The 55,216-nt window shown below is 61.9% G+C and carries 58 protein-coding genes and 1 other RNA gene (2 of these 59 only partly in view); 13 read left to right on the top strand and 46 right to left on the bottom strand.

From position 1 onward, the window contains the following. From K328_RS23325 to rnpB, 19 genes are all read right to left on the bottom strand, one after another. A protein-coding gene (locus K328_RS23325; protein ID WP_084608191.1) for an outer membrane protein assembly factor BamD crosses the window boundary here: on the bottom strand, positions 1 to 118 show its start. The gene continues 719 nt to the left of window position 1, outside the view; only the first 118 of its 837 coding nucleotides appear in the window; the start codon lies at positions 116 to 118; its stop codon lies off the left edge, out of view. 122 nt (positions 119 to 240) lie between these two features. After that, the gene (gene lpxC, locus K328_RS0109870) at positions 241 to 1,155 is read right to left on the bottom strand and encodes a UDP-3-O-acyl-N-acetylglucosamine deacetylase (RefSeq protein ID WP_156901217.1); all 915 of its coding nucleotides are present in this window, start codon (positions 1,153 to 1,155) and stop codon (positions 241 to 243) included. A gap of 185 nt (positions 1,156 to 1,340) precedes the next feature. Next, on the bottom strand, positions 1,341 to 2,933 hold the full coding sequence (gene ftsZ / locus K328_RS0109865) for a cell division protein FtsZ (protein WP_028465846.1): 1,593 nt from the start codon (positions 2,931 to 2,933) through the stop codon (positions 1,341 to 1,343). 188 nt (positions 2,934 to 3,121) lie between these two features. After that, positions 3,122 to 4,423, bottom strand: a complete 1,302-nt coding sequence (gene ftsA, locus K328_RS0109855) for a cell division protein FtsA (protein WP_028465845.1) — start codon at positions 4,421 to 4,423, stop codon at positions 3,122 to 3,124. After that, a complete protein-coding gene (locus K328_RS23320; RefSeq protein ID WP_051284700.1) occupies positions 4,423 to 5,298 on the bottom strand; it encodes a cell division protein FtsQ/DivIB in 876 nt (291 codons plus the stop codon). Before K328_RS23320 ends, ftsA begins: the two co-directional genes overlap by 1 nt. Continuing rightward, on the bottom strand, positions 5,286 to 6,203 hold the full coding sequence (locus K328_RS0109845; RefSeq protein WP_028465844.1) for a D-alanine--D-alanine ligase: 918 nt from the start codon (positions 6,201 to 6,203) through the stop codon (positions 5,286 to 5,288). The genes K328_RS23320 and K328_RS0109845 overlap by 13 nt, the downstream gene beginning before the upstream one ends. After that, complete coding sequence (gene murB / locus K328_RS0109840; protein WP_205620604.1) at positions 6,200 to 7,156, bottom strand: UDP-N-acetylmuramate dehydrogenase; 957 nt, start codon at positions 7,154 to 7,156, stop codon at positions 6,200 to 6,202. Before murB ends, K328_RS0109845 begins: the two co-directional genes overlap by 4 nt. 2 nt (positions 7,157 to 7,158) lie before the next feature. Next, the gene (murC, locus tag K328_RS0109835) at positions 7,159 to 8,604 is read right to left on the bottom strand and encodes a UDP-N-acetylmuramate--L-alanine ligase (RefSeq protein ID WP_028465842.1); all 1,446 of its coding nucleotides are present in this window, start codon (positions 8,602 to 8,604) and stop codon (positions 7,159 to 7,161) included. Then, positions 8,601 to 9,737, bottom strand: a complete 1,137-nt coding sequence (gene murG, locus K328_RS23315) for an undecaprenyldiphospho-muramoylpentapeptide beta-N-acetylglucosaminyltransferase (protein ID WP_051284699.1) — start codon at positions 9,735 to 9,737, stop codon at positions 8,601 to 8,603. The genes murC and murG overlap by 4 nt, the downstream gene beginning before the upstream one ends. Beyond that, a complete protein-coding gene (locus K328_RS0109825; protein ID WP_028465841.1) occupies positions 9,734 to 10,858 on the bottom strand; it encodes an FtsW/RodA/SpoVE family cell cycle protein in 1,125 nt (374 codons plus the stop codon). The genes murG and K328_RS0109825 overlap by 4 nt, the downstream gene beginning before the upstream one ends. Beyond that, positions 10,855 to 12,231 carry a UDP-N-acetylmuramoyl-L-alanine--D-glutamate ligase gene (gene murD / locus K328_RS0109820; RefSeq protein WP_028465840.1) on the bottom strand — a complete coding sequence of 459 codons (1,377 nt, stop codon included), beginning with the start codon at positions 12,229 to 12,231 and terminating at the stop codon, positions 10,855 to 10,857. The genes K328_RS0109825 and murD overlap by 4 nt, the downstream gene beginning before the upstream one ends. Before the next feature lie 5 nt (positions 12,232 to 12,236). Next, complete coding sequence (mraY, locus tag K328_RS0109815) at positions 12,237 to 13,325, bottom strand: phospho-N-acetylmuramoyl-pentapeptide-transferase (RefSeq protein WP_028465839.1); 1,089 nt, start codon at positions 13,323 to 13,325, stop codon at positions 12,237 to 12,239. Between the two features lie 9 nt (positions 13,326 to 13,334). Beyond that, positions 13,335 to 14,771, bottom strand: coding sequence for a UDP-N-acetylmuramoyl-tripeptide--D-alanyl-D-alanine ligase (locus K328_RS0109810; protein WP_028465838.1), 1,437 nt, complete (start codon positions 14,769 to 14,771; stop codon positions 13,335 to 13,337). Further along, positions 14,768 to 16,261, bottom strand: coding sequence for a UDP-N-acetylmuramoyl-L-alanyl-D-glutamate--2,6-diaminopimelate ligase (locus K328_RS0109805; protein WP_028465837.1), 1,494 nt, complete (start codon positions 16,259 to 16,261; stop codon positions 14,768 to 14,770). Before K328_RS0109805 ends, K328_RS0109810 begins: the two co-directional genes overlap by 4 nt. Then, entirely contained in the window at positions 16,248 to 17,984 is a 1,737-nt protein-coding gene (locus K328_RS0109800) for a peptidoglycan D,D-transpeptidase FtsI family protein (RefSeq protein WP_028465836.1), read from the bottom strand. The genes K328_RS0109805 and K328_RS0109800 overlap by 14 nt, the downstream gene beginning before the upstream one ends. Continuing rightward, on the bottom strand, positions 17,984 to 18,355 hold the full coding sequence (ftsL, locus tag K328_RS25755) for a cell division protein FtsL (RefSeq protein WP_051284698.1): 372 nt from the start codon (positions 18,353 to 18,355) through the stop codon (positions 17,984 to 17,986). The genes K328_RS0109800 and ftsL overlap by 1 nt, the downstream gene beginning before the upstream one ends. Next, complete coding sequence (rsmH, locus tag K328_RS0109790; RefSeq protein ID WP_028465835.1) at positions 18,352 to 19,323, bottom strand: 16S rRNA (cytosine(1402)-N(4))-methyltransferase RsmH; 972 nt, start codon at positions 19,321 to 19,323, stop codon at positions 18,352 to 18,354. Before rsmH ends, ftsL begins: the two co-directional genes overlap by 4 nt. Then, on the bottom strand, positions 19,320 to 19,781 hold the full coding sequence (gene mraZ, locus K328_RS0109785; RefSeq protein ID WP_028465834.1) for a division/cell wall cluster transcriptional repressor MraZ: 462 nt from the start codon (positions 19,779 to 19,781) through the stop codon (positions 19,320 to 19,322). Before mraZ ends, rsmH begins: the two co-directional genes overlap by 4 nt. 445 nt (positions 19,782 to 20,226) lie before the next feature. Then, positions 20,227 to 20,617: RNase P RNA component class A (gene rnpB, locus K328_RS25780), an RNA gene on the bottom strand. Positions 20,618 to 20,811: 194 nt separating this feature from the next. Here rnpB and K328_RS0109780 point away from each other — a divergent pair. Genes K328_RS0109780 through K328_RS0109770 form a run of 3 tightly spaced genes read left to right on the top strand, consistent with a single transcriptional unit; the run spans position 20,812 to position 22,762 of the window. Further along, the gene (locus K328_RS0109780; RefSeq protein WP_036553300.1) at positions 20,812 to 21,240 is read left to right on the top strand and encodes a ketosteroid isomerase-related protein; all 429 of its coding nucleotides are present in this window, start codon (positions 20,812 to 20,814) and stop codon (positions 21,238 to 21,240) included. Further along, complete coding sequence (locus K328_RS0109775) at positions 21,237 to 21,833, top strand: hypothetical protein (RefSeq protein WP_036553299.1); 597 nt, start codon at positions 21,237 to 21,239, stop codon at positions 21,831 to 21,833. The genes K328_RS0109780 and K328_RS0109775 overlap by 4 nt, the downstream gene beginning before the upstream one ends. Then, on the top strand, positions 21,833 to 22,762 hold the full coding sequence (locus K328_RS0109770) for a carbon-nitrogen hydrolase family protein (RefSeq protein ID WP_028465831.1): 930 nt from the start codon (positions 21,833 to 21,835) through the stop codon (positions 22,760 to 22,762). Before K328_RS0109775 ends, K328_RS0109770 begins: the two co-directional genes overlap by 1 nt. Positions 22,763 to 22,922: 160 nt before the next feature. Here K328_RS0109770 and K328_RS0109765 read toward each other — a convergent pair whose 3' ends face one another. The 4 genes from K328_RS0109765 to K328_RS0109750 form a co-directional block, all read right to left on the bottom strand. Then, entirely contained in the window at positions 22,923 to 23,423 is a 501-nt protein-coding gene (locus tag K328_RS0109765; protein ID WP_028465830.1) for a YHS domain-containing (seleno)protein, read from the bottom strand. Positions 23,424 to 23,507: 84 nt separating this feature from the next. Then, entirely contained in the window at positions 23,508 to 24,362 is an 855-nt protein-coding gene (locus tag K328_RS0109760; protein ID WP_028465829.1) for a cysteine hydrolase family protein, read from the bottom strand. A gap of 180 nt (positions 24,363 to 24,542) precedes the next feature. Further along, on the bottom strand, positions 24,543 to 25,007 hold the full coding sequence (locus K328_RS0109755; protein ID WP_028465828.1) for a nuclear transport factor 2 family protein: 465 nt from the start codon (positions 25,005 to 25,007) through the stop codon (positions 24,543 to 24,545). Positions 25,008 to 25,044: 37 nt separating this feature from the next. Next, positions 25,045 to 25,593, bottom strand: coding sequence for a carboxymuconolactone decarboxylase family protein (locus K328_RS0109750; protein ID WP_028465827.1), 549 nt, complete (start codon positions 25,591 to 25,593; stop codon positions 25,045 to 25,047). Positions 25,594 to 25,781: 188 nt separating this feature from the next. Between K328_RS0109750 and K328_RS0109745 the strand changes: the two genes are divergently transcribed. Both K328_RS0109745 and argC read left to right on the top strand, forming a co-directional pair. Then, a complete protein-coding gene (locus K328_RS0109745; protein WP_028465826.1) occupies positions 25,782 to 26,378 on the top strand; it encodes a TetR/AcrR family transcriptional regulator in 597 nt (198 codons plus the stop codon). Between the two features lie 267 nt (positions 26,379 to 26,645). Next, the gene (gene argC, locus K328_RS0109740; RefSeq protein WP_028465825.1) at positions 26,646 to 27,623 is read left to right on the top strand and encodes an N-acetyl-gamma-glutamyl-phosphate reductase; all 978 of its coding nucleotides are present in this window, start codon (positions 26,646 to 26,648) and stop codon (positions 27,621 to 27,623) included. A 70-nt stretch (positions 27,624 to 27,693) separates the two neighbouring features. Here the strand turns inward: argC and K328_RS23305 are convergent, their stop codons facing one another. The 6 genes from K328_RS23305 to K328_RS0109700 form a co-directional block, all read right to left on the bottom strand. Further along, positions 27,694 to 28,695: a DMT family transporter gene (locus tag K328_RS23305; protein ID WP_051284697.1), complete on the bottom strand. Its 1,002-nt coding sequence runs from the start codon at positions 28,693 to 28,695 to the stop codon at positions 27,694 to 27,696. 125 nt (positions 28,696 to 28,820) lie between these two features. Then, positions 28,821 to 29,795, bottom strand: coding sequence for a DMT family transporter (locus tag K328_RS0109725; RefSeq protein WP_028465824.1), 975 nt, complete (start codon positions 29,793 to 29,795; stop codon positions 28,821 to 28,823). Between the two features lie 8 nt (positions 29,796 to 29,803). Next, positions 29,804 to 30,523, bottom strand: coding sequence for an LrgB family protein (locus K328_RS0109720; protein WP_028465823.1), 720 nt, complete (start codon positions 30,521 to 30,523; stop codon positions 29,804 to 29,806). Next, positions 30,523 to 30,894 (bottom strand): CidA/LrgA family protein, encoded by a 372-nt coding sequence (locus tag K328_RS0109715; RefSeq protein WP_036553297.1) that lies wholly within the window; start codon positions 30,892 to 30,894, stop codon positions 30,523 to 30,525. The genes K328_RS0109720 and K328_RS0109715 overlap by 1 nt, the downstream gene beginning before the upstream one ends. A gap of 81 nt (positions 30,895 to 30,975) precedes the next feature. Beyond that, positions 30,976 to 31,341, bottom strand: a complete 366-nt coding sequence (locus K328_RS0109710; protein ID WP_028465821.1) for a hypothetical protein — start codon at positions 31,339 to 31,341, stop codon at positions 30,976 to 30,978. A 510-nt stretch (positions 31,342 to 31,851) separates the two neighbouring features. Then, positions 31,852 to 33,003 (bottom strand): benzoate/H(+) symporter BenE family transporter, encoded by a 1,152-nt coding sequence (locus K328_RS0109700; RefSeq protein WP_028465820.1) that lies wholly within the window; start codon positions 33,001 to 33,003, stop codon positions 31,852 to 31,854. A gap of 81 nt (positions 33,004 to 33,084) precedes the next feature. Between K328_RS0109700 and K328_RS0109695 the strand changes: the two genes are divergently transcribed. Beyond that, positions 33,085 to 33,762: a GntR family transcriptional regulator gene (locus K328_RS0109695; RefSeq protein ID WP_205620603.1), complete on the top strand. Its 678-nt coding sequence runs from the start codon at positions 33,085 to 33,087 to the stop codon at positions 33,760 to 33,762. Positions 33,763 to 33,765: 3 nt separating this feature from the next. Here K328_RS0109695 and K328_RS0109690 read toward each other — a convergent pair whose 3' ends face one another. The 6 genes from K328_RS0109690 to uvrC form a co-directional block, all read right to left on the bottom strand. Then, positions 33,766 to 34,224: a molybdenum cofactor biosynthesis protein MoaE gene (locus K328_RS0109690; RefSeq protein ID WP_028465818.1), complete on the bottom strand. Its 459-nt coding sequence runs from the start codon at positions 34,222 to 34,224 to the stop codon at positions 33,766 to 33,768. Positions 34,225 to 34,228: 4 nt separating this feature from the next. Beyond that, positions 34,229 to 34,480, bottom strand: a complete 252-nt coding sequence (gene moaD / locus K328_RS0109685) for a molybdopterin converting factor subunit 1 (RefSeq protein WP_028465817.1) — start codon at positions 34,478 to 34,480, stop codon at positions 34,229 to 34,231. Then, a complete protein-coding gene (locus tag K328_RS0109680) occupies positions 34,477 to 35,748 on the bottom strand; it encodes a molybdopterin molybdotransferase MoeA (protein ID WP_028465816.1) in 1,272 nt (423 codons plus the stop codon). The genes moaD and K328_RS0109680 overlap by 4 nt, the downstream gene beginning before the upstream one ends. 3 nt (positions 35,749 to 35,751) lie before the next feature. Next, the gene (mobB, locus tag K328_RS0109675) at positions 35,752 to 36,258 is read right to left on the bottom strand and encodes a molybdopterin-guanine dinucleotide biosynthesis protein B (protein WP_028465815.1); all 507 of its coding nucleotides are present in this window, start codon (positions 36,256 to 36,258) and stop codon (positions 35,752 to 35,754) included. 37 nt (positions 36,259 to 36,295) lie between these two features. Beyond that, positions 36,296 to 36,913, bottom strand: coding sequence for a CDP-diacylglycerol--glycerol-3-phosphate 3-phosphatidyltransferase (gene pgsA, locus K328_RS23300; RefSeq protein WP_051284696.1), 618 nt, complete (start codon positions 36,911 to 36,913; stop codon positions 36,296 to 36,298). A 75-nt stretch (positions 36,914 to 36,988) separates the two neighbouring features. After that, on the bottom strand, positions 36,989 to 38,956 hold the full coding sequence (gene uvrC, locus K328_RS0109665; RefSeq protein WP_051284695.1) for an excinuclease ABC subunit UvrC: 1,968 nt from the start codon (positions 38,954 to 38,956) through the stop codon (positions 36,989 to 36,991). A 390-nt stretch (positions 38,957 to 39,346) separates the two neighbouring features. On the opposite strand from uvrC, the gene K328_RS0109660 reads away from it, so the two are divergent. After that, positions 39,347 to 40,192 carry an SDR family oxidoreductase gene (locus K328_RS0109660; protein WP_342665271.1) on the top strand — a complete coding sequence of 282 codons (846 nt, stop codon included), beginning with the start codon at positions 39,347 to 39,349 and terminating at the stop codon, positions 40,190 to 40,192. Positions 40,193 to 40,194: 2 nt separating this feature from the next. Continuing rightward, positions 40,195 to 40,557, top strand: a complete 363-nt coding sequence (locus K328_RS0109655; protein WP_028465812.1) for a dihydroneopterin aldolase — start codon at positions 40,195 to 40,197, stop codon at positions 40,555 to 40,557. Between the two features lie 8 nt (positions 40,558 to 40,565). Here the strand turns inward: K328_RS0109655 and K328_RS23295 are convergent, their stop codons facing one another. Together K328_RS23295 and uvrB are read right to left on the bottom strand one after the other, a co-directional pair. After that, the gene (locus K328_RS23295; protein ID WP_036553296.1) at positions 40,566 to 41,543 is read right to left on the bottom strand and encodes a calcium/sodium antiporter; all 978 of its coding nucleotides are present in this window, start codon (positions 41,541 to 41,543) and stop codon (positions 40,566 to 40,568) included. A 306-nt stretch (positions 41,544 to 41,849) separates the two neighbouring features. Then, positions 41,850 to 44,051: an excinuclease ABC subunit UvrB gene (gene uvrB / locus K328_RS0109645; protein ID WP_036553294.1), complete on the bottom strand. Its 2,202-nt coding sequence runs from the start codon at positions 44,049 to 44,051 to the stop codon at positions 41,850 to 41,852. A 220-nt stretch (positions 44,052 to 44,271) separates the two neighbouring features. Here uvrB and K328_RS26640 point away from each other — a divergent pair, with 220 nt between their 5' ends. From K328_RS26640 to K328_RS0109625, 4 genes are all read left to right on the top strand, one after another. Then, positions 44,272 to 45,207 (top strand): DUF2971 domain-containing protein, encoded by a 936-nt coding sequence (locus K328_RS26640; protein ID WP_156901216.1) that lies wholly within the window; start codon positions 44,272 to 44,274, stop codon positions 45,205 to 45,207. An 88-nt stretch (positions 45,208 to 45,295) separates the two neighbouring features. After that, a complete protein-coding gene (locus K328_RS0109635) occupies positions 45,296 to 45,727 on the top strand; it encodes a hypothetical protein (RefSeq protein WP_028465809.1) in 432 nt (143 codons plus the stop codon). 391 nt (positions 45,728 to 46,118) lie between these two features. Then, positions 46,119 to 46,370, top strand: coding sequence for a type II toxin-antitoxin system ParD family antitoxin (locus K328_RS0109630; protein ID WP_028465808.1), 252 nt, complete (start codon positions 46,119 to 46,121; stop codon positions 46,368 to 46,370). Next, entirely contained in the window at positions 46,357 to 46,647 is a 291-nt protein-coding gene (locus K328_RS0109625; RefSeq protein WP_028465807.1) for a type II toxin-antitoxin system RelE/ParE family toxin, read from the top strand. The genes K328_RS0109630 and K328_RS0109625 overlap by 14 nt, the downstream gene beginning before the upstream one ends. A 15-nt stretch (positions 46,648 to 46,662) precedes the next feature. Here K328_RS0109625 and K328_RS25750 read toward each other — a convergent pair whose 3' ends face one another. Beyond that, positions 46,663 to 47,874: an MFS transporter gene (locus K328_RS25750; protein ID WP_028465806.1), complete on the bottom strand. Its 1,212-nt coding sequence runs from the start codon at positions 47,872 to 47,874 to the stop codon at positions 46,663 to 46,665. Positions 47,875 to 48,122: 248 nt separating this feature from the next. On the opposite strand from K328_RS25750, the gene fliG reads away from it, so the two are divergent. Next, complete coding sequence (gene fliG / locus K328_RS0109615) at positions 48,123 to 49,145, top strand: flagellar motor switch protein FliG (protein ID WP_028465805.1); 1,023 nt, start codon at positions 48,123 to 48,125, stop codon at positions 49,143 to 49,145. Positions 49,146 to 49,167: 22 nt separating this feature from the next. On the opposite strand, the gene K328_RS0109610 is transcribed toward fliG, so the two are convergent. The 8 genes from K328_RS0109610 to K328_RS0109575 form a co-directional block, all read right to left on the bottom strand. Next, positions 49,168 to 49,962, bottom strand: coding sequence for an SDR family NAD(P)-dependent oxidoreductase (locus K328_RS0109610; protein ID WP_028465804.1), 795 nt, complete (start codon positions 49,960 to 49,962; stop codon positions 49,168 to 49,170). A 108-nt stretch (positions 49,963 to 50,070) separates the two neighbouring features. After that, the gene (locus K328_RS0109605; RefSeq protein ID WP_051284694.1) at positions 50,071 to 50,565 is read right to left on the bottom strand and encodes a DUF302 domain-containing protein; all 495 of its coding nucleotides are present in this window, start codon (positions 50,563 to 50,565) and stop codon (positions 50,071 to 50,073) included. Between the two features lie 207 nt (positions 50,566 to 50,772). Then, the gene (locus K328_RS0109600) at positions 50,773 to 51,474 is read right to left on the bottom strand and encodes a copper resistance protein B (RefSeq protein WP_028465802.1); all 702 of its coding nucleotides are present in this window, start codon (positions 51,472 to 51,474) and stop codon (positions 50,773 to 50,775) included. A gap of 3 nt (positions 51,475 to 51,477) precedes the next feature. Then, complete coding sequence (locus K328_RS0109595; RefSeq protein WP_036553291.1) at positions 51,478 to 53,229, bottom strand: copper resistance system multicopper oxidase; 1,752 nt, start codon at positions 53,227 to 53,229, stop codon at positions 51,478 to 51,480. 58 nt (positions 53,230 to 53,287) lie between these two features. After that, positions 53,288 to 53,845: a cupredoxin domain-containing protein gene (locus K328_RS0109590; RefSeq protein ID WP_028465800.1), complete on the bottom strand. Its 558-nt coding sequence runs from the start codon at positions 53,843 to 53,845 to the stop codon at positions 53,288 to 53,290. Between the two features lie 82 nt (positions 53,846 to 53,927). Further along, positions 53,928 to 54,293, bottom strand: coding sequence for a hypothetical protein (locus K328_RS0109585; protein ID WP_028465799.1), 366 nt, complete (start codon positions 54,291 to 54,293; stop codon positions 53,928 to 53,930). 185 nt (positions 54,294 to 54,478) lie between these two features. Next, positions 54,479 to 54,868, bottom strand: coding sequence for a hypothetical protein (locus K328_RS26635; RefSeq protein WP_036553288.1), 390 nt, complete (start codon positions 54,866 to 54,868; stop codon positions 54,479 to 54,481). A 92-nt stretch (positions 54,869 to 54,960) separates the two neighbouring features. Then, positions 54,961 to 55,216, bottom strand: the 3' end of a protein-coding gene (locus K328_RS0109575; protein WP_028465798.1) for a dihydrodipicolinate synthase family protein. Its footprint extends 665 nt past the window's final position; the window shows 256 of its 921 coding nt (coding positions 666-921); the start codon falls outside the window, past its right edge — the gene reads right to left on this strand; the stop codon is at positions 54,961 to 54,963.

The raw sequence follows: 55,216 nt of genomic DNA, 5'->3' as shown, positions 1-55,216 counted from the left end.
GCTCGACATATTCCAGTTTCTGCTTGTCATCGCTACAGGCCGCAAGGGCCAGCACGCAGGTCAGCAGAGCAAGGTTCTTCAGCCGCAGCGGGCTAAAATCACCAGAGGCGAATTTCATCGGATTTCCCCGGACATGTGTCCATAAGAAAATACGGTTCCCGGGCGCCGACGCCAAGGGGTTTGCAGAGGAATCCGCAGCCCGGCCGGTACCCGCCGAATAACACTGTTGGGATAGAGGAGTTACGCGGTCGCGGCAAGCAACGGATGATCGTGGTCCGCCGCGGCCATCTCCGGGGTCATGTCGACCAGCTCCCACGCGGTCTCGTCCGCGAACAGGGCCCGAAGCAGCTTGTTATTGAACAGATGCCCGGATTTGCAGGCATCGACGCGACCGAGAATCGGCGCTCCGGCGAGATAGAGATCGCCGACGCAGTCGAGGATCTTGTGTCGAACGAACTCGTCCTTGAAGCGCAGGCCGCCTTCGTTGAGGATCGTGTCGCCGTCGACGATCACGACATTGTCGAGATTGCCGCCCCGGCCGAGACCGGCCGCGCGCAGGCGGTCGATGTCTTCCATGAAGCCGAAGGTGCGGGCGCCGCTGATGGTTTCGTTGAAGGTGCCGTTGACCAGCTTCACGTCGAGACTTTTCTCGGTGATCGCGGCGCTATCGAACTCGATCTCGAAATTAACCGAGAAGTGATCGTCCGGGGTGATTTCGATCCGGCGCTTGTCGTCCTGGGCACTGACGGTCTTCAGAATCCGGATAGCGCGGCGCGGCGCGGCGAGGGAGGCGGTGCCGGCGCATTCGATCAGCAGCACGAACGGCTCGGAGCTGCCATCCATGATCGGCACTTCCGGGCCGTCGATCTCGATCAGGGCATTGTCGATGCGGCAGCCAGCAAGCGCCGCCATCAGATGCTCGACCGTGGAGACCGTCACGCCGTCATTGTTCTGCAGCCGGGTGCACATGGTGGCGTCATGCACCATGTCCCAGCGGGCGCGAACCAGCGGGTCCTTGCCGGAGACATCGGTGCGCTTGAAGACAATGCCGTGATCGGCAGCAGCGGGATGCAGCGTCATGATGCAGTCGACGCCGCCATGCAACCCGACACCCCGGCAAGAGATACTCGTCTTCAAGGTCTGTTGCGCAATCACAAGGATGCTCCTGACACCGGCCCTCCGCAGTTCATTCCGAATTTCTCGGAGAATTAGGGTCGGAATATTGGTAAATAAAAAAATAAGCCCCGGAAGATGTATCAATATCTCCCGGGGCTCTCAAATCACTCTTTATGACTGAATGTTACGCCGTAATGCACTGATTTAACGGCGTAAATTCAGGGTTAGTTCGCCTGCCTGCGAAGGAAGGCCGGAATGTCCAGGAGATCGTCATCCTGGCGTGCCGGTGCAACCCTTTCAGACTGGTCCAGAGCCCCGAGACGGGCCTGTTTCGGTTCAGCCGCATTGACGTCCACGAAACGCTGCGGATTGGCTTCCGGGGCCGGCTCGGACGGCTTCTTGCCGACCATTCCGGTCATCCGGGTAAACAGGCTCTGCGGCTTGTCTGCGCCAGTGTCTTCGCGACGGCCGGCATTCGCCATAGCCGCAGCCTGGAACGGGTCCGGCTCATGGCTCCCCTTGGCTGCCGGAACCGCCGGCGGCGGCGCGATGAAGGTGTCGTCGGCCTTCGGCTCCGCGGCAACCGGTGCTTCCGCTTCGGCCCGGGCCGTGTCGGCCTGGGTCTGGGCGCTCAGGGCGGCGTTGTCGAGGTCAGTTTCACCGATCACCAGAGTGTTACCCGCGACATGAACAGTATCGCCGGATGCCGAGATGGCCGGGATGTCGCCGACAGGGGCACTCGGAGCATTAGCGGCTGCGGCAGCGGTGCTTTCGGCGGCCGGCTTAACCGGAGCGGCTTTTGCCTTGGTCGGAACCACGGTCAACGGCGGGCGTTTCTGCGCCATGCCCTCGGCGGCGATGCCGGTGGCGACGACGGAGACCCGCATGGTGCCTTCCATCTTCTCGTCGAAGGTGGAGCCGAAGATGATGTTGGCTTCCGGATCGACTTCCTCGCGAATGCGGTTGGCGGCTTCGTCGACCTCGAACAGGGTCATGTCCATGCCGCCGGTGATGTTGATCAGCACGCCGCGGGCACCCTTCATCGTGGTGTCCTCGAGCAGCGGGTTATTGATCGCGGCCTCGGCGGCGTCGATGGCACGCTTCTCGCCACTGGCCTCGCCGGTGCCCATCATCGCCTTGCCCATTTCGCTCATCACCGTACGGATGTCGGCAAAGTCGAGGTTGATCAGGCCTGGCATGATCATCAGGTCGGTAACGCCGCGCACACCGGAATGCAGCACGTCGTCGGCCATGTTGAAGGCGTCGGCGAAGGTGGTCTTCTCGTTCGCCACCCGGAACAGGTTCTGGTTCGGGATGATGATCAGGGTGTCGACATACTGGGTCAGCTCCTCGATCGCCTGATCCGCGATCCGCATCCGGTGCTGGCCTTCGAAGTGGAACGGCTTGGTTACCACGCCGACGGTCAGGATACCGTTTTCGCGAGCGGTCTGCGCGATCACCGGAGCAGCTCCGGAACCGGTGCCGCCGCCCATGCCCGCCGTGATGAACACCATGTTGCTTTCGCGCAGGTTGTCCATGATGTCTTCGATCGCCTCTTCGGCGGCCGCCCGGCCAACTTCCGGCCGGGAGCCGGCACCGAGACCCTGGGTCACGCCGGTGCCGAGCTGGATGGTGCGATCGGCCAGCGACTGTTTCAGCGCCTGGGCGTCGGTGTTGGTGACGATGAATTCGACACCCTCGAGGTTGGAGCGGATCATGTTGTTGACGGCATTGCCGCCTGCACCGCCGATGCCGACGACGCTAATCCGCGGCTTCAGTTCGTTATCATCGTTCGGGACTGAGATATTGATGGTCATGGGGGGCCTCCTGATCTCGCGTTAGAGGGTTGTCTGGGGGATACGTGCCTGGAGGAGCACGCGGGATTTCGGCCTTCTGGCCTGATTTTCTTGGTCGGTGGTCTGCTTGTGGTCACGGTGCGGCCGTTCGGCCGGGCGTGTCGGGCACGGGCCGGAGCTTGCGTTGGGTGTGAACCGGAATTGCTGCATTAGAAGTTCTCCCTCAGCCAGGAGTGGACACGGCCGAACAGGCCGCCTCCGGTCTCCTTGTTGGCGACGTGCCCTTGGCGGGACGCGTCAAGTGCCGGGTCGGCGGCATAGGCCAGCAGTCCGGCGCTCGTCGCGAAGGCCGGACCGCTGGCAACATCCGCCAGCCCGTTCACCCGGATCGGCCGGCCCAGTCGGACCTGCTTGTCCAGGATTTCCTGTGCCAGATCCCGGATACCCGGCATCTGGCTCGCGCCGCCCGTGATGACCACGCGGCGGCCGGCGACCTTGTCGAAACCGCTGGCTTCCAGCCGGTTACGGACAAGCTCGAAGGTTTCCTCAAGACGCGGATGGATGATCCGGATCAGGAGGGATTTCGGAACGTGATTGGGATGGTTCTCGTCCTGCTCACCGACCAGCGGCACGTCGATCACTTCGCGCTCGTCGAGGCTGGAGGGGATGGCGCTGCCATAGAGCGTTTTCAGGCGCTCGGCTTCATGCACCGGCGTGGCAAGGCCGCGCGCGATGTCGCTGGTGATATGGGCGCCGCCGACGGGCACGCAGTCGGTATAGATCACGCTGCCGTCGAAGAAGACGGCCATGGTGGTGGTGCCGCCGCCCATATCGATGACGGTGACGCCGAGATCCCGCTCGTCCTCGACCAGACAGGAAAGGCCGGCGGCGTAAGGAGAGACCACGAAGGCCTCGATGCCCAGATGGCAGCGTTCGACCACGCTGGCGATGTTCCGCACGGCGCTGGAGGCGGCGGTGACCAGGTGCATGTTGGCGCCGAGCCGGTCGCCGCACATACCGCGCGGATCGCGGATGCCTCGGCTGCCGTCGATGGAGTAGCCAACCGGAATGGAGTGGATAAGCTGTCGGTCCGCCTCGACTTCGACTTTCTGCCACTGGCTGAGGATGCGGCGCATATCCGTATCGCCGACTTCCTGCCCGCCGATGGAGACCTCGACGCCGACTGTCTGCGAGTGAGGATATCCGCCGGAGAGATTGACGAAGACGCGCTGGATGGTTTCGTCGGCCATTTTTTCAGCGGCATGCACAGCGGCGCGGACACATTCCTCGGCCTCGGCCATGTCGACGATCATGCCGCTGCGAATGCCGCGGGCGACCTGGTGACCGATACCGGTGACGCGGATGCCGGGCAGGCTCGGTGCCTGCTCACCATGTTGCTCGGCTCGCGCGCCGTTCTCACCGACCCGCGCGATCAGACAGCAGATCTTCGTCGATCCGATATCGAGGATCGCGACGGTGCCGGTCCGGGGCTTTGCGAGGCTCTTGCGCATCAGGTGTCTTTCCCCGGATTGCGGAGGCGGCTGGAAACGGTCGGGGCAACCCGGACGACGAGCTGGTTCGGCAGGCGCAGGTCGATGGCGATAACGTCCCTGTTAAGCACTCCATGGTCGCGCTGCAGCCTGGCGAGATGGGACCAGGCCTTGTCCGGTGCATGCTCCGGAAGCTCGATATCGACGCCGGTATCCAGCCGCACATTCCAGCGCCGCTCGCCGATCCAGGTAACGGCGCGGACACGCAGCTTCAGGTCCGGCTCGCCGGACAGCAGGTTGAGGAATTCATGGGCGCGGGCCGGTGCGTCGGCACCGACCACGATCGGCAGGTCGGCGAAGCGGCGCGGGTTCTGCCCCGGGACCTCGACGCCGCGATCATCGATCAGGGACAGGTCTCCGTCGCGCTGCCAAAGGGCGAGCGGGGTGCGTTCCTCAAGTTTGACGAACAGGGTATCGGGCAGGCGTCTTTCGACCGCTGCGGTACGCACCCATGGCAGGGCATCGATACGGGATTTCAATGCCTCCAGATCGATGCCGAGGATCGGCGCGCCGCGATCGGTCGCGATCGCCGCAACCAGGGCGCTGCGTTCGGTCCGGTAACGGCCTTCGACCAGAATGTCGGAAACCACGAGGCCGAGCTCGTTCGAGATGTCCGTGCCGACCATGTCGATCATTCGGGCCGCTTCGTCCACGGCGCCGGTACGGGCCGCGTGCCAGCCGCTGGCTGCAACGATGGCGGTCAGCGTCGCGAACCCGGTGCCGATCAGTACCTGACGCATGCGCCGGGCCGACATCCGCGGACGCCGGGTCTGGCGCCGCCGGGTGGCGGTGGATTTCTTGCCGGTCTTGCTCTTGTCGGCGCTCAGTAGTCGCATCGCGCGTCCTCCACCAGCTTGGCGCAAAGCGCGGGGAAATTCATGCCGTGGAAGCTGGCCTGTTCCGGGACGAGCGAGGTCGGCGTCATGCCCGGCTGGGTGTTGATTTCCAGCAGATAAAGATCATCGGGTCCGACATCGTCGCCGGTGTCGTCAAAGCGGAAATCGGCCCGACTCACGCCCCGGCATCCAAGGGTGGCGTGGGCCTGTTCGGCCATCTGCAGGACGCGGCTCGTTACGGCCTCCGGCAGAGCGGCCGGCAGGATATGGATCGAGCCGCCATCGGCGTATTTGGCGTCGTAATCGTAGAAGCCGCGTTCCGAGGTGATCTCGGTCACGGCGAGGGCGGCGCCATCCAGTACGGCAACAGTCAGCTCGCGCCCGGCGATGAACTTTTCCTCAAGCACGATATCGCCGAACGGCCAGTCTTCCGCTGTCGGACGGTAATTGTCGCCCGGACGGACGATATGCACACCGAGGCTGGAGCCCTGATCGATCGGCTTCAGGACGTAAGGCCGCTTCATGGCCTCGCTTTCCAGCGCCTCGGCGCGGGAACGAACGACGCCGGGCGGGCATTTCAGCCCGGCCCGCATGAAGAGATCCTTGGCGCGTGGCTTGTCCATGGCGATGGCAGAGGCCTCGACGCCGGAATGGGTATAGGGAATGTCGAGGATGTTCAGCAAACCCTGAATGTTGCCGTCCTCGCCGATCCGCCCGTGCAGCGCGTTGAAGCAGACGTCCGGCTTCAGCTCTGCAAGCCGGAACGGAATGCTGCGATCGACATCGACTTCGGTCACCCGGTAGCCGGCCTCGCGCAGCGCCTTGGCGCATTCGTGGCCGCTGGAGAGGGAAACCTCGCGTTCACCGGACCATCCGCCCATCAGAACGGCGACATGCTTGCTCATGAGCGGTCTCCCCTGTTCGTGTTGCTGGCAACACCGCCGACGCCGATACGGCGAATCTCCCAACGCAGTTCGATGCCGCTGGTCTGCTTCACCCGGCGCCGGACTTCCTCGCCGAGCACTTCGATATCGGCGGCTGTCGCCGTGCCGGTGTTGATCAGGAAATTGCAGTGCTTCTCGGAAACCATGGCGCCGCCGATCTGGAGGCCCCGGCAGCCGGCGGCGTCGATCAGTTGCCACGACTTGTGGCCTTCCGGGTTGGCGAAGGTGCTGCCACCGGTGCGCTCGCGGATCGGCTGGCTGGCCTCGCGGGAGCGTTTGATTTCATCCATTGCGGCTTTGATCTCGTCTCTGTCTCCGACCGGTGCCTGGAAGGTGGCGGCGGTGAAGATCCAGTCCGAGGGAGCGTCCGAGTGGCGATAGGACATGCCGAGCGTGCCTGCGGGAACCCGGCGCAGGATGCCGTCGCCGGTCACCAGCTCGGCAGAGAACAGAACATCCTTGAATTCGCTGCCATAGGCGCCCGCATTCATGCGCAGGCCGCCACCGATGGAGCCGGGAATGCCGGACATGAAGGCGAGGCCGGTGCGGCCCTCGGCGAGGGCCGCTTTGGCGAGATTGAGGTCGAGAACGGCGGCGCCCACGGTCACCATGTCGGCACTGAAGTCGATCTGGTTGAAGCCTTTGCCGAGCCGGATAACCACGCCAGGGATGCCGCCGTCGCGGATCAGAAGATTTGATGTGACGCCGATCACCGTGACCGGGACGTTCGCGGGCTTGTCGCGCAGGAAAGCGGCCAGATCCTCGGCGTCTGCAGGGCGAAACACCACCTCGGCAGGACCGCCGACGCGGAACCATGTCTGCCCGGACAGATCGACATTCTCCTGATAGCGGCCACGCACTTCCGGCAGGCGCTCGATCAGGGAGAGGTGCGTATCTGTGCGACGGGCGGCCATGATCATTGCCCGTCCTTCCCGGCAGCGGCGGTGCTGCCGCCGATGACGTGTTCGAGTTGGGCTGGTAGAGCCTGTGCCCAGTTGGTGATGTTTCCGGCGCCGAGGCAAACCACCAGGTCGCCGGCCTCGGCCAGTTCGGCGATCCTTCCGGCGAGCTCCTCAGGGGCTTGCAGCGGGTAGACATGCCGGTGACCGCGGGCGCGCAGACCGGCGACCAGGCTGTCCCGGTTTGCGCCCTCGATAGGCTCTTCACCGGCGGCATAGACGTCCGCGACGATCACACCGTCCGCGTCGTTGAAGCAGGCGCAGAAATCCTCGAACAGATCGTGCAGGCGGGAATAGCGGTGCGGCTGAACCACGGCATAGACCCGGCCATCCGGGCAGGCGGAGCGAGCGGCGGAGAGCACGGCGCTGATCTCGACCGGGTGGTGCCCGTAATCGTCGATCACGGTGATGCCGCCGGCCTCGCCGGTCTTGGTGAAGCGTCGCTTGACGCCGCTGAACCCGGCGAGCGATGTGCGGATCTGCTCGTCGCTCATGTCCATCTCAAGGGCGATGGAAATGGCGGCGAGCGCGTTGGAGACGTTGTGCTGGCCGTACATCGGCAGGGCGATGCCTTCCAGCACCCGCTCGCTGTCATGCGCACGGTCGGCGATGATGACGTCGAATTTCGCGCCGGAGCTCGTGATCTCCAGATTGCTGGCGCGGATATCGGCCTGCGGCGAGAAACCGTAGGTGATGATGCGGCGGTCGGAGACCCGCGGGATCAGCTTCTGCACCGTCGGGTGGTCGATGCACATGGTGGCGAAGCCGTAGAACGGAATATTCGCGACGAAGGCCCGGAAGGCTTCCTGCAGCTTGTCGAAATCGCCATGGAAATCGAGATGCTCGGGATCGATGTTGGTGACCACGGCAATGGTCGCCGGCAGCCGGTTGAAGCTGCCGTCGCTCTCGTCCGCCTCGACCACCATCCAGTCGCCGGAGCCGAGCCGGGCATTGGTGCCGTAGGCGTTGATGATGCCGCCATTGATCACGGTCGGGTCCATCCCGGCGCCGTCCAGCATGGCGGCGACCAGGGAGGTGGTCGTGGTCTTGCCGTGGGTGCCGGCGCAGGCGATGGACCATTTCAGCCGCATCAGCTCGCCCAGCATCTCGGAGCGGTGGACGACCGGCAGCATGCGTTCACGGGCGGCCAGAAGCTCGGGATTGTCCGGCTTGATGGCGGTGGAGATCACGAGGATCGAGGCATCGTCGATATTGGAGGCCTGCTGGCCGACGAACACGGTGATGCCGAGCTTCTTCAGGCGGCTGACATTCGGGTTCTCGGACAGGTCGCTGCCCTGCACCGAATAGCCGAGATTGTGCAGCACCTCGGCAATACCGGACATGCCGATGCCGCCGATACCGGTGAAGTGGATGGTGCCAATGTTGAGCGGCATCTCTCTCATGCGGCACTTCCTTGCTGGACAGAGGCGGTCGCGGCGGAGAGCGCCGGCGCGGTGGCGATGACGAGGTCGGCGAGCCGGTCGGCGGCGTCTGGCGTACCAGCGGCACGCGCGGCGTCCGCGGCGCGATGCAACCGGTCGGGTGCTTTCAGCAGGCCGAGCAGGGAGCCTGCCAGTTTCTCGGCGATGAACTCATCTGGCTCCGGCATCATCCAGGCCGCACCCGTCGCCTGACAGGCAACGGCATTGGCGGTCTGATGGTCGTCGGAGGCACTCGGATAGGGCACCAGGATCGCCGGGCGGCCGATGGCGTTCAACTCGGCGATGGTCGAGGCGCCGGAGCGGGCAATTACCAGATCAGCCGAGGCCATGCGGTCCGGCAGGTCGTCGAAGAACGGGCGCACATCGGCTGCAACGCCGAGGGCGCTGTAGCGTGCCTTGACCCGGTCGACATCCTCGGCCCGGCTCTGCTGGGTGATGCGCAGGCGCGGCAGCATGTCCGCCGGCAGGCAGGCAATGGCTTCCGGCACAACAGTGGAGAACACGGTCGCGCCCTGGCTGCCGCCGAAGACCAGAAGGTGCATCCGGCCGTCGCCCGTATCCGCCTTCTCCCCGCGCAGGGCGAGGGCGGCGGGCCGAACGGGATTGCCGGTGAAATGACATTTCGCCGCTTCGCTTTCCGAGAGATTGGTCATCTCGCGGAAGGAGGTGGCGATCTTTTGGGCATGCGGGGCGAGAAACCGGTTGGCCCGGCCAAGCACCGCATTCTGTTCATGCAACACCACGGGGAGGCCGAGGAAGGCGGCGGCCCGCACGGTCGGGACCGAAGGATAGCCGCCGAAGCCAACAGCTATCGCGGCATTCAGGCTCTTCAGATGCATGGCCGATTGCACGGCGCCGAAACCGAGCTCCAGGATCGCTTTCGCCTTGCCGGCCATGCCGCCCTTGCTCGGGCTGGCGGCGCGGATGCGGCGCACGGCAATGTCCGGGTTCTTGCCTTCATAGCGGCCGCCGCGGTCATCGGTCACAAGCGCGACGGAGATACCCCGGCGGAGCAATGCTTCGCCGAGGGAGAGGGCGGGGAAAATGTGTCCGCCGGTGCCGCCGGCGGCGAGGATGACGGTCTTGCCGGTCATAATGCCTCCATCCGGCCCGCGCGGCTGCGGGTCAAGGCGAGCACCAGGCCCATGCCGAGCGCCAGCGCCAGCAGGGAGGAGCCGCCATAGCTGATGAAGGGCAGGGTCATGCCCTTGGCAGGCATGAGCTGCAGGGCGGAGGCCATGTGGATCAGCGCCTGCAGGCCGAACTGGGCGAGCAGGCCGGCGCCGGCGAGCAGCACGAACAGGCTCTGCTCGGCGAACAGCCGGGCGAAGCCGCGCAGCACCACGAAGGCGAACAGGGAGATCAGCAGGATGCAGACGATGGCGCCGAATTCCTCGCCGGTGACGGAGAATACGAAATCGGCATGGGCGTCCGGTAGATAGGCTTTCACCTGACCTTCGCCGGGGCCGGTACCGAGCAAACCACCATTACGGAAAGCCTCCAGCGAGCGTTCGACCTGATAGCTGTCACCGGCGGCGGGATCGAGGAAGCGGTTGATCCGGTCGTTGACGTGCGGGAACAGGAAGTAGGCCGCAACCAACCCGCCGACACCGCACAGCATGGCGCCGCCGACAAACATCATCGGCAGACCGGCCAGGAAGAACTGGCCGAACCAGACGAGAGAGATCACCACGGTCTGCCCGAGATCCGGCTGCATAAGCAGGAGAGAGATGACGACGCTGTACAGGACGATGGCGATCCACTGCCCCGGAAAACCGTTATCCTTGCGCCATTCGGAGAACATCCAGGCGGCCACGACGGCGAAGCAGGGCTTCAGGAATTCCGAGGTCTGCAGCGAGAAGCCGCCGATGGAGAGCCAGCGCCGGGCGCCCTTGATCTCGGCGCCGAACATCAGGGTCAGGACCATCAGCCCGAGACAGCCGATGAAGCCGACGACCGCGATCCGGCGGACCTGCAGCGGCGTCATCAGCGAGCAGACGAACAGAATGCCGGCAGCGACCGGCAGCAGCATCAGCTGGCGGCGCACGAAATGGTAGCTGTCGAGCCCGATGCGTTCCGCCACCGAGGGGCTGGCGGCAAAGATCATCAGGGCGCCGAACAGAATGATCAGCAGCAGCGCGCCGGAGGTCCAGCGGTCCACGGTCCACCACCAGCGGCCAAGGATGCTTGTATCTGTGCGGGCGATCGAGCTCATGGCCGTGCCTCCCCGCATTTTGCGCCGGAGGTCAGCTGCAGCACCTGGTCACGGAACCGGTCGCCGCGCTGCTCGAAATTGTCGAACTGGTCCCAGGAGGCGGCGGCGGGGGACAGCAGCAGCGTCGCGCCGTCGAGATGCTCTGTCTTGGCCATCTGATGCGCGGCCGCGACGGCCTTGTCGAGCGTGCCGCAGGATGTGTGCGGGACGGCTTCACCCAGAGTCTCGCCGAATTTGGCTGCGGACTCGCCGATCAGGAAGGCGTGGCGGATGCGCGGGAAATAGGGTTTCAGCGGCGCGATACCGCCTTCCTTGGCCAGGCCACCGGCGACCCAGTAGATCGGCGCGTAGCAGCCAAGCGCGCGTTCCGTCGCATCGGCATTGGTCGCCTTGCTGTCATTCACATAGCGGACACCGCCGCACTCGGCGACCAGCTCCTGACGATGGGCAAGGCCGGGGAAACTGTTGATCGCCTTGGCAATCACGTCTCCGGCGATACCGGCGGCGCGGGCCGCGGCAAAGGCGGCGGCGGCATTCTGGTGATTATGGGCGCCGGGAAGGGTGCGCGCGGCGGCCAGATCGTGCAGAATCTTGTCGCCCTCGACGAGCCGGGTGCCGGCCGAGCGGATATCGGCGGCTTCGTTGTCGTTGCCTGAAATCCGGATCACCTGTGCCAGCGTGTCCGAGATGGCGGCGGCATCGGCATCGTCGATACCGACAATCGCCGTCGCGCCCGCTGCCTGATTGGCGAAGATCCGTTGTTTTGCCGCGATATACCCGGCCAGCCCGCCATGCCGGTCCAGATGGTCCGGCGAGATGTTCAGCAGAATGGCGATATCCGGCGCCAGCGACGGCGTCAGCTCAAGCTGGTAGGAGCTAAGCTCCAGGATATAGGTGCCGTCCGCACCGAGCGGCGCGAAGGACAGCACAGGGGTGCCGAGGTTGCCGCCGACTTCGGCCTGTTTTCCTGCGGTCTTGAAGATATGGCCGATCAGCGCCGTCGTGGTGGATTTACCGTTCGTCCCGGTGATGGCGACGATTTTGGCGTCCGGGCATTCCGCCAGCAGCAGCTCGACATCGCCGATGATGGCGACGCCTGCCACCTTGGCGTGCGCGGCGGCCGGGTGCGGCGCCGGATGGGTATGCGGGATGCCGGGGCTGAGCACGAGAGCGTCAATGCCGGTCCAGTCCGCCTGATCCGGGTTTTCGATCCTCGCGCCAAGGCGTGCGGCCTCGGCGCGCCGGTCTTCCCGATCGTCCCAGGCAATGACGATCGCGCCGCCGGCGACAAGCGCCTCGACCGTAGCCAGCCCGCTGAGGCCGAGCCCCATGACGAACAGGCTTTTACCGGATTTGCTGCGGCAGACGATCATCGCTCCTACCTCAGCTTCAGGGTGGAAAGGCCGATCAGCGCCAGGATGACGGCGATGATCCAGAACCGGATGACGATGGTCGGCTCCGCCCACCCCTTCTTCTCGAAGTGATGGTGCAGCGGGGCCATGCGGAAGACGCGCTTGCCGGTCAGCTTGAAGGAGGCGACCTGGACAATCACGGAAGCGGTTTCCAGCACGAACAGCCCGCCGATGATGGCGAGCACCAGCTCGTGCTTGGTGACGATGGAAATGGTGCCGAGCGCGCCGCCGAGGGACAGCGAACCGGTGTCGCCCATGAACACCATGGCCGGCGGGGCGTTGAACCAGAGAAAGCCAAGCCCGGCGCCGAGCAGGGCGCCGCAGAACACGGCAAGCTCGCCGGTGCCCGGGACATGGTTGATCTGCAGATAGTTGGCGAATACCGCATTGCCGGTCAGGTAGGCGATCAGCGCGAAGCACAGGCAGGCGATCATCACCGGGACGATGGCCAGGCCGTCGAGCCCGTCGGTCAGGTTGACGGAGTTGGATGCGCCGACCATGACGAAGATGGCGAAGGGCGCAAAGAACCAGCCGAGATCGATCAGCACATCCTTGAAGAACGGCACGGCGAGGCCGTTCGCCAGATTGGCAGGCATGCTGTCCTGGATCATCAGCACGGCGATCACGGAAATGACGATCTGTCCGAGCAGCTTGATCTTGCCGGGAAGGCCCTTGGTGTTGCGCTTGGTCAGCTTCAGATAATCGTCGGCGAAGCCGAGCAGACCGAAGCCGCCGGTAACCACCAGAACTGCCCAGATGAACCCATTGCTGAGATCGGCCCAGAGCAGGGTGGAAACCGAAAGGGCGATCAGGATCAGCAGGCCGCCCATGGTCGGCGTGCCTTTCTTCGTCAGCAGATGGCTTTCCGGGCCGTCCTCGCGGATCGGCTGGCCCTCGCGCTGCTTGCTGCGTAGCCAGTCGATCAGCCAGGGACCGAGTACGAAGCCGATCAGCAGGGCGGTCATGATCGCCCCGCCGGTCCGGAAAGTGAGATACCGGAACAGGTTGAAGATTTGATAGTCGTCGGAGAGAGGGACGAGCAGGTTGTACAGCATGGTGCGTCCCTAGCCTCCGTAAGCCGCGCTGGGCGGCGTTATCTGGTTTGAATCAGCAAGGTCGCGGATGGCGCTGACGATTGGCGCCATGGCCATGCCGAGCGAACCTTTCACGAGGACGACGTCGCCATCGGAAAGCTGATCGGCGACCAGTTCGGCAAGCTCATCCGAGGTGGCGCTGTGGCCACCGAACAGCATCGGCGGCAGGTTGCGCCCCATGCGGTCCATCATCGGGCCGACCGTGAAAACGAGATCGGCGGAAGCGCAGACCTTTGCCAGCAAATCGAGGTGCAGGAAGTCGGACCGTTCGCCGAGCTCCAGCATGTCGCCGAGCACGGCGATCCGGCGGCCCTGTCCCTTGGGCTTGGTCATCGAGAGCACTTCGAGGGCGGCGTTAACGGAAGCCGGGCTGGCATTGTAGCTTTCGTCGATCAGCAGCAGGCCGATCTCGCCGAAGGCGATCTCTTCCTGGCGTCCGCGTCCGGCCTTTGCCGTTACATCCCGAATGGCCGTTGCCGCTTTGTTGAGATCCAGACCCAGTGCATGAATGCAGGCAAGCACGCCGACGGAATTGAAGGCCCAATGCATGCCGATACCGTCAATCCGGTAGACCAGCTGCTTGCCGGCCACCCGGATGACAATGTTGGAGCCGTCGGGGCCGCATTCGGCACCGATCAGCCGGACGTCCGCGTCTTCGCTGCGTCCGAAGCTGACGATCCGGGCGCCGGCGGCCTCGGCTTTGTCGGCGCAGAAATAGAAATGTGCGTTGTCCCGGTTCAGCACCGCGAGTCCGCTGTCCTTCTCCAGACCTTCGAAGATCTCGCTTTTGGCTTCGGCGATCTGTTCCAGGTCGCGGAAATGCCCGATGTGGGTTTCCTCGACATTGGTGATGATGGCGAGGTCAGGCCGGACCAGCCGGGTCAGATCTGAAATCTCGCCGAGATGGTTCATGCCGAGTTCAAGCACGGCGTAATCAGCGTCCTTGGGCAGACGGGCCAGGCTGAGCGGCGCCCCGATATGATTGTTCAGGTTACCGGCGCTGGCATGGACCGAGCCGAAGGCGGCCAGTGCCGCCGCCAGGGAATCCTTCGTGCCGGTCTTGCCGACGCTGCCGGTTACGGCGAGCACTTTTGCCGATGCGCGGGCCCGGGCTGCCACGGCGATATCTGTTAGGCCGCCGAGAACGTCTTCAACCTCGAGCAGGGATGCGGTGCCGTCCAGTCCGTCCGGGATGCGGCTGACCAGTGCCGCCGCTGCGCCGGCTTCAAGCGCGGTGCCGACATAGTCATGGCCGTCGACCCGTTCGCCCGGCAGGGCAACGAACAGGCAGCCCGGCGTCACTTTGCGGCTGTCGATAACCAGATCCGCGATCTCGAAGGCGGGCCCGTGAAGGTTGCCGCGCGTCGCCTTGACCAACTCGTCCGATGTCCAAAGCGAAGCGGTCATCGAACTTCCCCCAGGAGAGTTGATACGACGGCGCGCGCGGCGTCTCTGTCGTCGAAGGGCCGGGTTTCGGTTCCGACGATCTGATAGGTCTCGTGGCCCTTGCCGGCGATGATCAGGGCATCGCCGGGCTGCAGGGCCTTGATGGCAGTGGAAATGGCCGTTGCCCGGTCGCCGATTTCGGTTGCGCCGGGGCAGGCAGCCATGATTTCGGCGCGGATCTTTGCCGGTGCTTCCGTCCGCGGGTTGTCATCCGTCACATAGACATGATCGGCAAGATCGGCGGCGGTCCGGCCCATGATCGGGCGTTTGCCCGTGTCCCTGTCGCCGCCGCAGCCGAACACCAGATGCAACGCGCCGGTGACATGGGGACGGACTGCCGTCAGCACAGTCTCCAGTGCCTCGGCCTTGTGGGCGTAATCGACGAAAATCGGCGCGCCGTTCGGGTGGCGGACCGCAAGTTCCAGGCGGCCACGCACACCGGCGAGGGCGGGCAGGCAGTCGAAGACCTTCGCGGCATCGACACCGGAGGCGATGACGATCGCGCTCGCTGCAAGGGCGTTCATGGCCTGGAAAGCACCGATCAAAGGCAGCTCGACGGTGCGCTCCTGGTCGGCGAAAGCGATGGTCAGGTGCTGGCCGGTAGCGGTCGGCTCACGCCGGATCAGCCGGAGATCGGCGTCCGGGGCGGTCCCGAAACGGATTGTCCTAAGACCGCGCTTGGTCGCGATAGCCGCTATCTCGGCGCTTTCCGGAGAATCTGCATTCAGGATGACGGTGCCGTCCGCCTGCAAAACCCGTTCGAACAGACCGGCCTTTGCCTTCAGATAGGAGGCCATGTCCTTGTGGTAGTCGAGATGCTCGTGGCTGAGATTGAGGAAGGCCGCGATGCCGACCTTCACGCCATCGAGGCGGAACTGGTCGAGCCCGTGGCTGGAGGCTTCCATCGCCAGATGGTCAATGCCGCGATCCGCAAGGTTTGAGAGCGCGGCATGCAGCTGCACCGGGTCCGGCGTGGTCAGGCCGGGGCCGTCCGTGCCGTCGTCGGTGGTAATGCCGAGGGTGCCGAGGCTGGCGCTTTTCTCGCCGAGTGCGGCCCAGATCCGGCGGGTGAATTCGGCTGTGGATGTCTTGCCGCTGGTGCCGGTGATGGCAGCGACGGTGCCCGGCTGCTCGCCGTAGAACCTGGCCGCCATCAGGGCGAGGCGCCGGCGCGGGTTATCGTCGGCAATCACGGCAACGGTGTCTTCGCCCGCATCCGTACCGTCTTCCGCCAGCACGGCAACGGCACCACGGCGCACGGCGTCGCCGATGAACTTGCGGCCATCGAGCGAGCTGCCGCTGAGTGCGGCGAACAGGTAGCCGGGCTGAACCTGACGGCTGTCGGCGGTCAGTCCCGAGACGTCACGCTCCAGCGCGCCCGATGCCAGCAAGGCGGCGGTGCGCGGGTCGTGGCGGATCAGGTCGCCATTTATCAGCTCAGAAAGACGCAAGTGCCTTTTTCCCCTTGGTTTCAGGGATCTTCACCATCAAAGAACGGCGAATTTCAGGCGCTTCTTCGTCTACGGGGGTCACATTCAGGAATGGCGCCGCGCGCTCGACGATGCGTTTTACTGCCGGCGCGGCGACCCAGCCGCCGGTGGCGTATCCGTAGGAGCTCTTGTTGCCTTTCGGCTCGTCCACCATGGCCAGCACGACATACTGCGGGTCGTTCACCGGGAAGGCGGCGACGAAAGAGGAGAGCAGGGCCTTTCGCTGATAACCGCCACCACGTCCCGGCTTTTCAGCCGTGCCGGTCTTGCCGCCGACCAGATAACCCTTGGCGTTGGCGTTCCGTCCGGTGCCTTTTTCGACCACGAGACGAAGCAGGCGGCGCATGGCATGGGAGGTCTTCTCGGAGACCACCCGCTCGCCGACCAGCATTTCCGTTGTGTCTCTGCGGAGCAAAGTCGCCGGATGGCGAACGCCGCCATTGACGATGCTGGACACGCCGTTCGCCAGCTGGACCGGGCTGACCGCGATACCGTGTCCGAAGGAGATCGTCATGGTGTTGATCGGCCGCCACGGGTTCGGCGACAGCGGACGCCCGCGCTCCGGCAGCTCGATTGCGGAGGAGTCGAGGAAGCCGAGCTTCTTCATGAAGCTCTTCTGCCGCTCGCCGCCAACATCCATGGCCATCTTCACCGACCCGATGTTCGACGAGTACATGAAGATCTCGGGCACGGAGAGCCAGCGGTTCTTGGCATGGTCGTCATTGATGGTGAAGCGCGCGATCCGGATCGGTTTGCTGGCGTCATAGCCGTTGTGCATCGTCGTCGTGCCGTAATCGAGCGCCATCGCTGTGTTAAAGATCTTGAAGGTCGATCCCATCTCGTAAACGCCGAGCGTGGCCCGGTTGAACACCGCGTCGTCGGAGATCTTGTCCCGGCGGTTCGGATCGAAATCCGGCAGCGAGATCATGGCGACGATTTCGGAGGTGTTGACGTCCATGACGATGCCGGCGGCGCCGATGCCGTCGAAGGCATCGATCTGGGTCTGCAATTCCTCGCGCAGGATGTGCTGAATCCGGACGTCGATGGAGAGGCGCAGCGGATCGGAGCCGTCGCGCAGCATGGAGTCGAAGCTCTTCTCGATGCCGGACAGCCCGACATCGTCAAAACCCGCGCGACCGACGATATGGGCGGTCAGCCGGCCCTGCGGATAAATCCGCTTCGACTCGTTCTGGAAATACAGGCCGGGGATGCCGAGTTTGTTGACCGCATATTGCTGGCGTGGCGTCAGGTTACGCTTGATCCAGGTGAAGCGCTTGTTGTCGGAGAACTTGGCAACCAGATCGGCATGGTCCAGTTCCGGCAGGACCGTGCGGAGCTTCGCCGCCGACACGGCCGGTTCCATGACGTATTTCGGATCGGCATAGAGCGACGGGACGTTCAGCGTGGTCGCCAGCAACATGCCGTTGCGGTCCACGATGTCGGCGCGCCCGGTCTTGTGGGTCAGGGTGCCGCGTTCCTCGGCGAGCCGGGGCTCTTCCGCCCGCTCGAACACGGAAACGTCGATCACTCGTGCGGCAATCACGCAAAAGGCCAGAGCGAAGACGGAACCGGCGATCAGCAGGCGGGTGCGACCCTGTTCAAGGGCCTGCTTGCCGTTGCCCTCGATCTTCAGGGTTTTTTCCGGGGCCGGGATATCGGTTGTGTCGAGCCGCGTGTGGGTCATCACTGCTCCCCCGCTTTGATCGAGACAGGCCGGACCATCGGCAGGACGATGCCGTTGTCGCCTCTGTTGGCCAAGTGCAGGTCGTCCGGGTCGCTCAGCAGCTGCGGCAGCATGTCGACAGAGGTCAGCTGCAGACGATTGGCTGTCCGGTTTTCACTGAATTCACGGATCAGGTGCTCCAGCCGGTCCGGCCGGTTGAGGTAGCTCCATTCCGCGTTCAGAACCTGAATGGCTTCCTGGTCAGCCAGGATTTCCCGGTGCAGCGCGTTCAGCCGGTCTTCGCGCTCCTGCACCTCATGCTTGATGAGAAAGAGCGAGATCCCGGCGCAGGTGGCGAGCAGCAGCCAGAGGGTCATGGAGCGCCGCATCATGCCGCCTCCCGGTCCCAGGCCGGAGCATCGGTGCGTTCGGCTACGCGCAGGCGGGCGGAACGGGCGCGCGGGTTGTGCCGCTCTTCTTCCTCGCCGGGGCCGATCGGCTTGCGGGTGATCTCGATGAAGGACGGTGCCGGGCCGGTCTGGCCGGTTTCCGGGGTATGGCGCGACGGCCGTGCGGTCTTGCCGGCGCGTGTGCGGATGAAGGTCTTTACCCGGCGGTCTTCCAGGCTGTGGAAGGAGACAACGGCAAGGCGCCCGCCCGGATGAAGCAACCGCTCGGCTGCTTCAAGGCCGCGATCGAGTTCGCCCAGTTCGTCATTCACATAGATACGCAGTGCCTGAAAGGTCCGGGTGGCGGGGTCGATGCCTTCCCGACCCTTGATACGGGTGCGCGGCACCACCCCGCGGACAATCTCAGCAAGCTGGGATGTCCGCAGGATGGCGCTGCCTGTCCGTGCCAGGACGATGGCTTTGGCGACACGGCGGGAAAGCCGCTCTTCGCCAAGTTGGTAAATCAGGTTCGCGAGGTTCTCTTCGGACTCGTTATTCACGACGTCTGCAGCACTCGGTCCGGACTGTTCCATCCGCATGTCGAGCGGGCCGTCCTCGCGGAAGGAGAAGCCGCGCTCGGCCTCGTCGATCTGCGGTGAGGAGACGCCAATATCGAGGGCGACGCCGTCGACCGTCTCGATGCCGGCCTCGCGCGCCAGGGTGTCCATGTCTCCGAACCGGCCTTCAAGCAGCATCAGCCGGTCGCCGAAGCGTTCCTTCAGCGCCGCGCCGCGCTTGATGGCGTCCGGGTCGCGGTCAATTGCCACCACCCGGCAGTCCGCTGCTTCGAGGAGCGCGGTTGTGTAACCGCCGGCGCCGAAGGTGCCGTCGATGAAAGTCTTGCCGGAGGCGATATTCAGGGCGTCGACAACCTCGTCGCGCAGGACCGGGATATGGACCGCGCCACTCACGTGTCTCTCCCGCGGCCGACCATGGGCAGGGTGATGCCACGGTCGCGGGCCCGCTGGCGCTTTTCGGTCCGGTGCGCCTCGTAGGCGTCCGGTTGCCAGAGCTGGAAGCTCTTGCCGAGGCCGACGAACATGATGGTGTCGGAGATGCCCGCATAGTCGAGCAGGTCCTGCGGCATCATCACCCGGCCATCGCCGTCGATGGTGAGCTGCCGCGCGTCGGCCAGGATGGTCTGGAGATCTTCGGCTTCTTCGGAGAAGGCATCGAGCCGGTCGATGGAGTCGACCATTTCCTGAATGCGCTCGTCGCCGCAGCCGTCGATGCAGGGATGTTTGAAGGACGGGTAGAGGATCAGGCCCGAGGAAGCCTGCCGCTCGAGAACGCTGCGAAACGATGCCGGAACGGACACACGTCCCTTCCGGTCAACCTTGTTCGCAAATGTGGACAGAAAAACTGCCACGACTTCCCCCGTTCTCGACCGGCACCCCACCCGCTGGACTGCCGTTCCACCTGCAAGACACCGGACCCTTCATCTGCCTGGCGTCTGCCCCTGTCCGGTCCGTTTGACCCGCCACGATGGAGTGGGCATGGGTCTGGTACGGTCCCGTATGGGATTACATGGGATACCATGGGTTAAAGTGGAGTGCAATGGGAATGAAGTGGGAAAACCGCGCAACTCCGGGGTTTTTCTAAGGTTTTCGAACTAATTCAAAACAAAGCTTCAGAACTCGCGGATGCGCGGAGGCTTTTTGGTTAATGTGCGAGCATCAGGCGACTTGAAACCGCCGAAAAATCTTAATGTTCGTGATTTGTTCTCATTGATTTAGACTTGCGCGCATTGTGCGAAAACCCGCAATGCAGGCTCCGGATGAAGTGAAGCGCCGGTTTGGAAGCCGGGGGAATAAACGATCAGGCGGTCTATAAGCCGGGTTCTGTCCAGCATCCGAAGATGCTTGTATGGCCATTCCTCTGGGACGATCGTTACCGACCGCCTCGCGCGACCTACCCGGATGACGATGCGAAAACTCACCTGCCGCCACCTCGCGGCGCGACCGGCCATCCCTATTTGGTCTTGCTCCCGGTGGGGTTTACCATGCCGCGTCCGTTGCCGTCCGCGCGGTGCGCTCTTACCGCACCCTTTCACCCTTACCCGTCGGCCGAAGCGGACGGGCGGTTTGCTTTCTGTGGCACTTTCCCTAGGGTCGCCCCCGCCGGGCGTTACCCGGCACCGTGTCTCCATGGAGCCCGGACTTTCCTCCAGCGGCTTGCGCCGCCAGCGGCCATCCAACCGCCTGATCGGCGCAACAGATAGAGCCGGGGAGAGGGGCGGTCAAGCGGCGGCGTCACCGTTGCGAAAATAGTGTCGGTCCCGGGGGATAGTGCCGGGCCGTGCTTTCCTAGAGTGGGCGGCATTGATTCAGAAGGCGGACGGCGGCATACCTTGGGCCGGATCGCTGCACATCCTCCATTGAAAGCCCGAGGTCACCGCCATGTCCGCCAACAGTCAATCCGCCGCCAAAGCGCTGGTACTGCGTTACTACGATGCCTTCAATGCCGGCGACGTGCCGGGAATGCTGGCCTGCCTCTCTGACGATGTCGCGCATGACGTCAACCAGGGCCCGCGCCGGGAGGGCAAGGCTCTGTTCGCGGAATTCTGTGCCCACATGTCCCGCTGCTATCGGGAGCAGCTATCGGACATTGTCATTATGGCCTCGGACGACGGCAGCAGGGCGGCGGCCGAATTCACGGTCAGCGGCACCTATCTGGCGGATGACGAGGGGCTGCCGGCCGCAAACGGCCAGACCTACAGGCTGCCCGGCGGTACTTTCCTCGATATCAGTGACGGCAAGATCTCGCGAGTGACCACTTACTATAATCTTGAGGACTGGATCGCGCAGGTGGCTGGGACCGGGGCATGAGTGTAGTGCTTTCCGTTCTGACCCCCGAAAGCCCGGGCTTCACGGAAGCGGTCGAGCAGGTCGCGGCGCTGCGCATCGCCGTGTTTCGGGAATGGCCTTACCTCTATGACGGAACGCTTGAATTCGAGCGCTGGTACATCGCCAAGCTTTCAGAAGCCGAGGGGGCGATCATCGTCGCCGCGAAGGACGGCGCTGCCGTTATCGGTGTCTCCACGGGGATGCCGCTGCTGTCCGAGCATGAGGAGCTGATCGGCCCTTTCAGTGAATACGGTTTCGATCCGGCCGAAGTCTTCTACGGCGCGGAAACGGTGACGCTGCCTGAATATCGCGGCCGTGGCCTCTACCGGGAGTTCCTGGAACGCCGCCGTGAGCATGCGAGGCGTCTGGGCGGATTTCGCTGGGAGACGTTCTGCGGCGTCGTTCGGCCCGCCGATCACCCGCTCCGGGACCACGCGGCCCGCCCGGTGGAGGCGGTCTGGGAGCGGCTCGGCTACCGGCGCATCGAGGGCCTGACGACGGGCTTCAGCTGGAAAGACCTGAACGAGGACGAGAAGAGCGAAAAACTGATGCAGTTCTGGGTCCGGGAACTCTGATGAGCAGGGCCCGCAAGTTCACGGTCGCCTCCGCCCAATATGGTATCGGCCGGCCAAAGAGTTTCGATGACTATGCCGGGCGCATCACCGCGAAGGCGGAAGAAGCCGCGCGTGGCGGAGCGTCTCTGCTGATGTTCCCGGAATATGGCGCGATGGAACTGGCGTCACTCTTCGGCGAGGAGATCGAGGCGGATCTGCAGGGGCAGATTGGCGCGCTCGACGAGTTGGCCCCGAAAGTCGATGCCCTGCATCTGGATCTCGCGGCGAAGCACGGCCTGCATATCCTCGCTGCGTCCCTGCCGGTGCGGGTGCCGGGCCGGGAGCTGCCGGTGAACCGGGCACGTCTCTTCGCGCCGAACGGCCGGCATGGGCATCAGGACAAGATCATCATGACCCGCTTCGAGCGGGAAGAATGGGCGATCGGTGGCGGTGACGGGCTGTCCGTTTTCGAAACCGATCTCGGCTGTATCGGCGTTGCCATCTGTTACGACTGCGAATTCCCGCTGCTGGTCCGGACCATGGTGGAGGCCGGAGCCGAGCTGATCCTGATCCCGAGCTGCACGGACACCTTGCGCGGGCATGGCCGGGTCCGTGTCGGCGCCATGGCCCGGGCGCTGGAAAGCCAGTGTTACGCTGTCGTCAGTCCGACCGTCGGCAAGGCGCCCTGGTCGCCGTCCGTCGATATCAATCGCGGCGTCGCCGGTGTCTACGGCCCGCCCGATATCGGCTTTCCGGAAACAGGCATTGTCGCCGAAGGCCGGTTCGACGAGGACATGCTGCTGCTCACTGAAATCAACCTCGATCTGGTCGCCGAGGCGCGACGGGCAGGCCAGGTGCTGAACCATCAGCATTGGAACGAACAGCCGGGCGCCGACCTCTGGCCAATCCCGCCGGTCCGGACAGTGGATTTGTTGTCTCCCTGTCAATGAAGCCAATAGGGCCTAGAACCGGTCCGGTGGCTCATCCCGTAATCTAGGCAGCAAAGGCTTCAGGCGCAGTCCGTGTTGGAGCAGCCGGCTGGGGATCCACCAGTCTGCATTCGATTGGGTGGACCCCCGTGGCTCCGACTTGAGCTGCCGGCTTCGCGGCCTAGAGCGCGTCTACCGCAGCGGTACGGATCTTTGGCCAGGTCTCCTTGGCTCCGGCCAGGACCGCCTCTTTGTTTTCGAGGTACTTCTGGAAAATCGCCTCGTTGACGAAGAGATAGAGCTTGCCATCGACGATGTCGGCATAGCGGACGTCTCCGTCCAGCTTCTTGCCGAGCGAGACGCCAAGTGCGCAAAAGCCTCCGTACTGCGGCAGAAAGGCCTGCGGGTCGTTCTTGAAGCGATCTCGTGTCTTGGCCGAGGCGAAGTAGTAGTCGACGCCGTCATGCGCGGCCGTGAAGTCGGCGGAACCGAGTCTCGCTGCCTCTCCACCAAATAGCGACGTTGGATCGAAGCCATGGACTCCGAGCGGATTGCCGGTCAGCGTCAGGCCGTTCGACACATTGTATTCGTCAGCCGCATACGCCGCTGACGCGTAGAGTGCCAGGCCGTAGAAGATTGTTGCGGCTGTGGCGTAGGCCAGGACCGTTTGTCTCCGAATCATCTTACTGTTCCTTCTTGTGATCGTTTTGGACGTGCTTGTGCAGGGGAAGGGCCGGCGCCGGGGAAGTATCGGCGCCGGCGTGGTTTAGCTGCCGTTGGTCATCCGCTTGACGGCGTCATCCGTCCACCAGACAGCATTCGCCACCATTCGGAAGTTGATGATGGCGGCGAGGTAGCCGTCTCCTTCCGGGACTTTTGCGCCCGCTGTCGCATCGCGGACGACGGCGACTTCGTAGCCAAGTTCGAGAAGGTCATAGAGGTGCGCTTGAGTGCAGAGGTTCGCCGACATGCCGGCGAGGATCACCTTGTCGATCCGGCGCTTGCGAAGCTGAAGATTGAGGTCGTTCTGCGCCGGGCTATAAACCTTGTGCGGCGAGCAGACGGTTGTCTCGCCATCTTCGATGTACTTCTTGTACTGGGGCATCCAGTCGGCGCCGGATCCTTCGAAGTTTTCCAGGTTCAGCGGGCCGAGCCGGTCAAACATCCCGATCGAGTGCATGGTCTTTTCCAGCGTGCCCTCGAATTGCCACTTGTGATCATGCGGGTAGTAGTAGTGAGGGGAGATGAACACCGGTATGCCAGCCGACTTCGCGGCGATGAACAGGCGCTCGATGTTATCGACCGTTCCCTGTTCGGTGACGCTTTCGCCGACGACCCCCCAGGTGACGCCTTTTTCCGAGAGGAAATCGATCTGAGGGTCCGTCACGACAAGGGCGGTTCGACCTGGTTCGATGGTCATATCGATCTGGGGTAGGCCCGGGTTCTCCGGATCGGCGTAGGTGGCGCGTGCCTGCTCGGTGGCTGCCAATGCGGTGCTGCTGGCACCGACGGCACCGACAACAGTAGCTCCTGCGGCGCCGGCCAACAGACGGCGACGTGCCAAATCGACATGTTCATGGGTGATGTCGCAACCACAGTTGTGATCGTGCTTGCTGTTCATATCTGAACTCCTTGTTTGTGATCTGGCCAGGGAGGCAGCACACCGCACCGGCCGGCTGAAGAAACCGGCGGTTGTCGCCGGACAAACCCATCCCGTTCGCGGGCGAGGTTCGTCCGCGGCGGATTGGGAGATCGATATTTCTGGTAGGCCGTTGCTACGCGGCCGGATCTGAAGTCTTGGCTAGAGTCTCAGTGTCGAGAGCCCGGCGTAGTCTTGGGGTCGTGGCCCTTGCCGCCACCTGAACAGCCGCTGGGACTCGCTGATCGGCAGCTCATTGATGGATGCGATCCGTTGCCGCATCAGTCCATCGGGTGCGAACTCCCAGTTCTCATTGCCATAGGCCCGGAACCAGAAACCACTGTCGTCGCGATACTCGTAGGCGAAGCGGACCGCGATGCGGTTGTCTTGAAACGCCCACAATTCCTTGATGAGACGGTAGTCGAACTCGCGCGACCATTTCCGAGTCAGGAATTCTACAATTCGGTCACGCCCCTCGAAGGTCTCCGCCCGGTTTCGCCATCGGCTATCTGGCGTATAGGCAAGCGCCACTTGCTCTGGAGATTGGCCGTTCCAGGCATCTTCGGCCTTCCGCACCTTTAATGCGGCCGTCTCCTCGTTGAATGGGGGAAAGGGTGGGCGGCTCATTGATTGCCTCCTGTGACTGGCTGAAAAAGATGTTCCGTCAGGCGGCGTTTGCGTTGACGGCCGGAAAGTCGATCGGCGTGCTGAACGCTTCGTTGAGGTAGTTGGTCAGCGTGTTCAGGGCGACATGCGCCACGATTTCAACGAGCTCGCCGTCGCTGTATCCAGCGGCTCGGACAGCCGATACGTCGTCGTCGCTCACATGACCGCGCTGGTTAACCAGAGCCACGGCGAAACGAATTGCCGCATCGGCTTTTGGGTCACTGGAGGACCCTGCGCGGTTTGCGGCGATCTCCGCATCATCGAGCTGGGCGAGGTTCCTGGCGAGATAGGTATGGGCCGAGAGGCAATAGGCGCAGCCGTTGATCTGTGCGACGGCAAGCGCGATCCGCTCCCGCGTCTGTGGTTTGAGCGCTCCTTTCGCAAGGGCACCGTTGAGGCCCAGAAAGCCTTCGAGGGAGGCTGGGCTGTTAGCGGTCAAACGGAAGAGGTTCGGAACGCTGCCAAGCATCTTTTCCACTCCTTGCAGGAAGGGCTGTGCAGCGGCGGGGGCGTCGTCGATCGAGGCGGGAAACTGAAGTCGGGTCATCATTTGCTCCTTGGACATACGCAAGTGCGCGTCGTTTCGATGACTGAATATATACAGACAGGTCTGTCTATTATCAAGATGAATTTTTTTGAGAAGATTCTTAGAACCTCTTGCAGAGGTGATCATAGGCGCACAAATTAGACAGATCTGTCTGATAAAGCGCTGTGCTTTGGGAAGGAGCCAATATAGTGACTTCGCGCCGGGATGACCTGATCGATACTGCCCTGCGACTGTTCTATACCCAGGGCTTCCACGCCACCGGGATCGATAAGGTCTTGGCCGAATCCGGAGTGGCCAAGATGACGCTCTACAAGCATTTCAAGTCGAAGGACGAACTGATCCTGGCGGTTCTGAATCGGCGAGACGAGCAGTTCCGCAATTGGCTGATGGGTGAGATGGAGAAGGTCTCATCCAATCCGCGTGAGCGCCTGATCGCCATGTTCGACGCCCTCGAGATCTGGTTCCGGGGGCGAGCCTTTAAGGGACTTGGCTTCTCCGGCTGCGTCTTCATCAACGCCTCAAGTGAATTCGGCGATCAGGAGCACCCAGCCCACCGCATATCGAGTGAGCATAAGCGGCGTATTGTCGATTATCTGACGAAGGTTTGCGCTGATGCTGGCGCTCGAAATCCATCAGAGCTGGCCGAGCAACTTGCCCTTCTAAAGGAAGGCGCGATCGTCACCGCTCATGTCCGTGGCATATCGGAGGCCGCCCGTACCGCAAAAACGATAGCTGAAGGATTGGTTGCTGCGGCTATTGGCGGCCAACCGTCAACCGAGAAGTAGGTGCGCGCGTTTCCTGCCGACCGTCACTTAGTCTGCAGTCTCGCAGTATCTTCTAACCTGAGCCCCACAAATCCCAACATATTTCGCGGAGAGCCCGCCCTCTGAGATGAAACGGGTTTACGGCGAAAGCAGTCGTGCGCTTCAGTCATTTGACGGAATACAATCCAAACAACGCAACCACCCGACGCATCTCTTCACCTCCCTCCTTGTTCCGAACGGCAACACGGCTATAACCGTTTGGCATCTCTCCAACAGTAGGGCATCACCATGAGCATTCGCGTCGGCATTGTCGGGATCAGCGGTTTTGGTGGCGGTGAGGCGCTGCGCCTGGTCGCGGGGCACCCGTCTTTCGAGCTGGTCTACGCTGCGGGCGAGAGCAGCGCCGGTCGCCGGTTGGTGGACCTCTTCCCGGGTGTGCCGACCAAGCTGGCCGAGCTGGTGATCGAGAAGTGGGACCCTTTAACCCTGCCGAAGCTCGACGTGCTGTTCGCGTCGTTGCCCACTGGAAGCTCGGCTGATGCTCTCTCGCGCGTTCCCAAGGACGTAAAGATCGTCGACATCGGCGGTGACCACCGTCACGTCGAGGGGTGGGCGTACGGCCTGGCCGACGTCTGGCCAGAGCAGATCGACGGGCAGACCCGCGTTGCCAACCCCGGCTGTTTCCCCGCAGCGACGCTTACCGCGCTGGCTCCGCTGCTGGCCAATAAGCTGATCGAGCCCGGCAACATCATAATCGACGCCAAGACCGGTATCTCCGGTGCCGGCCGAGGCGGCGGTGACAGAAAGTTCGGCTATTCCGAGAGCAACGAGAATTTGATCCCCTACGGTCTGCTCAAGCACGTCCACATGCCCGAGATGGAGAAGACAATCGAGCTTCTGAGTGGCGGCAGCGCTGCCGGGCTGGTGTTCACGCCACATCTGGTGCCGATGACCCGGGGCGTCCTTGTCACCATGTACTGCCGCGGTAGTACCAGCACGAGCGCGTGCCTGGATGCGGCCCGGAATTTTTATGACGGGCGTTCGTTCGTCCGCGTGACCGACAAGCCGCCACAGACCAAATGGGCGACCGGCTCGAACCTTGCGTTCGTCAGCTATGCGGCCGATCCGGAGCGTAATCTGGTGATCGCGATGGGCGTGGTCGACAATCTCGGCAAGGGAGCGGCAGGTCAAGCGGTGCAGAATGCGAACCTGATCTGCGGCCTGCCGGAGGTCGCAGGGCTGGACGGCGCGCCCGTTTGGCCGTGAGATATCTGCTTCCGTCGCTTCGTAATCTCGCGGCAATCCGGCTCTGGCTGGGCGATTATCAGATCGCGACCTAGCGCCTTGTCGCCCCGGTTCCGGCAGGCGGGTCACTCGCCATCGGGCGGTTGCGCTGCCGCTCGCGCAGGAAGACGAACAGGCCGGAGGCCATGATCAGGAAGATGCCGATCATCACTTCAAGACCCGGCAGATATCCCCAGATGGCCCAACTCCAGAACACGGCAAGCAGCAGGCCGGTATATTCGAACGGCGCAATGGTTGCCGCGTCAGCCGAGCGGTAGGCGGCGGAGAGGCAGTAGGCGACGGCGGCCGAATTGAAGCCCAGCCCGATGAAAAGCCAGAAATCCACGCCCTCCGGCCAGACCCAGGCGCGGAGCAGGAAGATCAGGCTCTCGTTGTCGCTTCCTTCCGCGAAACGGCCGTCACCGGCAAAGATCCAGAACAGGCCTGCGACGATCAGGAACATCAGCTGAATATAGACCGCGAGCGCGGAGGGTTTGCTGCTCATGCCGAGCTTGCGGGTCATGATCTGCATGCCGGCATAGGTTATGGCCGCAATCACGGGCAGCACGAGCACAAGACGGCTGACGCCGAGATCGTCAGAACTGGCCCAGGGACGCTGCATGATCATCACGCCAATGAAGCCGACCAGGACAGCGCCGAGACGGAACGGCCCGACCTTCTCGCCGAGGATCGGGATGGAAAGCAGGGTAATGAACAGCGGGGCGGCGAAGAAAAGCGCGGTCGCGTCGGCCAGCGGCAGCACTGCGAGGGCTGCGAAAAAGGACATGTTGGCGATGACGACAAGCAGGCCGCGCAAGGCGTGCAGTCCCGGCCTCCGGGTTTTCAGAATGCTCCAGCCACCTTCGAACTGAACGATCACCAGACTGAAGGCAATACCGATCGCCGAACGGGTAAACACCATCTGATGCAGGGGATAGCCGCCAGAGAGTTCCTTGATGAGCATGTCATTGATGGAGATCGCAAGCATTCCGGCCAGAATGAGGGCAATTCCGAAGGTCGGGCGGTTGATGGCTGTCGCGGATGTCTCGGTCATATGGCGGACACTAGGCCTTAAAAAACATCGTGTCTTGTCCCGACGCGCCGTCTCCTTCCGGGAGGTGCGGCGCAAGGGGAACAGTTCCGAAAGATCGGGCGTTCAGTTTGGGGCGTGGCCGTTTTTCAGGTATCCGGCTGCGGCGTCAGGCGTGCGGCCAGGTGCCGTTCCCGGAAGAAAACGGCAAGGCCGCCGGCAACAATCAGAACAATCCCGAACGCGACTTCGGGGCCTGGGACTTCGCCCCAGATCACCCAGCCCCAGAACACGGCCATCATCAGGCCTGTATATTCAAAGGGAGCCAGGGTTCCGGCATCTGCCATCCGGTAGGCTGCCGAAATGCAGTAACTGGCAACGGCGATGTTCCCTCCGAGGGCAAGGAAACGCCAGATATCCGGTGCTTCGGGCCAGACCCAGGGCCGAAGCAGAAACAGCAGGCTCGGATTTTCCAGTCCGGCAGCGAACTTGCCATCTCCGGCAATCGCGCCGACAGCGATCGAAACCACGACGAAAACGGCCTGAATATATACCGCCATCGCTGACGCCTTTGAAGTCAGGCCGAGGCGCCGGGTCATGACCTGTTGCAGGGCATAGGCACTGGCCGCAACCAGTGGCAACAGGAGGACAATCCGGCTGACGCCGAGGTTGCCCGCATCGGCCCAGGGGCGTTGCATGATCAGAACGCCGGCGAAACCGATGAGAACCGCGCCCAGTCTGACCGGTCCGATCCGCTCGCCGAGCACCGGTACCGAAAACAGGGTGATCAGGAGCGGGGCCGCGAAAAAGATTGCGGTCGCCTCGCCGAGCGGCACCACGGCGATGGCCGCGAAGAAGCAGGAATTGGCAATGACGATCAACAGGCCCCGGAGGAAGTGGAGGACGGGCTGGCGGGTTTTCAGTATGGCCCAGCCGCCCTCGAACAGGACGAAGACGAGACAGAGAGCAAGGCCGATCAGAGCGCGTGTGAAGATCACCTGATGTAGCGGATAGTCGCCGGACAGGCTCTTGACCAGGGCATCGTTGATCGACATCGAAATCATCGCTGCAAGGACCAAGGCGATGCCAGCGGCTGGCTTGTTAAGGTGCGCCGTATGGGTCATTCACCAGCCTAGAAAAACAATTGCCAAAGCAGCGGCAGCAGGATTGCTGTGGCGAGCGCGTTCAGGCCCATCGCAAGGCCGGAGAAGGCGCCTGCGACCTCGCTTACCTGCATGGCTCGGGCGGTGCCGATGCCATGCGCTGCAATGCCGATGGCGAAGCCGCGTGCCGCCCAGTCCTTGAAGCGGAACAGGTCGAGCATCAGCGGGCCGATCATGGCGCCGAGGATGCCGGTCAGGATGACGAAGACAGCGGTGAGCGAGGGCAAGCCGCCGAGCTTCTCACTGATGCCCATGGCAACCGGTGTGGTCACGGATTTTGGCGCGATGGAAATCAGGGTCGCCTCGGAGATATCGAAGGCCCAGCCAATGGCGACGGCGCTGCCGGTCGCGACCAGGGAGCCGAAAACCACGCTGAGCAGGATCGGGATCAGGGCTTTACGAATGCGGGAGACCTGCCGGTAGAGCGGCAGGGCGAGTGCGACCGTGGCCGGGCCGAGCAGGAAATGCACGAACTGCGCGCCCTCGAAATAGACGAGGTAGGGAGTCTCGGTCACGATCAGGATAGCCACCAGGACGATGACCGCGATGAGTACTGGGTTTACCAGCGGGTGCATGCCGAGCCGCTCATAGAGCTTTTGCCCGCCGAGATAGGCGAGCAGGGTGAGGAACAGATGCAGTAGCGGGCTTGCCGACAGGTAAACCCAGATGTCGCTGAAGCCGCCTTCCATCAGCTGTCTCCCCCGACGCTACCTTGACCCACTCGGGTGAATTTCTTCAGGCCGACCATGAGCAGAGCGGTAAGCACGACAGTGATGGCGGTACTGCCGATCAGTGCGGCGGTAACACCGATCCATTCACGCTCGATCAAGCTCAGATGCAGCATCACGCCGACGCCGGCTGGGATGAACAGTAGGGACAGATTGCGGAGCAATGTGTCGGACACGGCGGCGACCGGCGCGGGCACCTTGCCGTGGATCATCAGGCCAGTGAACAGGATGACCATGCCGACGACCGGCCCGGGCAGGGGCCAGCCGGTGGCGGCAATGAATAATTCTCCCAGCAGCTGACAGCCGAGCAGCAGGGTAATGGCACCGATCATGGGAATCTCCGGAGGCAAGGACACTCCGGACTCTAGCGCCGCTCTCCGGTGGTTAACAACAGACTCTCGGAGAGGGCAGGGTCAGGCTGCCGCTGCCAGTTCGCCGGTTTCCATCATGACGCAGCGCACACGCTCGATGCCGGCGAAGAGGCAGGCGGCGAAACGGTGATTGCCGTCGCAGAGCCGTCCGTTGCGGATAATAATGCTCATCCGCTTCCGGTCGCCGTGGCGGACCAGCCAGGCGACGCGCGCGGCATGATCTTCGGCTTTCATCGGGGTGTTCGGGTCACGATTGTCGTCGGGAGCGATCAGCCGTTCTTCGGCCAGCGCGCGCTGGATATCCGCGTCGGTAATGCGGCGCTCGCTTCCGGCCCAATAAGGATAATCCTCAAGGCCGCACTCCGTCGCCACATCAAGTAAATCGCGCTCTACCAAGCGAATGCCCATCGCCGGTCTCCCTGCCACATCGTCGGTTTCTCATCCGGCGACGGGCAAGCGCTGCTCCGGGAAGAGCAAAGGCCGTTTGCGGGGTGTCGCAAACGGCCAATCGGCCCGTGTAATTGCCGCCCCCCGTATGGGTGACAGCGTGTCCTGCAGCAATTGCGTTTTATGCATAGGGCGCATGCAGTTTGCGCATGGGAAAAGGTGAAATTTAACTTGCTAATTCAGTGGGCTGCATCGTTCCGGGGTAAGTTTTTCGAGGGCGGTAAAAAATGGTCTCTGAGCGACAGGTTGGGCGCGGAAAAGGCACAACGTCTGGCGCTCAGTCCCACTTTTATGCGGCGCCCTTGCCGCTCTCCCGCGCATCCACCCATTCGGCACCGTTGTCTTCCTCTTCGAGGTTCCAGAACGAAGCCCTGATTTTCAATCAGTCGAACAGGAAATGGCAGGCATCGAAGGCGATTCCGTTAACTCGTTCCGCCGCCTCCAGGTCGACGGACAACGTGTCTGCCGCGACTACCGGACAATAATGGTTTTCAGGCGATCAAGCCCGAGAACGGCTAGTCCGGCTAAAAGCCCCCAGAACGCGGACCCAATACCGAACAGGCCAATCCCGGAAACTGTAACGACGAAGGTCACGGCGGCGGCAAATCGATGGCGTTCTTCCGCCAAACCGTTGCCGATCGCTCCCACGAATGGGCCGAGAAGCGCGAGCCCGGCTATCGTCAGGATCAGCGCTTCGGGGAAGCTGGTGAACACAGCCACAACCGATGCGCCGAAAATGGCAAGAAAACCGTAACCGAGTGCATAGAACGGTCCGCAGAGCCACCGTTTGGACGGATCCGGATGGGCGTCCGGTCCGGTGCAGATCGAGGCGGTGATTGCTGCAAGATTGGATGTGTGGGCGCCGAGCGGGGCGGTCAGGAGCGAGGCGAGGCCGGTCACTGTCAGGATCGAACGCATCGGCGCGTGATATCCGGCGGCGCGTAGTACGGCTGCACCGGGAAGGTTCTGCGACGCCATGGTTACGAGGTATAGCGGGACCCCGACCCCGATCAGCACCGCGGGATCAAAGGTCGGATGGATCAACGTGAACTCCGAAAGGCCGAGTGCAGGAATTGAACCGATCATCCCCAGACCCTGCGCCAACATGATGCCGACAATGAGCACCAGCAAGACTGCCCATGCAGGCGAGATCAACCGGAGAACCATGAAGCCCCCGACCAGAGGCAGGACGAGTGCTGGGCTCCCCTGAAGTGCCCCGAATATTTCGAGCACAAAGGTAAAGAGAACGCCTGCCAGCATGGAGGATGCGATCGCTGACGGAAGTTTCTCGACAAGTGCGCCAAGGGAGCGGAAAGCGGCAGTGGCCAGGACAAGAGCTGCGGCAACGAGGAAGGCACCAACCGCGCTGCTCATGTTTACACCGTTCGTCGCCGCAATCAGCGCGGCCCCCGGCGTCGACCAGGCCGTGACGACGGGCAGCCGGTGGCGAACGCTCAGGAAACCGGACGTCGCCATCATGGCGAGGCATAGGCCTCCGATCCAGGAGGCGGTCTCAAGTTCCGTGGCGCCAACGGCTTTTGTTGCCGCCAGAACGACCGCGACCGATCCGCCGAAGCCGACAACAACCGCGACGAACGCGGAAATGACGATTGAGGAGCGCATGTGGATCTCTTTTGGATGCAAAAATAAAAATTGGATACAAAAAGAGATTTTGTCAATTATTCAAACGCGCTAGGTTTAACTATGAGTAACGTGGAAAAAGTAACCGAAATGCATGGCCGGGTGTTGAGGCGACGCGGTGGGACCGTGGCGGACATCGTTTCCGGGCTCCGTCATGAGATTATTTCAGGCCGATTGTCGCCGGGCAGTCCGTTGCGTCAGGAGCATCTGGCAGAGCGTTTCAAGGCCAGCCGGATGCCGGTACGTGACGCCCTGAGGCTTCTTGAAGGCGAGGGGTTTGTCCAGCTCGACCCGAACCGGGGCGCCAGAGTGGCTCCGATCTCCGTAGATGACGTTCAAGAGATATTCGAGATGCGGGTTGCCGCGGAGAGCCTGGCGCTCAGGATCGCATTGCCGGAATTGAGCAATATGCAAATTGATCGGGCGGCGGCAGTTCAGGATCGCATCGAGCGTGCGCCTGCATCGGAATATGGCATGCTGAATGCGGCATTTCACAAGACGCTCTATGCTCCGGCTGCGCGCCCACGGCTCCTAAGCCACATCGACATGCTGGGCCAGGCGGCGAACAGGTATCTGAGCATGACGATCGCCACGCTGGATTATGCGAGCCGCTCGAATGCCGAGCACCATGACTTGCTCCTTGCCTGCAGAAAGCGAGACGAAGGCCGCGCCGTGTCCTGCCTCGTGATGCATATTGAAACTGCGGGAAAGGCTCTGGTCTCGAGTTTGGAGGCGTCCTAGGGGCTAGGCGTCCCCTTTGTCCCATTTCGCGGTTGCGTCGGCGTCGCTTTCCCGTGCATCGACCCAGGCTGCGCCGCTGTCTTTTTCTTCGAGTTTCCAGAACGGCGCCTTGGTTTTGAGCCAGTCGATCAGGAAATGGCAGGCTTCGAAGGCAGCTTCCCGGTGCGGAGAGGCGCAGGCGACCAGGACGATTTGTTCGCCCGGCTCCATCCGACCGTAGCGATGAATGATCAGGCTGGCTTCGAGCGGCCAGCGCTTGTTGGCCTCCGCGTCGATCTGTTCCAGCATCTTCTCCGTCATACCGGGATAATGCTCCAGCGTCATGGCGCCGACATGCTCGCCATCGGCCATGTCGCGGACCTGCCCGACGAAGCTGGTGATGCCGCCGATATTGTGGTTCCCGGCACTGAGCGCGGAGAGTTCGGTGGCGAGATCGAAGTCTTCCTTCTGCACCCGGATCACGGCGTCAGCCCCCCGTTACCGGTGGGAAGAAGGCGACCTCGTCATTTGGGCCGATTGTTGCGTCGAGCTCGACGAATTCCTGGTTCACGGCAGCCCGCACCACCTTCATGTCCGAAAACGCGTCCTCGAAGCCGGGGCCGCGGGTTTTCAGCCAGGCCACCAGCCCCGCCACGTCTGTCACTGTCTCGGGCGGGGAGACATCTTCTTCTCCGATGCCGGTCTTGCCGCGCATCCAGGCGAAATACAAAATCTTCACAGGCCAACCTCGCTGAAGGGCAGGTAGTCGACAATATCTCCGGCTTTCACACCGGTGCAGTCTTCCGGCAGCTCGACAAGCCCGTCGGCCGCCACCATGGAGGAGAGTATCCCGGCTCCCTCCCGTTCGAACTTCACGGCTTCGAGACCGCCCGCGCCGGTGCGCTTCAGGGTGACGCGGACATATTCGCGCCGGTCCTGCTTCTTCTTGTAGTCGAAGGCCGCCCGGACCGGAAACAGCGCCGGATCCGTATCCGCCGCGCCGGCGAGCCGCTGGATCAGCGGCCGGGCAACCCGGAGGAAGGTCACCATCACGGCAACCGGATTTCCCGGCAGTCCGATGAAAGGCACCTTGCCGACCTGACCGAGGGCAACCGGACGCCCCGGCTTGATGGCGAGGCGCCAGAAATGCAGGGAGCCAAGGGACTCGACCGCGTTCCGCACGTGATCTTCGCCACCGGTTGAAACGCCGCCGGTGGTCATAATCATGTCGGCTTTCCCCGCCGCACCTTCAAGTCCGTCGCGAATGGCATCGAGCCTGTCGGGCAAGATGCCCATGTCGATCACTGCGCATCCGAGCCCGCGCAGTAGAGCGGAGATGGTGTGGCGGTTGGAATCGTAGATCGTGCCGTCGGGCGCGCTCGTTCCGGGGTCGCGCACCTCGTCGCCGGTCGAGAAGATCGCTACGCGCAGCGGTTTGCATATGTCGAGTTCAGTCAGTCCGACGGCAGCGGCAAGCCCGATATCCTGTGGCCGCAGGCGTGTGCCCGCTTCCAGAATTCGGGCGCCCTGTTTTACATCTTCACCGGCAAAGCGACGATTTGCGCCGCGCTTGATGCCGTTCGGAATAACGACGCGATCGACGGAGAGGCGGCAATCTTCCTGCATCAATACTGTGTCGGGGGATGTGCCGTCCGGGCCGGTCGGCATCGGGGCGCCGGTATAGATCTTTGTTGCCGTACCGCGTTTCTGCGGGCCGTCCATGGGGTGTCCTGCCGCGATGGTGGCGGTAACCGGCAGCACCGTTTCAGCCCCTTCGGCCAGATCGTCGAAATAGACGGCGAAACCGTCCACGGCTGAATTGTCGTGCGGTGGCACGGAGCGGCCTGCGATGACGTCGGTTGCCAGCACGCGCCCGAGGGCATCGGTGAGAGATACGGTTTCCGGTTCAACCACAGGGACTAGGATCTCCCGAAACCGGGCAAGCGCGTCTGCGACCGGGATCAGCTTCCCGCCGAAGGCGAAGCAGTCATCTGTCAGTTGCGACATGGCTCAAGCGGCTTTCGATAATCCAGTGAAGTCGAGAATATAGTCCGCCAACCCTGCAATATCGTTCAAATCGAGCACGGGAACAGTCGCGGCCTCAACCGGACCGTCCGATGCCACAGCCCGAATCAGCGGATCGTTCGGCTGGATCAGGGACTTTCCGGTGGCCACCCGGTAGATTTCCATCTTGTCGTGCGCGTGGTCCTTGAACCCCTCGATGATCAGCAGATCGACCGGACTCATATGCTGGACCAGCTCCTCGATGGTCGGCTCCGGGGTGCCGCGATTTTCGTGCATCAGGGCCCAGCGGTTCGCCGAGGTGACCAGCACCTCGCTGGCCCCGGCGGCGCGGTGCTCATAGGAATCCTTGCCCGGTTTGTCCACGTCGAAAGCGTGGTGGGCATGTTTCATGGTCGAGACGCGGACGCCGCGGGCGACAAGTTCAGGCAACAGCTTGACGAGCAATGTCGTCTTGCCGCTGCCGCTCCATCCGACAAGGCCGAAAATTTTCATGGGCGAAGTCTAGAGGGCCGGACGTGCCGGACTCAAGTCATGCATCAGCAGAAGCGCTTTTGCCGGTGCCGCCGGATTTCCTGCGAGCCCGTTCAGCCTCTGCTTCCGGGGTGACATGCAGCAGGCCGGAACGGAGATAATCATAGCCGGTGATCAGGGTCAGGATGGCCGCTGCCCACAACAGTCCCTCGCCGATCAGCACGGTAGGCAGCCATTCGGGACCTGCCGAGCCGACGATCAGAAAGCCGAGCGAGCCGATCTGGAAGGCTGTTTTCCATTTTGCCAGCCGACTGACCGGCATGCGCACCTGGATCTCCGCCAGGAATTCGCGCAGGCCAGAGACGAGGATCTCGCGCAGCAGAATAACCAGCGCCGGCAGCAGGCCGTAGCCGGAGATATGGTCGAGTGAACACAGAATCAGCAATACGGCACCGACCAGAAGCTTGTCCGCGATCGGGTCCAGCAGGCGGCCGAAATCGGAATGCTGGTTCATCGACCGGGCTAGATAGCCATCGAGATAATCGGTGATGCCGGCGAAGGCATAGAGGCCGAAAGCGATCCAACGGTAAGTGTCCTCGCCATACCAGATGAATCCCACAATGAGGGGGATCACGAGGATACGCGACATGGTGAGCAAATTGGGGAGGCCGGTCATATCTCTGCGCTGGTCTGAAGAGTGGGTGGGACGGCGATTCCGTCCTCGTATTCCATTGCCGAGACGCTACACCAATCAGGCCTCATCATGGAAGAAATCATAGATTTTTTTGGCTACAGTTTTGCTAATTCCGTCGACGGCTTCGAGATCCTGAAGTCCGGCGCGGGAAACCTCCCGGGCGGAGCCGAAATGATGCAGCAATGCCTTCTTGCGCTTGGCACCGATTCCGGGGACCTCGTCGATTTTCGACTGGCCGATCGCCTTGGTCCGTTTCGCCCTGTGCGTCTCGATGGCGAAGCGGTGGGCTTCGTCCCGCAGGCGCTGCAGAAAATACAGCACCGGATCGTTGATCGGCAGGGAGTAGGGCGCACGCTTGCCTGAGAAGAACCGCTCCCGCCCGGCATCCCTATCGGGTCCCTTGGCGATGGCGACAAGGGCGACATCCTCGATTCCGAGCTCGTCGAACACCTCCCGTACCGCGGTGTACTGGCCCTGGCCGCCATCGATTAGCACCAGATCCGGCCAGTTGCCCGAACTGCGGTCCGGATCTTCCTTCAGAGCCCGGCCGAAGCGGCGGGTCAATACCTGCCGCATCATGGCGTAATCGTCACCGGCCTGAACCGGCGCATCGCCGTTCTCGTCAGGCTCGACCGTCTCCGGCAGGGGCTTGTCCGCCGGGACCACATTGCGGATGTTGAATTTGCGGTAGGCGTTCTTCATCAGCCCCTCGGGCCCGGCGACGATCATGGCGCCGATCGAGTTGGTGCCCTGAATATGACTGTTGTCATAGACCTCGATGCGTTCGGGTGGGCCGTCCAGGTCCAGTGCTTCGGCGAGACCGTCCAGCAGGCGCCGTTGGGATGCGCTCTCGGCCAGCCGTCTAGCATGGGCTTCCTTGGCGTTTGAGAGCGCGTGCTCCATCAGCTTGCGCTTGGAGCCGCGCTGCGGGCGCAATACTTCGACCCTGCGTTCGGCCTTGGTCCCGAGGGCCTCGGCGATCAGCTCCTGTTCCGGCATGTCGTGGCTGACCAGAACCAGCTTGGGCGGCGGCTTGTTGTCGTAGAACTGGCCGACGAAAGCGGCGAGGATTTCTCCCGGCTCCATGCTCTTGTCGTGGCTCGGGAAATAAGCCCGGTTGCCGTAGTTGCTGCCGCCCCGGAAGAAGAACACCTGGATGCAGGCGGAGCCGCCTTCGCCATGCAGCGCCATCACGTCCGCATCCTCGACGCCTTCGACATTGATGTCTTGATGCGACTGGACATGGGCCAGCGCCCTGATCCGGTCTCGGTACCGGGCCGCGCTCTCGAAGTCGAGCGCGTCGCTTGCTTCCTGCATGCGCTCGGCGAGCTGCTGCGAGACCTTCCTGCTGGAGCCGCTCAGGAACGCCTTCGCCTGCTCGATCAGCTCGGCATAGTCTTCCTTGCTGACATAATCGACGCAGGGCGCAGCGCAGCGCTTGATTTGATATTGCAGGCAGGGACGGGTGCGGCTGGCGAATGTGGCGTCTGTGCAGTTCCGGATCAGGAAGGCGCGCTGCAGGGCAGTGATCGTTCGGTTGACCGCACCGGCAGAAGCGAAGGGGCCGAAATAGTCTCCCTTGCGGTTGCGGGCGCCGCGATGCTTGACCAGCTGCGGCCAGTCATGATCGCCGGTCAGCAGGATATAGGGGAAGGACTTGTCGTCGCGTAGCAGCACGTTGAAGCGTGGTCGCAGCTTCTTGATCAGGTTGCTTTCGAGCAGCAGCGCTTCGACTTCGGTATGGGTGCGCACGAATTCCATGCGCATGGTCTCGCTGACCATGCGGAAGATCCGGTGCGGCAGCTTGGCCGGGAAAGTGTAGTTCGCGACCCGCTTTTTCAGGCTCTGCGCCTTGCCGACATAGAGCACGTCGCCTGCGGCATCGAGCATGCGGTAGACGCCGGGCGCGTTTGGCAGCACTTTGACCTGCTGCTGGATCACCTTCACGCCCCGCGCGATATCCGCTTTCGGCTCCGCTGAAGGGAGCTGTTCCGGCAGATCCAGCTCGGGTTTTGTTGTCGACATACCGTCTTTGTAACCGATCTGATCGTAGCCGGAAACGGGCTGTCGCCAGCAAACCTTGAACGGGAGTTAAGGTTAACGTTATTGCCTGGGACTCTATCCCCGATATTTGTGGACAAGGCTGTGAATAACTCTCGTGTGCAGGGCTCGAGGACCCATTTTCTCTCAGTTTGGCCGCATTGCTCAAAATTTGAGCAAATATGGCAACCAATTGAAATATAACAAAAAATACCCTAGAACGCTGATTCTGATCACTATTTGTGACGAAGTCATGACTCATTCGTGTCTTTGGTGGCTATTGATGCAAAATGTGCAAAAAATTCTCCCTAACGCAGTCGTGGCTTTTCGCGCTCGGCGCACAAGGATAGGGTCGGCAAAGCTGATTTTGACTGCATGAGTGAAGCCTGTTTCCAGATGACAAGAAACGCTGCTGAAAAAAGGACAGCCCTTGTGACCGGAGGTGCCCGCCGCGTCGGCGCGGAGCTGTGCCGGGGGCTCGCTAAGGATGGCTGGCATGTAGCGGTGCATTTCAACGGCTCGGGCTCGGACGCGGAAGCCCTGGTTGGCGAGATTCGTGCCGCTGGAGGCTCTGCCGAGGCCCTGCAGTGCGACCTCTCTGACCCGGGTGCCGTCCTCCGCCTGATTGACCGTGCGGCCGACGGGGCACCGCCGCTTGGCCTGCTGGTGAACAATGCCGCTTTGTTCGAGGATGACCGGCTGGGCAGCCTGACGACAGAATTGATCGACAGGCATCATGCCGTGAATGTTCGAGCGCCGGCACTTCTATCGCGTGCCTTTGCCGAAATTGTAGGCAGACAGGCTGGAGAGGGCATCGGCCCCCGCACCGATTGTTGCATCGTGAACTTGCTGGACAACAAGGTGTTCGGCCCGAACCCGGATTATCTTTCTTATTCCCTGACCAAATTCGCGCTGCACGGCATGACGCAAATGCTGGCGATGGAGCTGGCGCCGGATATCCGGGTGGCCGGCATCGCGCCCGGCGTGACCCTGCCGAGCGGGCCGCAGTCTCAGGAGGAATTCGAGCGCTCGCAGAAATCTCTCATGCTTGGGCGCGGCTCGACGCCGGAGCAGATCCTGGCGGCATTGCGCTTCATCCTCGCGGCGCCCGCCTTCACCGGTCAGTGCATCACCATCGATGGCGGCCAGGTTCTGCAGGCCATGCCGCGCGACGTCGCCTTCATGGACAATGCAGACACTCCGAACGAGGGAGGCCGCTAGGCGTGCCGATCACGAACGCAAGGATCCTGCTGGAGAATTTCGCGGTGATCGCGGATATCGGCATCCACGATTTCGAGCGCGGCAAGCCACAGCGCGTGCTGGTGAGTGTTGAGATGGATGTCGATGTCGATCCGACCGGCGCCGCCGATTCAATCGAGCGGGTGCTTGACTACGATTTCGTCCGCACCGAGATCCTGGATCTGGTGGCGCGCCGCCGTTTCAACCTGCAGGAAACTCTCTGTCACGCCATCGTCGAAATGATTGCGGAGCGGCCTGTGGTGCGCCGCGCCCGTGTGACCACGCGCAAACCCGATGTGTACGAGGATTGCGAGGCGGTCGGCTTCAGCCTGCTGTACGAGCGCTGAGGTAACGGCTAGCCGGTGATCAGTCTGGTCAGGTCGACGAACTGGTCGATGATGAACAGCGCGTAGCTGAAGAAGAACAGCACCGCCAGCGGCCGGCCGAGGGTCTTCAGGCCGAGTGCGGCCGTGACGAAGACAGTGGTGACGCCGAGCATGACCCAGAGGTCTGATTCCATGATTTCCGCCGGGATGCTGAGCGGTGTGACGATCGAGACCACACCGAGGATGCCGAGCGTGTTGAAGATGTTGCTGCCGATGATGTTGCCCAATGCAACATCGTTATGGCGGCGGACGGCGGCGACCACTGTGGTGGCCAGTTCCGGCATGGAGGTGCCCAGCGCCACCATGGTGATGCCGATCACCGTCTCCGAGACACCGAGCAGCCGGGCCACATCGACAGCACCGTCAACCAGCAGGCGCGCGCCGAAGACCACGCCGACCAAGCCGATGATCGTGTAGATTACCGCCTTCTGCATAGTGTCTGGCAGATTGTCGAACTCGTCCACTTCCTTGGCGTGGATGCTGTCGTCGTTCGAGCAGCTCCGGCGGTCGGTTATGTAGCAATAGATAAGGAAACACACGAGCGCGCTGAGCATGATGATGCCCTGCCAGCGTTCGATCACGCCGGCATGGCATAGAATCACGAAGACGATGGTGGAGAGCAGCAGGACGAAGCCGTCGCGCCGCAGCGCCGGGTCGCCGCAGGCGAAGGGATAGATCACCCCGACGGTGCCGATCATCAAAAGGATGTTAGCGATGTTGCTGCCGACCACATTGCCGATAGCGATGCCGTCATGGCCGTGCAGCGCCGCTTTCAGGCTGACGAACAGTTCCGGTGCCGAAGTACCGAAGGCGATGACCGTGAGGCCGATGAGATGCGGGGAGATCTTCAGGATGCGGGAGCCGCCGACCGCGCCGCGGATCATGATCTCCGCGGCAACGAGCAGGAGTACGAGTCCGCCGATGGAAAGGGCGAGGGGGGCGATCAAGCGGGGACTCCCAGTTGCATACAATTTGGCAACTTATGACGACACTCTGCGGTCACGGAAACAGCCTTCCAAGGACGATGGCTAACACCGGATTCTGGATAGGCCCGCCCCCTCAATCTGGCGGCGGGCTACGGTGGGCCTAAATGATTGCTCCTAGATATTAGACCTTTGCCTGCGCTTTCAATCCTTTTGATGCCTTCGGGAGGTATTCTCTGCGCAGCGGGCGGCGACAAAGTGGATCGCTCTGAACCCTTTGCTTTTATGCAGCTTTTTAGTCGATTGAGAAATGCTCGGCGTCAGGAGATATTAACTGCGGCGCCGGCCGGAGCCGCGCTTGGATGATTTGCCCCTGTCCGGCTTGCCTTTCGGGGGCTGCACCGGGCCCTTGACCCGGACCACGGCGCCCTTGGGCAGCGGCTTGCCGTCCAGCGTCATGCCGAGATCCGCCGCTTCCAGCCGCTTGATTTCGTCCCGCAGACGGCCGGCTTCCTCGAATTCCAGATCGGCGGCGGCGGCATGCATGGCCTGCTCCAGCTCGGCGATGACCTGCTTGATGTCCTTGCCGACCAGCTCGCCCTCGTCGGAGCCGGTCTCGACCGTGACATGGTCGCCGCGCTCATAGACGCTTTCCAGGATGTCGCCGATGCTCTTCTTCACGCTTTCCGGCGTGATGCCGTGCTCCTTGTTATATTCCTCCTGCCGCGCCCGGCGCCGGTTGGTCTCGTCGATGGCGTATTGCAGGCTGTTGGTCATCTTGTCGGCATAGAGCAGCACCCGGCCCTCAATGTTCCGGGCGGCGCGGCCGATGGTCTGTACCAGCGAAGTCTTCGAGCGCAGATAGCCTTCCTTGTCCGCATCCAGGATGGCGACGAGCGCGCATTCCGGGATATCCAGCCCCTCACGCAGCAGGTTGATGCCGATCAGCACATCGAACACGCCGAGCCGCAGGTCGCGGATGATCTCGATCCGCTCCAGCGTATCCACGTCGGAATGGATGTAGCGCACCTTGATGCCGGCCTCGTGCATGTATTCGGTCAGCGCCTCGGCCATCTTCTTGGTCAGCGTGGTGATCAGCACCCGCTGGCCGAGCGATGCGCAGGTCTTGCATTCGGCGATTACGTCATCGACCTGGGTCTCGGTCGGCCGGATGATGCAGACCGGGTCGATCAGGCCGGTCGGCCGGACAAGCTGCTCGATGAAGGCACCGCCGGTACGGTCCAGCTCCCACGGGCCGGGGGTGGCGGAGACGAACACGGTCTGCGGCCGCATATCCTCCCACTCCTCGAACTTCAGCGGGCGGTTATCGAGGCAGGAGGGCAGCCGGAAGCCGAATTCGGAAAGCGTCGATTTGCGCGCGAAATCGCCTTTATACATGGCGCCGATCTGCGGCACGGTGACGTGGCTTTCGTCCACGATCAGCATGGCGTTCTCGGGCAGGTACTCGAACAGGGTCGGCGGCGGCTCGCCCGGATTGCGGCCCGAAAGATAGCGGGAATAGTTCTCGATCCCGGCGCAGGAGCCGGTCGCCTCCATCATCTCCATGTCGAAGACGGTGCGCTGCTCCAGCCGTTGCGCTTCCAGCAGTTTGCCCGCCTTGTGCATCTCGTCCAGCCGCAGCTTCAGCTCCTGCTTGATCGACTTCACCGCCTGATGCAGCGTCGGCTTCGGCGTCACATAGTGGCTGTTGGCGAAGATCCGGACCTGCTCCAGCTCGGCCGACTTCCGGCCGGTCAGGGGATCGAATTCCTGGATACTCTCCACCTCGTCGCCGAACAGGGACAGCCGCCAGGCCTGGTCCTCAAGGTGGGCCGGAAAAATCTCGATGGAATCCCCCCGCACCCGGAAAGTGCCGCGGTGGAAGCTGGCATCGTTCCGCTTGTATTGCAGCTCGACGAGCTGACGCATCAGCTTGGTCTGGTCGATGGTGCTGCCGGCCTTCACATTGACCGTCATCTTGCCGTAGGTTTCGACCGCCCCGATACCGTAGATGCAGGACACGGACGCGACGATGATGACGTCATCCCGCTCCAGCAGCGCACGCGTCGCGGAGTGCCGCATCCGGTCGATCTGCTCGTTGATCGTCGCTTCCTTCTCGACGAACGTATCGGTGCGCGGGACGTAGGCCTCGGGCTGGTAATAGTCGTAATAGGAAACGAAATACTCGACCGCGTTGTTCGGGAAGAAGCTCTTCATCTCCCCGTAAAGCTGCGCGGCGAGGGTCTTGTTCGGCGCCAGAACCAGGGCCGGCCGTTTAACCTGCTGGATCACATGCGCCATGGTGAAGGTCTTGCCCGAGCCGGTAACCCCGAGCAGCACCTGATCCATCTCCCCCGCGGTAATCCCGCCAATCAGCTCCGCAATCGCCGCCGGCTGATCGCCCGCGGGCTTGTACTCCGAGACAATCTCAAACGGCCGCCCCCGGTCCTGCGGCGCAGCATCGGACTTCAGGTCGGGCTTCACGGCGCCGTAAAGCGGCTGCGGGCGAGGATCGTCGAGTTGCGTGCTCATGAGGGGAATGTAGGGGGGCTTGCTCACTTAAAGAAGGGTTATTGTAGTTTATTAAGGTGTTCGAGTGCGCGCGTTTAGCGCGATAAAAAAAAGCCATACGAGTATAGTTTTTGAAGGGGATGAGGGCGGAGGGTTTTGCCAGATTTACCTGATTGCGTTGTTGTCGTTGATTGAGTGGCGAAAATTATCTGATTAATAAAAAGTTGATTTGGGGGTGCATGTGAAGGGTGAAGATATTGTCTTGTATAGAATAATTGATTTTTTTGAGCTTGTTGATCTGATTTCTACAGGAACGATGAGGTTTACAAATGCATCAAATTTCAAAGATAGAAATGAACTGTTGGGGGTATTTTTTCGGATTTTAGAGAATCCGGTGACGCATCCTTTCAGTAAAGGCGAGATTGATAAAATAATAGAATCATACGAGGAGTGTAAACAGTCGTATTTTATTTCTTGTTGGTCGAAAAGAAGAGATAGTATCGCGATGTGGGAGTTGTATTCTCCACATTTTTCAGGTGTGCAAGTGGGAGTTAAGAAAAGATTAATAGTAAGAAGTGTAGAAAAATTCGTAAAAGATAATAATTTTGCTAAGGCGCACTATGCGTCTCCCTCTGACGGCCGCCTTCTTTTTTATCCGGTCGAATATGGTGATTGTATATATGTCGATTACGATAAAATTCTTAGTGATATGAAGGAAAAATTTTTTGATTTCTATTCCAGATGGAGCGGCCGGGCTCGGCTGGAGGAGGATAAATTCAAAAAGGAATATAAGGCGTTTTCCAATGAAATGACAGAGAGTAGTATTTGTGGTGAGTTTTTAAAAGATATCGCCTATAGGCATGAGGAGGAATTTAGATTTGTTCTTCGGTCCGTGACGAGAAATGATCGAGAATATGAAGATTGCCGGAAAGATCCGTTTTTTGTTTTATTTGATTCTCATTTGCGTGGTGCACGATTGAGTGATTTTAGTGGGAATAATATCTTTCTTGAATTTGATTCGGCCGAGATTGATGAGGTCTGGATTGATAGCAGAATGCCGGATTGGAAGAAGGAAGTTCAGATTAAGATTCTCCGCGACCTTGGCGTCGAAGCCTCCGTTTCCGGGGCTTATGGGAGGTTTTTTGATAGGCATGATCTGACGCCAATGCGTGATTAAGGTAAATAGGGGGACATGAATTGATTATGGGGACACAGCGCCTAATTCCGCTAAATTGGGCAATAGAATCATCCGTCAGACAGGTCCAATGTTCGATCCACGCCGCTTGTTAGTCTCCCTCGTGACCGAGCCGGTCCTGTTTCCGGGTTTGAGACTCAGAAGCCTGTTGCTGTTGTCTTTGGTCTTCTTCATCCCGCCTGTTTTTTGGATCGTCGGCTTCGCGATCGACATGGTGGTGATTGGCCTCACGTTCGGCCTCTTCTCTCCCTTAAGTGATGTCGGGCGTTTGAGTGGTTTTGAGTTTCTTGTCGGATTCTACGGCTTGTTTTTGCTTATTCTATTCGGGTTCTACTGGCTCAACAGATGGTGCAGCCGGACACTTGTGCGTCCAATAGAACTGCGGTCGACATTGGAGCGGTTGGCGCCAATTATTCTGAACATCTATTTCTTCGTTTGGATTCTCTCCCTACCTGCGTGCTTTGTCCGATTCTTCGTGGCGATGCAGACGGTGATCAAGTGAACGCTTCTGCAATGGCGATTAAAGGGACACGGCGATTAAAGGGACACGCACCTAATTCCCCTAAAGGGAAATAAGGGGACACGCACCCAACTCGCTCACCGTCTCCTAAGTCGTCTCCCCCGCTCGCGCGGCGCAATTAGGCACTCCGCCGGCACCTTCCATTCCGTATGCAATCGCGAAATCGCCGCCTTCGGGGCTGTCCGGAGCCGCGTCCATCAGGGCGTCGACCCGCGTCAGTGCCGCCGCGTGGTCGGCCTCGGTCTTGATCGGGCGTATTTACATCATTTGCTTCTTCACTGGCCTTTCCGACGTGCAGGCCTTTGACGAAAGCCTCTCATCCTCCATAAATCCTATGATATCGTACCATCAATGCACCTCTGGAGGAGCGCATATGAGCGTTGTACGCAGGGCCATCTCCATCACGGAACAGCAGGATGCGTGGATCAAGGATCGGATCGCATCGGGTCAGTACGCGAACCAGAGCGAATATATCCGCGACCTGATCCGTCGGGATCAGGCGGATGCGGTTGAGACCGAAGCGATCCGCGCTGCCCTTGCCGAAGCGGAGGAAAGTGGCCCGTCCGAGCCGTTCGATGCGGAGAAATTCAAGGCGGAGATGAAAGCGGAGTATGGCCGGGTCTGAAGTCCGCCTCGCCCCCAAGGCGCGGAAGGATCTGATCGCGATATGGCGGTTCTCGGCCCGGCTTTGGGGTGCGTCACGCGCGGACCGCTACATTGACGAACTCTCGGCTGCTTTTGCTCTGCTGGCGGAACTGCCTTTCGCCGGAAGCGCGTGCGACGATATCCGGACGGGATATCGCCGCCATCCTGTCCAGCGGCACATGATCTATTACCGGCGGACAAAGGCAGGAATTGAGGTCATGCGCATCCTGCACGCGCGCATGGTGCCACAGCTCTGAGAGAGTCGTGGTCAATCATGCAGCCTCCGGCGCCTTCAGACTCTCATAACTCACCACCCGTCGCAGTCCGCTGAACAGCGACACGGCGAAGGACGCGAAGAACGCCAGAACCACGAACATGATCCCGACCTCCGCACCGGCGCTTCCCGCGACCGCGCCGCCGATCAGGGCGCCGAGGGGGCGGACGCCGTAGATGGCTGTCTGGATTACCGCGTTGACCCTTCCGAGCAGGGCGGGCGGGGTGACGAGCTGGCGGACGGAGTTCTGCGCGATCAGCCACATGGACGGGCCGAAGCCGATGAAGAAGAAGCAGGCGTAAAGCTGGACTGCGGGGCTTTCGGGGCCGATCAGCAGGATGCCGGCGGCGGCGATGGCGGAGCTGCCCGGACCGAACAGCAGCACAAAGCGCGGGGCGAGCTTGTCGGCGATGCGGCCCGACAGCCAGGAGCCGGTAAAGGCGGCCAGCCCGAAGGCCGACAGGGCAACGCCGAAAGCGCCGGGATCGAAGTGATAGAGATCCCGGATGGCGGGCACCAGCACGACCAGCAGGGCGGCGAAGGCGAGGTTCCAGAAGATCGCGCAGAACGAGATGGCAAGCAGCAGCTTGTGGGTGACGACATAGCGTCCGCCCTCAAGGATCTGGGTGATCCGGGAGACGGGCTGTTTTTGACTGGTCTCGAATGTCGGCAGGCTCGTGGTGAAGAGCAGCGCGCCCAGAGCCGCACATGCAGCGGCGGCATAAATCAGCGGCGGGGATATGCCCGCCACCAGCAGGCCGATCGCCAGAGGAACCGCGAAACTGCAGAGCGCGCGCGGTGTCTCGATGGCGGCATTGGCACGGGCCAGTCCGGTCGCCGGTGCGGCTTTCGGGAGGATCGACAGGGCGGTGAGCGCGAACAGGACGGTGCCGAACCCGGCCAGCGTGATACCGGCACCGAACCAGGCGACAGTACCGGCCCAGACACCGAGCCCGGCGCCGGTGAAGCCCGTAAGCGCTATCAGCGAGGATGCGATGGCGAGGCTGCGCAACTGCCGCCGGTCCACCAGCATGCCGAAAGGGATCGAGCCCAGGAGGTGCGCCATGGACTGGCAGGCGACGAGAATGCCGATGAGTTCGGCGGAGGCGTTGAAGACCAGCGCGGCGACAAGCGGCACCGAGACGAGGGCGATCTGATCGCCCAGATGCGTGCCATAGGCGGCACCGGCGAGACGGTGAATGACGGACATGGGACTCTCCAAAACGTTTCGCCGGGTGATACGCACCGGTCCGGTTTCGGGATATCCGATTGTTGCGCGGGTTTTCTGTCCGTTTCGTGGTGGGTCAGGGGCGGTACTGCTGGCTGGACAACCATCTCGCAGACGGCAAGTTTTCCTGAATAATTGAAAACCCATTATTTTATCAGGTTATGAATATGCTAAGGTAATTGTTAAAGTTTAACGCAAGATACCGATACCCCGCAGAGAAGGCACACCATATGGGCATGCGCATTCGCGAGGATTATCGCGGCATTACCGGGCCGGAAAAGGCGGGCATCCTTTTGATGTCTCTTGGCGAAGAGCAGGCTGGCAAGTTGTTTGCCTTGCTCGACGACGAAGAAATCAAGGAAGTCTCGCAGGTTATGGCGGGGCTCGGAACCGTCAGCTCCAACATCGTCGAACGCCTCTTTGTCGAATTCGCCGAACAGGTTTCCTCGACCGGCTCTCTCGTCGGCTCCATGGATTCGACCGAGCGGCTGCTGACCAAGGTGCTCGGCGGCGACCGCGTCGGCGATATCATGGAAGAGATCCGTGGTCCGGCCGGCCGCACGATGTGGGACAAGCTCGCCAATGTGAACGAGCAGGTTCTCGCGAACTTCCTGAAGAATGAGTACCCGCAGACCGTCGCCGTGATCCTCGGCAAGATCGGTCAGGCCCATGCGGGCAAGGTGCTGTCGATCCTGCCGGAAAACTTCGCGATGGAAGTCGTCATGCGGATGCTCCGCATGGAAGCGGTGAACAAGGACATCGAGAAAGACGTGGAGCGCGTGCTGCGCACCGAGTTCATGTCGAACCTGGCGCGCACCAACCGGCGCGACAGTCACGAGATGATGGCGGAGATCTTCAATAATCTGGATCGGGCGACCGAGTCCCGTTTCCTGTCGGCTCTTGAAGAGCGCAACAAGGACAGTGCGGAGAAGATTCGCAGCCTGATGTTCACTTTCGAGGATCTTTCCCGTGTCGATCCGGCGGGTGTGCAGACGCTGCTCCGCGCGCTCGACAAAGACAAGCTCACCATCGCGCTGAAGGGCGCGTCGGAGGAGTTGAAAGACCTGTTCTTCTCCAACATGTCCGAACGCGCGGCCAAGCTGCTGCGAGAGGACATGCAGTCGCTCGGCCCGATGCGCCTCAAGGATGTGGAGGAGGCCCAGACTGCCATGGTGACGGCCGCGAAGGACCTCGCCGACAGAGGCGAGCTTGTGATCGGCGGCTCCGGCGGCGACGACGAACTGGTTTACTGACGCGGGCTAGCCAACACTCACTCTACCCAACATTCGCCGTTAGCCCGCCATCCACCGGCAGGCAGATTCCAGTGATATACCCGGCCTCGTCCGAGGCCAGGAACAGCGCCGCATTGGCGACGTCCCAAGCGGTTCCGGTATGGCCCTTAAGCGGGACGTCCGCCGCACGCTCGGCGCGGATTTCGTCGCGTGCCTTGCCGGTTTCGTTTGCCCGCCGCTCGATCGCCATCGGCGTATCCATCAGGCCCGGCAGGATCGAGATCGCGCGGATGCCGTAGGGCGCGTTCTCCATCGCGATATGGTGGGTCATGGTGTTTACCGCACCCTTGCTGGTCTTGTAGGTGACGGTGCCGCGGGCGGCGATCGACGAGGTTGAGGAGATGTTCAGGATCACGCCGGAGCGCTGCTCCCGCATCACCGGGAGCACGTGCTTGCAGGTCATGAACATGCCCTTGAGGTTCATGTTCATGATCTCGTCCCACATGTCCGCATCCATATCCGGCGTCGGCTTGTCTCCGCGCGAGCGGCCGACATTGTTGTGCAGGATATCGATGCGCCCGAAGCGTTCGACGCAGGCCTCGGCGATGCGGCGGCAATCCTCTTCCCGGGTGATGTCGGCGACAGCGACTTCCGCCTCGGCCCCAGACTCCCGGCAAAGCGCGGCGGTTTCCCCGGCCCAGTCGGCGTTCGCGTCGACCAGCAGGAGTTTCGCGCCTTCCTCGGCAAAGCGGAGGGCGACGGCCCGCCCGTTCCCTACGGTTTCGCCCGGTTGCTGCCCTGCTCCGACGATGATCGCGACCTTGTCTTTCAAACGCATGAGGATTCCCCGCCCTTAAATTTTATGTGGGCGCAGTCTCCTCAAGTTCGGGGCGGTTGGCAAATTGCGGAGGCGTTGGCCTCCGCTTCTGTGTGACCGGGCTCGTGCCTACTGTTTCGGCAGGCCGCCTTTTTTGATCGCCATGTTCGTGAACTTGTTGAGGGCGCCGGTCATTTTCTTGAACACTTCATCCCGGTCGGCGATGCCGTGGCGCTTTGCCAGCCAAGCGGGATCGGTATAGCCGAGCTTCACGGACCCGTCCGCCGCCTGCCATGCCAACGCTTTCAGCGGCAGGTCCAGTCCGATCTTCGGGTTAGACTGCATCAGCGGCGTGCCGATTTTCGGTGTCCCGAAGATGATCAGGGCCGTCGGCGCCAGCTCCATGCCGACCTTCTTGGCGCCCTTGGCATGATCGATCCGGGCAAAGATCGTGATGCCCGCTCGCTCAAGCGCGATGCCGAGGCGGTCGAGAGTCTTGGTCACGCCGAAGTCGCTCGTCTTGACGATCATCCCGTCGCCTTCGGCCCGGGCGAGACTGGGAGCCAAGGTGATGACGCCAAGAAATAACACTGCCAAAGCGCCTATGTGTAGCTTGTGTCGCACGAGATTTTCTCCTTGGCCTGAGGCTGAATTCTCAATTGAATGCGAACCCTATTGCGACCATCCCGCGATCAACAGTCACATTCGCGCTATTGAATATTTAGGCAACGGGCCCGGGCCGGCGCATTCACTTTCCCATTTGAGCGCAGCAAGCACGCACACCATCCACCCCGGGAGGAGGATCGCATCCCGGGGCGATGGTGTGTCCGCCTAGAACATCAGACGGAAGCCGACGACGAGCGAGACCACGTCATCATCCTCGCCCTCGGCCCGGACCAGCCGCCCACTCTTGCCGAAGGTCCGCTCCCAATGCACGCCGACATAGGGTGCAATGGCGCGATCAAGCAGGTCGTAACTCAGGCGGCCGCCGACTTCGAGTTTCGGGCCGAAGGCCGCCCGTGAGGTCGCTTCGTCGTCGACGAGGGGGATGTCCAGCTCAATGCTCGGGGTGAAGATCACGCGGTTGGTGATCAGGCCTTCATACTCGACCTCGAAGCGGGCGGACGGATATTCCGAGAGGTAAAGATCCGCATCCACCTCGAACCACTGCTTGGCGAGGCCGTGCAGTCCGAGCACACCATAGGTCCGGTGCGGGCCTTCGTCCGGGCTGTCATAGCGCACCCCCGCCACGGCATCGAAGAACGTGCTCACCGGGACCTGCAGGCGGAGTTGGTTCTCCAGGGTCTCGAAACTGCTCGGCCCTGTGGCGTATTCCGCCTCGCTGCGCCAGACGACCTTCAACTCGTCCGTGCCAACAAAGGCGTCGGCATCCCAGGCAAAGGCTTCGGAGCCTTCGCCGCTGCGCCATTCCAGTTGCTCCGCCTGGATCCCCCAAAAGAGCTGTTCGGCGGATACCGGGCTGGCGAGAAGGAAAGCCGAAAAAGCGGAAAGGGCTGCGTATCGTGTGAACATCGCTCAGCCCTCCGTCTTCACAGGGAGTGCGGCGGCCTTGCCTTCGGGGCCGCCCTCGACGATGACCTTGCGGAACATGCCGCTGTCGGCGTGGTAGGACAGGTGGCAATGGAACGCCCACTGGCCCGGCGCGTCGACCTCGGTCTCCATGAAGAGTGTGGTGCCGGGGGCGACGCTGACCACGTGCTTGACCGGGTTCCACTTGCCCTTGCCGGTATCAAGGATCGACCACATGCCATGCAGGTGCATCGGGTGGGTCATCATGGTCTCGTTGACGAACTTGAAGCGGACCCGTTCTCCATATTGCAGCCGGATCGGCTCGGCGTCGGCATATTTGATGCCGTTGATCGACCACATGTAACGCTCCATGTTGCCGGTCAGGCGAAGCTCGATTTCGCGGGTCGCCTCGCGATGGGGGTAGAGCGGTTTCTGGGTTCTCAGATCATTGTAGGAGAGGAACTTGCCGCCGTTCGCCGCTGTCGGCATGAGGCCGCTGCCCGGAGCGTAGAACGGGTCGGAGGTGCCCATGTCCATGGTGCTGTGGTCCATGCCTTTCATGGTGGAGCCGTCCGGCATCGTATGTGCGCCGACGGGCATCGCCATTTTGCTGTGATCCATGCCTTTCATGGCCGAGCCGTCCGGCATCGTGTGCGTGCCGCCGGCCATACTCATGGCGCCGTGATCCATGCCTTCATGGGCCATGCCCATGTCCGCCATGGTCAGCAGTGGCGGCTTGCGCAGGTCCGGGATATCACCTTTCTGACCTTCGGCCGTGGCGAGTGTCCCGCGTACGGAGGATGTCCGGCCCATGGATTCGGCGAAAATGGCGAAGGGCGTGTCCTCTTTCGGCTGGACCAGGATGTCGTAGGTTTCGGCGACGGCAATCCGGAACTCGTCGACCGGCACCGGCAGGACATTGTTCCCGTCCGCCTGCACGACCGTCATTTTCAAACCGGGTATCCGGATGTCGAAATAGGTCATGGCGGACGAATTGATGAAGCGCAGCCGGATGCGTTCTCCCGGCGTGAACAGGCCGGTCCAGTTCTGTGCCGAGCTTTTGCCGTTCATCAGGGGCGTGAAGCCCTGAAGATCCTCGATGTCGGTCGGCATCATCCGCATGTCGCCCCAGGCAGAGCGGTCCGACAGCGCGGCATCGAAGCCTTGCTCCCTGGTGTCCCGCAGGAAGTCGAACAGGGTGCGCTGCTTGCGGTTGTAGTAATCCGGCATCATCTTGAGGTTGCGCATGATGCGGTTGCCCGAATGCGGATGCGCGTCGGTCAGCTGAACCACGTATTCGCGATCATAGCGGAACGGCTCGCGCTTCGTCGGCTCGATGACGATGGCGCCGTAGGCCCCGTCCGGTTCCTGGAAGCCGGTATGGCTGTGGAACCAGTAGGTGCCGCTCTGCACGATTGGAAAGCGGTAGGTGAAGGTCTCGCCGGGTGCAATGCCCTCGTAGCTGATCCCGGGCACGCCATCCTGCTCAAAGGGCAGGATCAGGCCATGCCAGTGGATCGAGGTTGGCTCGCTGAGGTTATTCGTCACCCTGATGGTGACATCCTCGCCTTCCCTGAAGCGCAGAACCGGTCCCGGCGTGGCGCCGTTATAACCGATGCCGCTGCGGGTGAAGGCGCCGGTGTCGACCGTGACCGGGTCGACGGTGAGAGAGTATTCGCCAGCCGTGGCGGCGCCCGAGAGCGCTGCCGCCAGACCGGCGCCGAGCAGGAATGCCCGGCGCAAAAGTCCGATTGTCATGGATGAGTTCCAGTCGAATATATGGTGATCGGCAGCTCTGCGACTGCGCATGCTTGCGTCAGTGGCTCAGTTTGACCTTGCCGTGCATACCGGTCTCGTAGTGGCCTGGCACATTGCAGGCGAATTCGAGGTCTGCATGCTTCGGGAAGGTCCAGACGATCTCGCCGGACTTGCCTGGCTCCAGCAGCACGCTGTTTGCCTCGTTATGCATGCCGTGTCCCATGGACGCTTGCATGGCCTTCGCCGCTTCAAGGTTAATGCGATCCGGCTCGAGTACGCCGTGCTCCATCATCATCATCATTTCCGGACGGTGGGCCTCGTGCATCGCCGCCGTGGCGATGTTGAATTCATGCACGAATTCGCCGGCGTTGCGGACCACGAAGCGGATGGTCTCGCCTTCCTTTATGTCCAGTGATTCAGGCTCGTAATAATTGTCGTACATGGTGATTTCGATGGTTCGGGAGACCTTGGCGGGGTCACCCGGCTTGCCGATTTTCATATCGTGCATACCGTGACCGCCGCCATGCGAGCCGGCAGCAAGGGCCGGGCCTGAGGAGAGCAGGGCAAACGAAAGGCTGGCGCCAAGGACAGCGCCAAGGATGCTGGAAGAGGACATGTGTGTTCCTTCACGAACTGAGTAGATTTCTGAATTCAGCGGCCCGGCCGGATGGCGGGCGCCTGAAGTGATTGAAATCCGGTCAGATACGTGGAGGCGGTGTCTCGGCGGTGAGACTGATTCCCCGGAGCTGTGCGTCTGGAGTGGTGAAGAGTGAGAAACCGATATGGCCCGATGAAACCAGGTGTCCGGTTTCCGGAGGAAAAAAGCCGGTATGGCAGTGGGATGCGGTTAAGTCAGCGCATGTCGTCACCTGATTGTCCGAACATCCGGTGTCCGGGCAAAACGCGGCAATGATCCGAGCAATTTCCTCGTGATCTATCGGCGCGCCAATGGCGTTATCGATAGCCGCGCTCGAGATGCCATCATGTGCTGGCATGCCGTGCCCGAACGACGGGAGCGCCGTCATCAGCAGGATCGCTGCCGCTATGAATGTTGTTCGCCACATGAAGTCTTTTTTAAGGCTTCCACCGACTGGAAGGTCAAGCGATAAACTTTACCGCTATGACTTTCCCTTTGAAACGCGGACGGTCGCCAAGTCAGCACGGCGCTTCAGGGTACTTAATTGGCGACATTCAGGTTATTGCCAGAGCGCCCGCCCGGGTTGGAGGGCGGGCACCGAGGCAAGGGCGTTTACTTGTTGACGTTCTGGCAGTCGCGAGGGCCGGTTCCCCAGCTTTTCCCGCCGCCATTTTTGCATTGCCGCTTGGTGTATAGCTCGGGGTCTTTTCCCTTTGGATATGTTCCGTCCGCCCGGCAGTTGTGATGGAAATAGCAATATTCCTTGGTGGATACGGGCAAGAAATTGTGTTTGGCAAAGCCATGAGCTGCCTTGGGCACATATGTTGCGAGCACGATGTCCGCGGAGGCGATCCGGCAGCTATTAACTGCGACTGTTGGAGAGGGGGCACAGATGGATGCGCCACCTCCCGCGGAGGCTGGGCTGTGCAACAGGAAAGCCGGTGCGACCAGTGCCAAAGCCAAAGCCAGAATTCTTACGGTACGGGGCGATTTCTTGAACATAAGCTCCTCCAAAATGCGTGATGCGTGTCCTGGAGGACGCTCCGTTCAAAAGAAATGTGAAACCGAGGTTAGGGATTAGAGTATGAATACGCTCATTTTCCCCACTTCAGCGCGATTGGGTCAACCTCCCGCGCCAGTTCTAGCAACTCCGCGCGGGTTTCTGGATGCAGCGGCGCCACCGGGTGCCGTACATGCTCGCTCGCGATCACGCCGCCTTCTTTCATCACCGCCTTGCTGGCGCGCCAGCCGCATTGGCGGTTCTCGAAATTGATCAGCGGCAGCAGGCGTTCGTAGATCCGTTTTGCCTCAGCCCGATCTCCCGCGAGGTGTGCCGCGATGGCGGGGCGG

The sequence above is a fragment of the Nisaea denitrificans DSM 18348 genome, from assembly GCF_000426505.1.
Classification (GTDB): domain Bacteria; phylum Pseudomonadota; class Alphaproteobacteria; order Thalassobaculales; family Thalassobaculaceae; genus Nisaea; species Nisaea denitrificans.
Note: the sequence above shows the minus strand (reverse complement) of the source record. Positions and strands in the feature narration are given on the sequence as shown.

Excerpts from the sequence above, each read along its gene's own strand:
- ftsZ (WP_028465846.1), bottom strand. The coding sequence starts at position 2,933 with ATGACCATCAATATCTCAGTCCCGAACGATGATAACGAACTGAAGCCG.
- ftsA (WP_028465845.1), bottom strand. The coding sequence starts at position 4,423 with ATGCGCAAGAGCCTCGCAAAGCCCCGGACCGGCACCGTCGCGATCCTC.
- K328_RS23320 (WP_051284700.1), bottom strand. The coding sequence starts at position 5,298 with ATGCGACTACTGAGCGCCGACAAGAGCAAGACCGGCAAGAAATCCACC.
- K328_RS0109845 (WP_028465844.1), bottom strand. The coding sequence starts at position 6,203 with ATGAGCAAGCATGTCGCCGTTCTGATGGGCGGATGGTCCGGTGAACGC.
- murB (WP_205620604.1), bottom strand. The coding sequence starts at position 7,156 with ATGGCCGCCCGTCGCACAGATACGCACCTCTCCCTGATCGAGCGCCTG.
- murC (WP_028465842.1), bottom strand. The coding sequence starts at position 8,604 with ATGAGAGAGATGCCGCTCAACATTGGCACCATCCACTTCACCGGTATC.
- murG (WP_051284699.1), bottom strand. The coding sequence starts at position 9,737 with ATGACCGGCAAGACCGTCATCCTCGCCGCCGGCGGCACCGGCGGACAC.
- K328_RS0109825 (WP_028465841.1), bottom strand. The coding sequence starts at position 10,858 with ATGAGCTCGATCGCCCGCACAGATACAAGCATCCTTGGCCGCTGGTGG.
- murD (WP_028465840.1), bottom strand. The coding sequence starts at position 12,231 with ATGATCGTCTGCCGCAGCAAATCCGGTAAAAGCCTGTTCGTCATGGGG.
- mraY (WP_028465839.1), bottom strand. The coding sequence starts at position 13,325 with ATGCTGTACAACCTGCTCGTCCCTCTCTCCGACGACTATCAAATCTTC.
- K328_RS0109810 (WP_028465838.1), bottom strand. The coding sequence starts at position 14,771 with ATGACCGCTTCGCTTTGGACATCGGACGAGTTGGTCAAGGCGACGCGC.
- K328_RS0109800 (WP_028465836.1), bottom strand. The coding sequence starts at position 17,984 with ATGACCCACACGCGGCTCGACACAACCGATATCCCGGCCCCGGAAAAA.
- ftsL (WP_051284698.1), bottom strand. The coding sequence starts at position 18,355 with ATGATGCGGCGCTCCATGACCCTCTGGCTGCTGCTCGCCACCTGCGCC.
- K328_RS0109780 (WP_036553300.1), top strand. The coding sequence starts at position 20,812 with ATGTCCGCCAACAGTCAATCCGCCGCCAAAGCGCTGGTACTGCGTTAC.
- K328_RS0109775 (WP_036553299.1), top strand. The coding sequence starts at position 21,237 with ATGAGTGTAGTGCTTTCCGTTCTGACCCCCGAAAGCCCGGGCTTCACG.
- K328_RS0109770 (WP_028465831.1), top strand. The coding sequence starts at position 21,833 with ATGAGCAGGGCCCGCAAGTTCACGGTCGCCTCCGCCCAATATGGTATC.
- K328_RS0109765 (WP_028465830.1), bottom strand. The coding sequence starts at position 23,423 with ATGATTCGGAGACAAACGGTCCTGGCCTACGCCACAGCCGCAACAATC.
- K328_RS0109760 (WP_028465829.1), bottom strand. The coding sequence starts at position 24,362 with ATGAACAGCAAGCACGATCACAACTGTGGTTGCGACATCACCCATGAA.
- K328_RS0109755 (WP_028465828.1), bottom strand. The coding sequence starts at position 25,007 with ATGAGCCGCCCACCCTTTCCCCCATTCAACGAGGAGACGGCCGCATTA.
- K328_RS0109750 (WP_028465827.1), bottom strand. The coding sequence starts at position 25,593 with ATGACCCGACTTCAGTTTCCCGCCTCGATCGACGACGCCCCCGCCGCT.
- argC (WP_028465825.1), top strand. The coding sequence starts at position 26,646 with ATGAGCATTCGCGTCGGCATTGTCGGGATCAGCGGTTTTGGTGGCGGT.
- K328_RS23305 (WP_051284697.1), bottom strand. The coding sequence starts at position 28,695 with ATGACCGAGACATCCGCGACAGCCATCAACCGCCCGACCTTCGGAATT.
- K328_RS0109725 (WP_028465824.1), bottom strand. The coding sequence starts at position 29,795 with ATGACCCATACGGCGCACCTTAACAAGCCAGCCGCTGGCATCGCCTTG.
- K328_RS0109720 (WP_028465823.1), bottom strand. The coding sequence starts at position 30,523 with ATGGAAGGCGGCTTCAGCGACATCTGGGTTTACCTGTCGGCAAGCCCG.
- K328_RS0109715 (WP_036553297.1), bottom strand. The coding sequence starts at position 30,894 with ATGATCGGTGCCATTACCCTGCTGCTCGGCTGTCAGCTGCTGGGAGAA.
- K328_RS0109710 (WP_028465821.1), bottom strand. The coding sequence starts at position 31,341 with ATGGGCATTCGCTTGGTAGAGCGCGATTTACTTGATGTGGCGACGGAG.
- K328_RS0109700 (WP_028465820.1), bottom strand. The coding sequence starts at position 33,003 with ATGCGCTCCTCAATCGTCATTTCCGCGTTCGTCGCGGTTGTTGTCGGC.
- K328_RS0109695 (WP_205620603.1), top strand. The coding sequence starts at position 33,085 with ATGAGTAACGTGGAAAAAGTAACCGAAATGCATGGCCGGGTGTTGAGG.
- K328_RS0109680 (WP_028465816.1), bottom strand. The coding sequence starts at position 35,748 with ATGTCGCAACTGACAGATGACTGCTTCGCCTTCGGCGGGAAGCTGATC.
- mobB (WP_028465815.1), bottom strand. The coding sequence starts at position 36,258 with ATGAAAATTTTCGGCCTTGTCGGATGGAGCGGCAGCGGCAAGACGACA.
- pgsA (WP_051284696.1), bottom strand. The coding sequence starts at position 36,913 with ATGACCGGCCTCCCCAATTTGCTCACCATGTCGCGTATCCTCGTGATC.
- uvrC (WP_051284695.1), bottom strand. The coding sequence starts at position 38,956 with ATGTCGACAACAAAACCCGAGCTGGATCTGCCGGAACAGCTCCCTTCA.
- K328_RS0109660 (WP_342665271.1), top strand. The coding sequence starts at position 39,347 with ATGAGTGAAGCCTGTTTCCAGATGACAAGAAACGCTGCTGAAAAAAGG.
- uvrB (WP_036553294.1), bottom strand. The coding sequence starts at position 44,051 with ATGAGCACGCAACTCGACGATCCTCGCCCGCAGCCGCTTTACGGCGCC.
- K328_RS0109635 (WP_028465809.1), top strand. The coding sequence starts at position 45,296 with ATGTTCGATCCACGCCGCTTGTTAGTCTCCCTCGTGACCGAGCCGGTC.
- K328_RS0109630 (WP_028465808.1), top strand. The coding sequence starts at position 46,119 with ATGAGCGTTGTACGCAGGGCCATCTCCATCACGGAACAGCAGGATGCG.
- K328_RS0109625 (WP_028465807.1), top strand. The coding sequence starts at position 46,357 with ATGGCCGGGTCTGAAGTCCGCCTCGCCCCCAAGGCGCGGAAGGATCTG.
- K328_RS25750 (WP_028465806.1), bottom strand. The coding sequence starts at position 47,874 with ATGTCCGTCATTCACCGTCTCGCCGGTGCCGCCTATGGCACGCATCTG.
- fliG (WP_028465805.1), top strand. The coding sequence starts at position 48,123 with ATGGGCATGCGCATTCGCGAGGATTATCGCGGCATTACCGGGCCGGAA.
- K328_RS0109610 (WP_028465804.1), bottom strand. The coding sequence starts at position 49,962 with ATGCGTTTGAAAGACAAGGTCGCGATCATCGTCGGAGCAGGGCAGCAA.
- K328_RS0109600 (WP_028465802.1), bottom strand. The coding sequence starts at position 51,474 with ATGTTCACACGATACGCAGCCCTTTCCGCTTTTTCGGCTTTCCTTCTC.
- K328_RS0109595 (WP_036553291.1), bottom strand. The coding sequence starts at position 53,229 with ATGACAATCGGACTTTTGCGCCGGGCATTCCTGCTCGGCGCCGGTCTG.
- K328_RS0109590 (WP_028465800.1), bottom strand. The coding sequence starts at position 53,845 with ATGTCCTCTTCCAGCATCCTTGGCGCTGTCCTTGGCGCCAGCCTTTCG.
- K328_RS0109585 (WP_028465799.1), bottom strand. The coding sequence starts at position 54,293 with ATGTGGCGAACAACATTCATAGCGGCAGCGATCCTGCTGATGACGGCG.
- K328_RS26635 (WP_036553288.1), bottom strand. The coding sequence starts at position 54,868 with ATGTTCAAGAAATCGCCCCGTACCGTAAGAATTCTGGCTTTGGCTTTG.